A 57,671-nucleotide genomic window follows, 5' to 3' on the forward strand; every position below is an offset into this window, starting at 1 on the left:
GACAGAATTAGAACGAGTGTTTAGAAAAAGATGTGCCATTTATTGACATAGGAGCAACGTGTGTGTTCTCAAGTTTAGAGGAATAATGCATCTCATCTATAAAAATATTAGAATTTACACAACACATTTTAGGGGCATAATTAATTTCGAGGTAATGTCGCAGTACTGGATGAATTATATTGACAATTAAATTGAACAATGATATTTTGAATTACAGCGAGAGTTGTATTACTGGCGGGAGTGGGATAAACCACACGGAGTATGACTCTATTAATGTCGACCGCCTGGGCACTTCTGCTTTCATGCTGGAGTGTCTTTTTTGCTGTATCTAGGCACTGAATGCTGAATAATAAAAAGGGGAAACTACCGAGAATGTATAAAATCAGAATCAATAACATGAGATTTCACAGTCATATCGGAGTATATCAAGAAGAGAAAAAGCTGGGACAAAATATTGAAATAAGCCTTGAGGTAAAATTCAATATCAATGAAAAAATGATCAAAGATCAAGTTGAAAATACTATTAATTATGCAGATTTTTATGCTATTATTGCAGAAATTGTAAAAGAAAGCAGAGTTGATTTAATTGAAACACTTGCTTTAATGATCATAGAGGAAATAAAGCAAAAGAATAGGGAAAAAATTGCAACGGTCAAAGTCAAGTTGAAAAAAATGTCCGTCCCAATTGATGGGGTGTTTGATAATGTTGAAATAGAGATGGAGCGGTAAGATGGAGAGTATATATTTAAGTCTAGGAAGTAATATTGGCAATAAACAGAATAATTTAGAAAAAGCAATCGAATATTTAGGTAATGACAGTCACTTAATAATTGATAAGGTTTCTGACTATTATGAGACATCCCCGGTTGGAGGCATTGAACAGGATGTGTTTTTGAATATTGCTGTTAAAATTTATACAACCTATACCCCTGAAGAGCTATTGACGCTTATCCATAAAATAGAAGCCGATTTAAAACGCTCACGTAAAGTACATTGGGGCCCCCGGACGTTGGATATAGATATTATTTTTTGGGGAAATAGAAGTCTTAACGATGAAAAACTTGTTATTCCTCATAAAGAAACATTTAATCGTTTGTTTGTCTTAATTCCATTACTTGATGTTTATGACAAAAACGATTTCTTTTATGAACATATTAAAAAGGGTATTTCAATTTTAGAACGGACAGAGCAAACCCAAAAAGTCGTTAAAGTTCCTAAAAAGGAAGGCAACATGCAAACAATTGAACGAGTTGTGACGAAATTATTGTTGGCAATTGGTGACGATCCAAAACGGGAAGGCATTCGCGAAACTCCAAGAAGAGTAGCTGAGATGTATCAGGAAATATTCTCTTCACAAAATCAGAATGATTTTCAAGAATTTAAAGTTTTTAAAACACCTAAAAAAGATAACTCTCAAATGGTTTTGGTTAAAGACATTCCTTTTTATTCGATGTGTGAGCATCATATGTTGCCTTTTTTCGGCAAAGCACATGTTGCGTATATTCCAAGAAACGGTAAAATTATCGGTTTAAGTAAAATACCTCGTCTGGTTGACTTTGTATCACATAGATTAAGTTTGCAAGAAAAAGTAACAAGTGATATAGCCGATACATTAATGGATATTTTAGATCCTGTCGGCGTTGCAGTCGTTGTGGAAGCTCGACATATGTGTGTTGAAATGCGGGGCGTAAAGAAGAATAATTCATTGACCCGAACAACTTACTTTACGGGTGATTTTAATTCTAATGTTCAGCTGCGTGCTGAATTTTTGAGAGTTCTTAATTAAAATGTGTTAGGAAGATATATAAACTATGACTAACAATCAAGAAACAGACTTACCACGCTTTCTATATGGTCAAGGAGACCGAATCACAATAATCAAACACGTTTTGCAGCAGCTTGGTCAGCCAGACAAAAACTTCACGATTATTCATGTTTGTGGAACAAATGGCAAAGGCTCTACTAGCTCAATGATTGCAGCATTGTTGCAAAATATGAACTATAAAACAGGCTTGTTTACCAGTCCATTTGTTAGAAACATTACAGAAAGCATTCAAATTAACAACAAAATGATTCCGGCAAATGAACTTATGAAATATACGAAGCTAATTGAATCTACATTGGAAGAGATGGGACTTAGCAGAACGGAATTGTCTTCTTTTGAAATGATATTCACTGCAGCAATGCTCTATTTTTCCGATAATAAGGTTAAGTATGTGGTTCTCGAATGCGGACTAGGGGGAGAGCTAGATGCTACAAATGCGGTAAGTCAGACAGCATACTCTATTTTTACCAAAATCGGATTAGATCACATTAAAATCTTAGGAGAAACAATTTCGGAAATAGCTGCAACAAAGTCAAAAATTATTCGTGAAAAAGCGGATGTGATTGTTGCGCCTAATCAGCGTGAACAAGCATTTAACATTATAAAAAAAGAAGCGCAGAAAAAGAAAGCACATGTTTATTTTGCAGACGAAAAAAATTTGACTGTTTCTAAAACAGATAATTTTTCTCAAATAATGTGTTTAAAAACTAATAATAAAAAATTTAAATTTAAGTTTTCTCTGTTTGGTACATATCAAAAAGAGAATCTGGCTACAGTATTGATGTGGCTTAATGTTTTTCTTTCTAAAGAAGCTAAAAATATTGATTGGCATAAATTGATACAAAAAACGATGTCTAATATGTCAATTCCTGGCAGATTTGAGAAAATTAGTATGGAGCCACTAGTTATTTTGGATGCGGCACACAACCTTGATGGTATTAAGGCTTTTGTGAAGACCGTCAATTCATTATATCCGACTGCCAAGAAAAATGTTATCGTTGGCTTTTTAAAAGATAAAGACTACAAACATTGTCTGACAGAACTCGTTAAATTAAAAAATGCCAGGTTTATTTTAACTGAACCGGATAATATTGAACGAAGGTTGACTGCAGCGGAATTGCAAAAAAGTTTTTATACAGTCAGTGGTAAAAATTTGCCTGCTTTCAATGATCCCAAGGAAGCACTTGCATATACGTTAAAAATGAATAGTGAAAAATGTGCACTTACATTAGTAGTGGGTTCATTTTATCTGTTAAAAGTGATTCGAAATTGTTTCGTTGATAAAAAAGAGGAGGCAGGAACTTGATTATCAAAGAAGCTGAATTTTATCAAAAAAGCAAATTTACTGATCAAATAAGCATAGAGTTCAATGGGACTTCACATGAAATTAAAAAACTGATTATTTTATTGGTTGAAGTAAAAGCCAAGTTCAGCGTTTTCGGAGAAAAAGTAATTGCTGTGACAACAAGAATGATATTAGAGCAGCTGCTTTCAAAGTGGTCTACTGTTTTTGAAACAGATGATGGAAGTTTAAGGAGGATATTACAGGACAGCCGTATTCTTTTTAAGGGAAATGGTTTTTCATTCGATATAACAACGGATCCGTTAATTTATTCGATTTTAAACATAACACCGGATTCTTTTTATGATGGTGGTGTTAACACAGATAGTAAGACGGTTTTGAAAAAAATTGAGCGAGAAATACAGGCTGGGGCTTCTATTTTTGAATTAGGTGGGAAATCTTCAAAACCAAGTTTTGCAGATATTAGTGCCGATGAGGAGTGGGCGAGAATTGCTCCATATATTAAAGAGATTAAAAAAGCATTTCCAGACATAATATTAGCTCTTGATTCAAATACGGATGCTGTCGTTGAACGAGCATTGGATGAAGGCATACAGATTATAAATGATATCGATGGATTCGTGTCTAAGAAGAAGCTTGAGTTGATTAACACGTACAAACCGGCTGTTGTTACAATGTTTAATGGAAGAAACAACCCTGAAAATAATAAAACCTTTCAAAATGATTTAAAAAAATATTTTATTAATTCAATTGAGAAGCTAAAAAAGTGTGGATTGGCTACAAGCAATATTGTAATTGACCCTGGAGTCGGTTTTTCTAATGTTCGAGTCTTAGAATTTGATCTTTTGAAGATGAAGTCAATAAAGACACTTTCAGAGCTAAACATTCCAATAATGATTGCTGTTTCACGAAAAAGCTTTACGAGTAAATTATTTGACTTGAAAGAAGAAGAGCGTTTGATTCCGACACTTTTATTTGAAAATTATATGGTACAATACGGCGGTAGAATTTTGCGTGTTCATGATGTTAAGGAAACAAAGGAAATGATTGATATTTACAAGATATGCAGACAAAAATTAGAACTAGGGTGAGGGAAGTTTTTAAAGTGAATATCAAGAGTTATATACTGGAATTGATCGATGGACTGGCGGATAAGGAACTGCCTTGGGTAGATATGATGAAGTTAGAACAGATCAAGAAGAAGATACTAGCAGCTGATGGTAATGATTTGAGAAATCGAAAAAGCCCACTGCATCTTTCTGCAAGTGCTGTTGTTTTTAAAGGGCAAGATTGTTTTTTTATTTTGCATCCATACTTAAAAGAAGTGCTCCTGCCCGCGGGACATGTTGAAAACGCGGAAACACCTTTTGCTTGCGCTATTAGGGAATTTAAAGAAGAAACTGGAAGAGAAGTTAAATTCAACACAGGAGAACAAGAAAATTTGTTGGATATCAACCTGATCCATATTCCGCATAATCCTTTGAAAAATGAAAGTAGCCATTTCCATATAGATCTAAGATATCGGCTATTTTCGGATTCAAAGCATCAAGAAAACGTTGAAGCAGAATTACCGGTTTATCTTCTAAAAGAAAAAGAAGCACCAGATGAATTTAAAAAATATTATTACATCAATAAAGGATAAGTAGGAAAAATAAGACCTATACAGATATGGTGCTGTTCAAAACAAAAAAAGTTTTATGACACATTCCAAAAAGTGCAAGTGTCTTACTCTCTATATAAATTAGAGTTAAGGTGACTTGCACTTTTTTATTTGGCCTTCATTCAAGAATTTTGGAAACGGACTGCAACTGATAGCTATTAATAGTAATGGATCATGCCGGACTTGAACCGGCGACCTCCTACATGCGAAGCAGGCGCTCTCCCAACTGAGCTAATAACCCGTATACGAGTAACATTCTACCATAGTTGCTTGTTGCGCGCAAAGACAATCTTGATAAATTTTAATGGTTCAAGGAGTTTTCCTCAAACTATACGCAACTTGTAAAAGCAAAAGTTATAGATAATTTTGCTTAAATTTGAAGCAAATTAACCGATTAATAACCTTAGTAGTTGTAATATCTTTTTTAAGTCAATATATGTTAAACATGCATTTCATTTTGCTGAGGGAGTTTTTCAAATATGGAAACTGAACAAATAATTAAAACTGCAATTTCAACCGCGTTTTCAGAAAAATTAGCAATCATTCTTTTTGATACTGATCGGAAAGTTATTTATGTGACACCACTTTTTGCAAAGACACTTGGGTATACTGTACAAGAATTGATGGAACTGCATCACCAGGACCTGTGTTTCTCAAGTTTTTCAAAGAGTGGTGCTTATCATGCTTTTTGGAACAATTTATTGAATGGTCAAAGTTTCCAAGATCGGATTATTCGTAAAAGTAAACACAATAAAAAAGTTTATCTTGAAGCGAATTATTTTCCTATTACAGATGAGCAAAAAAATGTTATTTCTGTAATGAAAGTTTGTTTTGATATTACTGAACGGACACAAAAGTCGAATGAAGCCTTGGATGTTGTCCAAAATATTTCATCAACACTGAATGATTTGTCAAAAAACGGCCAAAGCAAGTTATCTTCTTTGCAACAAGATATGTATGAAATAATGGAATATTCTAAAAAGAACAAAGAAACGAGTACGGTATTGTCAAAACAAGCAGCTCAAGCAGATGGGATCATTAACGCTATTCGTGAAATTTCGCGACAAACAAACATGCTGGCGATAAATGCAGCAATTGAAGCAGCTAGAGCTGGCGAACATGGTCAAGGGTTCAACGTTGTTGCAAAAGAAATCCGTGAGTTATCCTCGCAAGTTCATGAAGAAGCTATTAATATTCAGGATCGAATCGGTCACATTGCCCAGCAGGTGCAGAACATCTCAACTAGTTCTGAAAAAACATTGCATATGATATCATCTACTCACCAAATAATGGAAGAAAATAAAGAGTCTTATGATGTGTTAACAGACGAGTCGACTGCGCTTCGAAGCTCTGTTGACTCTTTAAATAAATTGTTTACTGTTAATCATGGGAAAAGCAGTGTAGGTTCGGCGGAGCAATTTTAAAGCTAAGAAACTAGTTGTTATGAAAGCATTAATTGTAAAGTCCTGCAAACCAATGAATTGTATTCTATCCAATACTGTCTTTATTTGTGAAAAATTCATAGTTAAGTGGAAAGCATATCTATCAAAAGTGTTAATTTTTAAAATGCAAATTCAAAGAAGCTGATTGCCGTGTACTAGAAGTGCACGCAATACTTTAAAAGGTTTTTAAGGTAATTTAAAACAGCAATTGTAAGTGTGTTCCTGATAAAGTTCATCATATACATCTTTTTTTAATAAAAATGTTATAATAATGGCGAGTTATATTGTTATTTGCATAGCAGAAAATTTTGTTGTTTGGCTAATTGTTGCTGATACTTTGGATGCGGCTAGGTTATATTTAAAAAAGATATTCGTGTTTTTTATACCTAGCAGTGCTCTTAAACAGGAGGGATTTTTATGGCTTATAAACGTATTTTAGTTGGTTTAGATGGTTCGAAACAAGCAAATCGTGCTTATGATACTGCTTGTGATTTAGCAAAAACATTTTCATCAAAACTCTATTTACTTTGGGTTATTAATCGTGATCGTGGGATGGATCTTTCCTTTAGAGTTAGTGATGATTTTTACCAGGATCAGGCTCAGAAAGCTAATCAGGAGATAAAACCGTACGTTGAAAAAGCAAAAGAATTGGGAGTAGATGTTACAGGAACGGTTATTATAGGGAATACTAAGACCGTTTTAGCTACTTCGTTTCCTCAAGGAAATGACATTGATTTGATTGTTTTAGGGGATACCGGTTTAAATGCACTTGAGAAAGTAGTAGTTGGTTCTCATACAAGCTATGTTTTGCGGAACGCGGAATGTGCTGTTTTAGTAGTAAAATGATTACGCTAAATATTTTTGAGGATGTTTCCTTGTAATAGAAAGCTTGAATTTGTCAATTTTAAGTTAATAATTTTGCTCGATAACAGATAAATAAGAAGTACAAAGTTGTGACAACTATTAAAGATGTTACAACTTTTTTGTTGTATTTTTTTAAACTTAAAATACTGTGTGGATTATTTATCTTTTTAAAATATAGGATAATTCGATCTTAACTTTTAAAAAGTCGGTTTTTAAGCAGCTGTTTTTTCGGATTCTGATTCGGTTTTTAGAAGTAACAATCTTTAATTTTTTTGACGAAAATTAAAATTTGAACCATGGATTGATTGTATTTATTACGTACGAGTGGTTGACAAGACACCCCCGATAGTGTTTACTAAAACTACAGGTCTTGGCGGTGTGTCAAGACACTAATTTTAGGGGGTTTTAGAATGTTACAAAAAAAGCATACGCCTAGATCACTATTATTTGTAACTGGTTTAGCGTGGCTGTTTGATGCAATGGATGTTGGGATGCTTTCATTTGTTATCGCAGCACTCAAAACAGACTGGAATCTTAATGAAATCCAATTGGGGTGGATAGGAAGCGTAAGTTCAATTGGGATGGCATTTGGTGCTATTTTTTTTGGTATTTTAGCAGATCGAATAGGTAGAAAAGATGTATTAATCATGACTTTACTTGTTTTTTCAGTAGGGACAGGATTATCCGCATTAACTACAGGTTACGTGGCTTTTATAATTTTACGTTTTTTTGTTGGTGCTGGTTTGGGAGGAGAACTTCCAGTTGCTTCAACCTTAGTTTCTGAAAATGTGCCAGTTGAGAGTCGTGGACGAACAGTGGTCCTTTTGGAGAGTTTTTGGGCAGGCGGCTGGCTGGTTGCTGCGATCATTTCATATTTTATTATTCCTACATGGGGCTGGCGGATCGCATTACTGATTTCTGCTTCAACGGCTTTTTATGCACTTTATTTACGATATGGTTTACATGAATCGCAGAGTTATGTGAAAAAGTATGTTATCGTTAAAAGGCCTAAAATTATTGCTTCGTTGAAGGAACTGTGGAAGCCTAAATTTTTTCGGGCGACTTTAATGTTATGGATTGTTTGGTTTATGGTCGTTTTTTCATATTATGGAATGTTTTTATGGCTACCAAGTGTTCTTGTTCTTAAAGGTCATAGTATGATTCATAGTTTCGGTTATACTTTGATTATGACACTGGCACAATTACCTGGTTACTTTGTCGCCGCTTGGTTGGTTGAGCGTTTGGGTCGTAAATGGGTTTTGTCTCTTTTTCTGATGGGGACAGCTATAAGTGCACTAGGTTTTGGGAATGCTACTGGGATAAGTTCTATTTTGATTTTTGGGATACTGCTATCTTTTTTCAATTTGGGCGCTTGGGGAACCCTATATGCTTACTCACCAGAGCAGTATCCATTAACAATTCGTGGCACGGGTACAGGAATTGCGGCTGGTGTCGGTAGAATAGGAGGAGTATTGGGACCGCTTATGGTAGGAAGTCTGATCAGCAAGGGTGTTTCCTTTACTGTTATTTTTGGTATTTTCTGTGCTTCAATCATCATTGCTGTAATCACAATTGTTTTTTGGGGTCGTGAAACAATGGGTAAAGTTTTGGATGAATAATAATTGCTCTATAAAAATATTTGCTTAGTGTTAGAGAAGCAGACAGTTATGATTTGTATAATAAATAGTATATAAAAAGCCGTTTTTGAGAGATAAAGCAATTTTGAAAGTTAAGAATTGAAATAACTTTTTAATTGTTGAAATTCTCAAAGAACGGTTTTTATTGAGTTGAGTATTTTTATTTGAATAATTGGCGATATTCACTATAACCAGCCTCATCTAATTCTTCTACAGGAATAAATTTCAATGCAGCAGAATTTATACAATAACGTAAACCGCCTTTGTTAGCGGGCCCGTCGTTAAAAACATGGCCTAAATGTGAATCAGCGTCTTTGCTTTTGACTTCCGTTCGCGTCATTAAGAGTGAAGTATCTGTGTGTTCCGTGAGGTTGTTTTGAGTAATAGGTTTAGTGAAAGAAGGCCAACCGCAGCCAGCATCATATTTATCCTTTGAACTAAAAAGTGGTTGACCGCTTACTATGTCAACGTAAATGCCCTCTTCATAAAATGCATCATATTTTCCAGAAAAAGGATGCTCAGTGGCTGCATGTTGAGTTACTTCATAGGCCTCTTTTGAGAGCCTTTTTTTTAAATCTCTTTCGTTATTCATTACAGTATCACTCCTTTGAAAAGCTTAAAAAATGTACAAGCTAAGATTACGACCAGTATATCATTAGAGTATTCAGTAAGTGCAAGTAATCGGCCTACGAATATGTTTCAAAAACAGCATTATGTATTTGCAATTTTATCGTGTACTACCTTTTCAGAATTTCAATTGTCAAGAAAAATTTGGAATATCACGCATTTAATTTGCAATATGCAGCATTGCTAAACATAAGCTTAAATTAACTGGAAAACAAATGTCTTGAGTTTTGAATTGAATATGTTTTTTTAAATAATTGCATATTGCAAAAAACTCGGAATAAGTATTTTTTGTTTAGGAAACACTTCCTTAATGAAAAAGTTGCTAACCAAATATAACTGTATTGTCTGCCTTTTCGCTAAAAATTTAAATTCAACTTAAGAATGGAAATGGCAGTTTCGCGTTTTTGGCAGATGTGTTAACAATGCAAAAAAAGAAATCATGACTATTGAAGGGGTACTTGCAAAGTCATGGTTTCTAAATACGATTTCCTATAAAAGGAAAATAAGTTAACGATTATCAGTTATGCTTTTTCAAGTGAAACTGATTTCACTGACGAATTGGGTCAGCTTAAGAGCAGATATTCGGAGGAAGATGCGGGTACTTCGTTGGAGATAACAGAAAAAGTAACTTTATTCACAATAGTTGTTATATCTAAAGAAGCACTCGACATCCACTGCTAATTAGTAGACTACTAAAGTAACTCAATCGATAGCTTACAAGTTCATGGTACATATATTTTTGAGATTGTGCAATGATTATTAATTAAAAAACTCAATAATATAAATGTAAAGCGATTTTTATGACTGACTTTGAAACAATATGAACAATAGCACGGAAAATAAATGTCAAAAGATGATCACTTTAATTTTGATTTGATATAAAATAAAGGTAGTTTCTTCTTCTGGAACTATTAAATGCTTTTTTAATTCGAGAAGGATACTTGTGAATGTTAATAATACTTTTATTTCAAGCTTTCGAACCATTATATTTTTGGACCTACGGGGATTTTTCGGTATACCGATGTTTTTGAGATGAATTATTTCCTGTTAACAGGTCGGTAAATGAAGACATGCAATAATCTTTAAGTTCCAACAATCTCAGAGGCGGAACTAATTTCTTTAGAAGTATTGTTGATTCTTGAAAGCTCTGGTACACGGATACTTGTTTCCGATGCAAATTTATAAGAGATTTGGGGAAACTTGCTTTAAATTCTAAATGTTGTTTGAGTATTTGAACTGGTGCGGCATTATTAAAAAAATGGTGTTTAATCAATGGTAGAGATTGGACTCCGAAAAAGTGTTTCTTTCACTGGGTTCAGAAGGCAAATTCACAAGTTAGTTGAAAAAAAGCACAGTGGAGTGAGTGGAATAGTCGATGGAACTTTTTATTCATCTTAAGGTGTTTCAGCAGGAACTGATATGGTGTTTAGATTTGTTGCGGATTATTTAGGGAAAAGCGCGGATGACAAAGTTGCAAAACAAATTGAATACTAATGGTCATCAAATGTACTGGATGATTCATTCAGTATTTCGCATGCTGAAAGCTTCCTGTAAAACTAAAATATATGAGGAGTTGGTCAATTTTGATGTCCTATAAAATAGATTCTGAAATTTTTTTAGCAGTTCCAAGGCCGAGAAAAGATGCGGAGAGACTCTTTCAGTTAATAGATAGTGACAGGGGGTTTTTTAGAAAATTTTTGCCTTGGGTCGATGCAATTGAAAGTTATAAAAATGAAGAAGATTTTCTATCTAACGTAAATATAAATTTTGGCAAGGAACTTTCATTAAATCTAGTTATATGGTACCAACAGGAAATAGTAGGGATGATTAGTTTTAATCATTTGGATAAACTTAATAATTTGGCAGATATTGGTTATTGGTTAGGAAAGGATTACCGAGGAAGAGGTATTACGACGAAAGCAGTTAAGGGAATTTGTAACATTGGATTTTCTGATTATGATTTAAATCGAATCATTATACGCGCTGCAATTGATAATGCAGCCAGTAATGCAGTTGCTAAGAAAAATGGTTTCAAGCGTGAGGGAGTACTCAGAAAAAATGAAAAACTATGCGATGGTTATCATGATGAAAACATATATTCGTTGTTACAAAGTGAATGGAGAGAAATTAATGTTAGAAAGATTTGAGTCGTAAAATTTGCTTTACAAAAAAGCTTAAAAAGACTAATTACATAGGCAGGGAATATAATTAGCTTTATGTATAGTTAGACCATACGCATTTTTTAACGGTCAGATGAGTTAAAAACATAAAATATTTTTATAGAGATGTTTGATCTTTGTGCAATACTCTCTTTGCCAGTTATCCAGCCGGTGTCGCAATTTATCTAGCGTGTTCTAAAAGTGTATTTGACTTCACATTAGAGATTTGGTAGGATATTATGTGAAGTATGTTTCACATTAGGAAGTAGATAAGTATGGACATTATCAATCAAGTAAAAAGATATCGTAAATCACATAACTTAACTCAGGAATCGTTAGCTCAGGCCGTTGGTGTATCTCGAAGGACTATTATTTCTTTAGAAAAGGGAAGTTATACACCTTCACTTTTATTGGCTTTTCAATTAGCTGATTTCTTGGAGATTGATATTAATGAACTTTTTTATCTTGATAAGGGTTTGGAGTGAACAAATATGAGAAAAATAGTTTTTGAACAAGTAGGAAATATTGGAATGGTGTTTTTGCTCGCAGCAGCATTGATTCAAACCGTCACTTTTTCTACTAAAAGCACCATCTTATTCGGTAGTTGTTGGTCTTTCTTTTTAATTTGGACTGTTTTATTTGGTATTTTGAAGTGGTTGTACTCAAAATTTTGGAAAAATGAAGGATATAAATTTAGCGATGGAGAATTTAGCAGCAAGGATGAGCGGGAGAAAGTTATATCGAGCAAAGCAGTGACGTTTGCTTATAAAGTAACTATTACTATACTGCTCGTTGAATGTCTTATTTTTGCTGAGTTAGATATCAATTCTTCATACTTGCAGATTGCAGGAATATTTTTTTTGAGTGGGAGTATTATATTTGCCTTTTTAGCATACATGCTAAGTTGGATTTTTTATGATTTAAAAATTTAAAAAAGTGTTTTCGTTAATTTCTGAAACAAGCGGAAATTATTTTAGCAATTGAATTAGGTATTGTCAAAGAACTGTTCTGTTACTGGAAATATGGTGAAAGCATTTCTTTGTGATGATTTCAAGCTAATTAGAAGGTTATTCATGCAGATTTTTTCTCCATTGGCTAAACTTTTGGTTTTTAGTGGGCAAAAAAGCAATTAAATTGGATGTTTGGATGCAAAGTAGAGCAAAATTAATTATTGGCTTTCTTGGATTAGGAAATATTAAAGTAAAGATAAGTTATCAAAATGAAAAAGCAATTAGAGTATTTAATTCCAAACTTTCATGGATTGATTAGCCATCGAAATGAAGTATCATAGTGTATGAGAAGAGAATATAATTTACTTTTGATTTATTAAAGTAAAAGTGTAAAGGGTACTGGCAAGCACTGTTAAAGTTGTCAAAGTAGTATTAGGTATTTATTTTTTTAATTTTAGAATCCAGTTGTGGTTAAGAACGCATCGATCGATTATCTGCGGTGAGGGCAAGCTCTGTTTTGAAATATAAGGATTGGTGTAAAGATGGAGAATAAACGTGAAGAAATACTGAGTGAGATTTATAACCTAATACTCAACCCAGCAACGAGAAAGTGGGAGCGATCAATACTAATCGCCACGAGGGATGCTCTTGAAAATAAGAAAAATTTAAACCAGCAGATTGAAAAACTTGAATTTAGCTTTAGACCGCTGGCTTTAAGAAATAATCTAACTCCTGACGTTGCAGACTTTTACGCAAAAATCACTAGTGGCCAAGCCAGTACTGTTCTTTTCGATATATCAAAACATTCTGTTAAGGACTTACCTTATCAGGAACGCGCAGTATTTGCAGGTGGATGTTTTTGGTGCATGGTTGAACCTTTTGAGAATAAAGAAGGTATCATTTCAGTATTATCGGGATATACAGGTGGTCATACAGAGGAACCAACATACGAACAGGTTTTGGGTGGATATACGGGCCATGTAGAAGCCGTTGAGATCATTTTTGATACAAGAGTTGTGAATTATGCAGATTTGATCGAACTTTACTGGCAGTTGACGGATCCTACTGATGAATTCGGACAGATTGCCGATCGCGGTAGTAATTACCGTCCTGTTATTTTTGTTAAAGATGAACAACAGCGGATGATTGCAGAAAAGTCAAAACGGCGTTTAGCTGAATCAGGAAAATACAAACGACCTATTGTTACGTCGATCGAAACAGCAAGTACGTTTTGGCCAGCTGAGAATTATCATCAGCAGTTCTATAAAAAAAATCGTAAAAGATACAAAAGAATAAAGCGAACGAGACAGCAATATTTAGTATTCCAAAATTTTCAAGGTAAGGTTCGCTTAGGGATAAAGAAGTTTATGAACAAATTTTAACGCCGGCACTTATTTTGTTTTAATGTGGGTTTATAGAACAGACACAGAATTTGAAAGAATCTAGCTGACTGATGATGAAAAGCAGTTGATAACTGTGAGGGGGAAAGTACACGCTTTTTATTTTTCCTTAAGCAAAGGTAGTTAACCAAACTGCTCGGGGTGAGACTCCTGAAATTGTTAATTAATACTTTGAATGCTAATGATCTTATCGACCATTAGCTATTTTTTTGTTACAGTATAATGTGGAGTTATCGGGATTATCAACGATCGCGGGTCCAACAAAAGGAAGGAGAAAATGAAATGAGCAGACTAAAGAGTATTCATTGGGGCTACTGGATACCATTAGTGTTCTTAGCCACCTTTTGTGCACTTTTCGTAAGGTCATTTTTGATCGTTCCACTTGAGATCGATGGTAATTCAATGGAACCGACTCTGTATTCGAAACAAAAAGTACTTGTTCAAGATTTCGGTAGAATTCGGCGCTTTGACGTCATTATTATTAAAATGCCAGATGGAAAAACTTATGTTAAACGAGTGATTGGTATGCCGGGGGATGAACTGTCCTATCTCAATGATAAGCTTTATATAAACGGACAGCATATAAGTGAAAATTTTCTTAAAAAAGTGATAAAACAAAATCCTAATCAGACGTATACATCTGATTTTTCGCTGAAAGAACTCACTGGGATGGAGCATGTTCCACAGGGAGAATATTTTGTTTTAGGCGATAACAGGAGAATCAGCAAAGATTCACGTACTTTTGGTACGGTCAAGGCTAATTGGGTAACAGGAAAGGCTGTTATTGTGTACTGGCCGCTCACGGATCTTAAATGGATAGGTAAGAATAATTAGGAGGAATTAATGATATGACAGTAATTCAGTGGTTTCCGGGTCATATGGCCAAAGCACTGCGACAAGTTAAAGAAAATATTAAAAAAGTAGATATTGTTTTAGAATTAGTGGATGCACGGCTTCCAGAATCTTCACGCAACCCACAGCTTTCTGAAATTCTTCAAAACAAACCCAGTATCATTATTTTAACAAAAAAGGATTTGGCAAATGCGGCTAAAACAAAAGAATGGATTAACTATTATGAAGAAAATGGTGTCCCTGCACTTGCAGTTAACAGTTTAAAGGATAGTCTAAAAAGTATAGAACGAAAGATTCTACAGGTACTGAGTGAAAAAATAGCAACACAAAAAGAACGAGGAATTGTTCACAAACGAATACGGGTGATGTGTATTGGTATTCCTAATGTCGGAAAATCAACACTTCTAAACCATTTAGTTAAAAAAAATGTTGCTCAAGTTGGAAACAAGCCAGGGGTTACTAAGGCTCAGCAATGGCTTAAGGCCGGCAAGAATCTAGTTCTTTTAGATACACCAGGAATTCTTTGGCCCAAATTTGAGGATCCGCTCATAGGGAAAAAACTTGCGTTGACTGGTGCGATTAAGGATACGTTATTTGCAAAAGATGATGTGGTACTTTATGCGCTTGAACATTTTCTGAAAACAAATCCAAATCAATTGAAAGAGCGCTATCATCTTGATGAAAATGTTATGAAAGGATCTACAGTTGATCTTTTATTAGTAATTACGCAAAAAATGGGTTTTCGAGACGATTATGATCGTGCAAGCGAAAGACTGATTTTGGAATGTCGCAAAGGAAGGTTAGGAAACTATACATTGGACGAAATTCCTCAAAATAATAACTAGCTGGATAACCAATGAATATATAATATGCGAGAGTGAAAAAATGACAACCAAGTTAACAGTTTCAATGATAAAAGCAGCTTTAGAACAAAAACCAGATTCGAACTTCATTAAGAAATTAAAACAAGACCCACGCAAGGGTGTGCAAACACAGTTAAAAAATTATTCCAAGCGTTTGATCAGAGCAAAAAAGAAAAAAAGTTTGTTTGAGGAACGCTTTTCTTTTGAAAAACAGTTTTGGGATGATGGACGGTCCTATGTTGCAGGAATTGATGAAGCGGGAAGAGGACCATTAGCGGGACCGGTTGTTGCTGCTGCAGTAATTTTGCCGCATAATTTTGATTTGCTTGAAGTTAATGATTCAAAACAACTTTCGGCCTCAAAAAGAGAATATTTGTATGGTAAAATACTAGAAGAAGCGCTTGCAGTGGGAGTGGGTTTTTCGGATAACCACTTAATCGATCAGGTTAATATTTATCAGGCAACACGGTCAGCTATGAAAGAAGCAGTGACGGCATTAACGATTCGACCGCAACAGCTAATTATAGATGCGATGCAGATTGAAACAGAAATTCCTCAGTTAAAACTTATTAAGGCGGATGCAAGAAGCAACAGTGTTGCAGCAGCGAGTATCGTTGCTAAAGTCAGCCGTGATCATTTGATGAAATATTATGATTCACTGTATCCAGCGTATGATTTTAAAGATAATAATGGATATGGAACTGCTAAACATCTTACAGCACTGGCTTCACGTGGTATAACACCGATTCATCGCAAAAGCTTTGAACCGATTAAATCAGAGTTTTTCAAATGACTGTTGCCCAACCTTTTGCGTATTTTCAGATAACTTACGCTTAAGGTGGAGATTAATATGAAGGCTTCAGAGTTTGTTGTTGCGCTGCATTTGTGTAGGCATATTACGAATCGAGACATACGCCGAATTTGTCACTGGATAATTCAAAATAAGATGTGTCTTCCTGAAGAAAATAAAATTGACGAGTTATTGAATTACTCGTCTGCAAAAAAAGAATTTTTTTGGCGTGAGTTTACTAGCCTCGGCTTGCAGAAAAAGCTTGCACAAAACTTGTATTATAGTAATGCAGTAACTATTATTGATGCAAAGTATCCTAAGCAGCTTTTAGAAATCTTTGACCCGCCTAGTGTATTTTTTTATCAAGGTGATCTATCTCTGAGTAACTATACTACATCGCTAGCAATTGTGGGGGCAAGACAAAACAGTTCATATGCTGTGACTGTTTTAGAGCGATTATTGCCAGAAATCATTTCTTCTGGTATTGTAACCCTGAGTGGTTTGGCACAGGGAGTTGATAGTCTTGTACATAGACTGACGCTGAGTCATCATGGAAAAACTGTTGCTGTCATTGGGACGGGGATCGATGTGGCTTATCCTAACTTCAATTCTGCTTTACAACAGCAGATTGGAAAAAGCTGTTTGCTGATAACAGAATATGGATTGGGACAGGCTCCTAAACGTTATCATTTTCCAGCACGAAATAGAATTATTGCCGGGTTGTGCCATACACTTTTAGTTGTTGAAGCTCGGCAGCGTAGTGGTAGTTTAATAACTGCTAATCTTGCACTGCAGGAAAATCGCAATGTCCTGGCGGTGCCAGGAACGATTACGTCACCTTTATCAGTGGGAACTAATGAGTTGCTGCTGGCGGGCGCAAAACCTGTTCTGAATGCAAAACATATCATTGAAGAATTTTATTATACTTGACAAATGTCAAGCTTATGTTCTAAGATAATTAGCGATTTTTACAATTTGAAAATGCGAATAAAGGAGTTTGGTAAATGCCAAAAGTCCAGAGAAAAAAAGCAAAGAGAAAAACAAAGAAAAAATTAGTAATTGTTGAATCACCTTCAAAGGCAAAAACAATTGAGAAATATTTAGGATCACGTTACAAAGTAATGGCTAGTTTAGGTCATATTCGTGATTTGCCCAAGAGTACAATGGGAGTGGATGTGGAAGAAGATTATGCTCCACATTATATTTCTATCCGAGGCAAAGGTGATATTATAAAGGAGCTTCGTAAAGAAGCAAAAAAAGCTGACAGTGTCTATCTTGCAGCCGATCCTGATCGTGAGGGAGAAGCGATTGCATGGCATTTGTCGTATCTGTTAGGTTTAGATACAAAAGGTAAAAACCGTGTTGTTTTTAATGAGATAACCAAGGATGCTGTAAAAAATGCTTTTAAAACTCCACGCTCAATTGACATGAATCTTGTTGACGCGCAGCAGGCTCGGCGTATCTTAGATCGTTTAGTTGGCTACTCGATTAGTCCATTGTTGTGGGCTAAGATAAAAAAAGGCTTGAGTGCAGGGCGTGTTCAATCAATTGCACTGAATTTGATTATAAAACGTGAAAAAGAAATTCGGAATTTTAAACCTGAAGAGTATTGGACAATCGATTCACAGTTCAAGGCTGGAAGATCTAAGTTTGATGCGAGTTTTTACGGATACAAGGGCAAGAAGGTTGCACTTCACAATAACGATGATGTTGTTAATATTATGCAAAAATTAGATCAAAAAAAGTCTTTCAAAATTACACGTGTTGATCGTAAAGAACGCAAGCGTTTCCCCGCTCTACCGTTCACAACCAGTACAATGCAGCAAGTTGCTAACAATTCATTGCGTTTTAGAACACAAAAAACAATGATGGTTGCGCAGCAGTTGTATGAAGGAATCAACATTGGTAAAGGCGGAGTAGTAGGGTTGATAACCTATATGCGTACCGATTCAACGCGAATATCATCCCTCGCTAAGCATGAAACTGCAACTTTCATACATGAAAGTTATGGGAATGAGTATGCGGCAGTTAAACCACGTAAAGGAAAATTGCCTGAAGGAGCACAGGATGCACATGAGGCGATTCGCCCTTCATCGGTTTTGCGTACCCCAGATTCTTTAAAGGATTATTTGAATAAGGATCAATTCAAACTTTATTCACTGATATGGTCGCGCTTTGTAGCGAGTCAGATGACTCCAGCTGTATTAGACACAATGGGTGTTGATATTGTGCAGAATGAGGTTATTTATCGTGCTAAGGGATCTAAAATGAAGTTTCCAGGTTTTACTAAGGTTTATGCTGAAAGCAAAAGAAAAGATAACGAATTACCTGACCTCAATGAAAACGATGAAGTGATGATGATTAAAAATCAGCCTAACCAGCATTTCACTTTGCCACCAGCCCGCTACAGTGAAGCATCTTTAATTAAAACGTTAGAAGAAAATGGGGTTGGACGTCCTTCAACATACGCGCCAACGCTGGCAACCATTCAGAAACGTTATTATGTGAAGCTTGTTTCACGAAAGTTTGAACCGACCGAGCTGGGAGAAATTGTTAATGAAATGATTGAGAAATGTTTCCCAGATATCTTGAATGTTGATTTCACTGCGCAATTAGAAGAACATTTGGATGAAATTGAGGATGGGAAACAAAGATGGGTCAAGGTCGTCGATAGTTTCTACCAGCCTTTTTCAAAAGAAGTCGCAGCAGCAGATGATAAGATGGCTAAGGTGCGTATAAAAGATGAACCGGCAGGCCTTAATTGTGATATTTGCGGAGCTCCTTTGGTTATTAAGTTGGGAAGGTATGGAAAGTTTTATGCATGTAGCCGGTTCCCAGATTGCCGTAATACCAAGCCTATTACTAAAGAAATTGGTGTTACATGTCCAATATGTAAAAAGGGCGAGGTAATTGAGCGTAAATCTAAAAAGAATCGCATTTTTTATGGGTGTGCAAGGTATCCGGACTGCGAATTTGTTTCTTGGGATAAACCGGTTGGGCGTGATTGTCCTAAGTGCAACCATTTTCTGATCGAGAAGAAGACCAAAAAAGGGAAACAGGTCAAGTGCAGCAATTGCGATTACGAAGAAGAAATTCAAAAGTAACCGTTATGAGAATTAACTAACATCAATCTTTTATTTCTTTCTAAGATTGATGTTAATAGTATACTGACCTCTATTTTTTATGCTAAAGTTAAAGCATTGGAGTGGAGGTTTTTTGATGGAACAAAATTGGATTAAAGAATTTAAACAATATTTGGTAATTGAAAGACAATATTCGCTAGAGACTCTAAAAGCGTACTCTGAAGACATCCAGATGTTTTGTGATTTTTTACAGGAAAGTGGTGGCGGTGAGTCGTTTAGTGAAGTTAAACGGCTTGATGTGCACGCCTATATGAATTTTCTTTACGATAAGCAGTATCAGACAGCGACCATTTCACGCATGGTCTCAAGTCTGCGTTCACTTTATCATTTCTTGGAAAAAAATGGACATGTCGATAATAATCCTTTTTCTTACATCCAATTGAAAAGACATCCGCGTGCTCTGCCCCGCTTTTTTTATGAGAAAGAAATGCAGGCATTGTTTGATGCAACGCAGGGTGATGATCCAATGATAATCCGCGATAATGCGCTTCTTGAAACTCTTTATGCAACGGGGATGCGTGTCAGTGAGTGTACAGGCTTGACATTAACAGCAATTGACAGCGAAGTTCGTGCGATGCTACTGCATGGTAAAGGAAGCAAAGATCGTTATGTTCCTTATGGAAAGTATTGTCAAAAAGCACTAGAACGCTATTTTAAAATGACAAGAACACCGCTTATGGAAAAATATCATAAAGAGCACGATTATGTCTTTGTTAACCACTATGGCGACCCATTGACTGCAGCAGGCGTTACCTACATCTTGAAACAAATTGTTAAAAGAAGCAGTTTGACGACTGAAATTCATCCACATGAGATCCGTCATACATTTGCGACTCATCTGATGAGTAATGGAGCTGATTTAAGAGCAGTTCAAGAATTATTGGGTCACAGCAGCTTGTCAACAACTCAAATATATACACATGTGACTAAAGAACATTTACAAAATGATTATCGAAAGTTTTTTCCGCGTGCGTAAGCGGGATCGGTTATTTGGTTTGATAGAATTAATTTGGAAAATCAAATAACTTAATTGAAGGAGGATATATATAATGGCAGGAGTATCATTTCATGCAACAACAATTTGTGCAGTTCGTCATAATGGACATATGGCTATGGCTGGAGACGGTCAAGTTACAATGGGTGAAAAAGTTATTATGAAAGGAACAGCACGCAAAGTAAGACGGATTTACAATGACCAAGTTGTTGTTGGTTTTGCTGGAAGTGTTGCAGATGCCTTTAATCTTGAAGAACGTTTTGAGAAAAAACTAAATGAATATAGTGGCAATTTACCCCGTGCGGCAGTTGAACTTGCCCAGGAATGGCGCAGTGATCAGGCCCTGCAAAAGCTTGAGGCTTTGTTGATTGTAATGGACAAGAAGGATCTTTTGATGGTGTCTGGCAGTGGTGAAGTAATTGAGCCCGATGACGACATTTTAGCGATCGGGTCAGGCGGTAACTATGCGTTATCGGCAGCTAAAGCAATGAAAGCACATGCTAAGGAAATGTCGGCTGTCGAGATTGCGAAAGCGGCTATTAATATTGCAGGTGATATCGATATTTTCACGAACCACAACGTTATTGCTGAAGAACTATAATTTCTGAAGTAAATTAGAAAGGACTTTTTAAATGAATCCAAGTGATAAAACACCAAAAAAAATCGTTTCAGAATTAGACAATTATGTCATTGGACAAGATAAAGCAAAAAAGGCTATCGCGGTCGCATTGCGAAACCGTTATCGAAGAATGCAACTTTCTGGTGAGATGCAAGAAGAAATAACACCTAAAAATGTTCTTATGATCGGTCCAACTGGGGTCGGAAAAACTGAAATTGCGCGTCGTCTTGCCAAAATTGTTGATGCTCCATTTATAAAGGTTGAAGCAACGAAGTTTACAGAGGTCGGCTATGTAGGACGTGATGTTGAATCAATGGTCCGAGACTTAGTAGAAGTTGCGTACAAAATGGAAGAAGACGAACAATTCAATAGAGTTAAATCACAAGCTACTCAAAGGGCAAATAAACGCTTGGTAAAACTACTGGTCCCTGCCAAGAAAAAAGAACAGCGAAAAAATAATGAACAGCAGAATTTTATGAAGATGCTGCAAGATATGCAAAGTGGGAAAATGCCTAATTTTGGTGATAGGCAGCAACCAGTTGAAGAAGAGGTCACTGATAAAATTCGTGATGAGAGACTTTCAGTCAGTGAACAGTTGAATCGTGGTTTACTTGAGAATCAGGAAGTTACAGTTACAGTCGATGATCCAACGCAGAAAACTAAGTATCAGAACAATATGTTAGGCCAAATGGGAATCGATTTGAATGATACTTTAGGGGCGTTAACACCTAAAAAGCGTGTCAAAAGAACAATGACTGTGGCCGAAGCACGTGAGGTATTGATTCGTGAAGAATCTGCAAAACTGGTTAATGAGGCTGACACAGCTGATTTGGCTTTGAAACGTGCTGAAAATACCGGCATTATCTTTATTGATGAGATCGATAAGATTACTTCCAAATCACAAAAAAATAGTGGTGAGGTCTCACGTGAGGGTGTTCAGCGAGATATCCTTCCAATTGTCGAAGGATCTCAAATACAAACTAAATATGGTCTTTTAGATACAGATCATATTCTTTTCATTGCCTCTGGAGCTTTTCATGAAAGCAAGCCTAGCAATTTGATTGCTGAATTGCAAGGCAGGTTTCCAATTAGAGTTGAGCTGGATGATCTTAAAGTTGAAGATTTTGTTAAAATTCTCACAGAACCAAGTAACGCCCTTATCAAACAATACATTGCATTGATTGGGACCGATAATATTGAAGTGACGTTTACCATTGAAGCTATCCAAAGAATCTCGGAGATCGCTTTTCAAGTCAATCACGAGACGGAAAATATTGGTGCTCGTCGTTTGCATACTATCTTGGAGAAGCTGCTTGAAGATCTGCTATATGAAGGACCAGATATGCAAATGGGAGATATCACAATTACTGAAGCGTACGTTGATCAGAAGATTGGCAATATTGTGAAAAATAAGGATCTTAGTCAATATATTTTATAAAAGATAAAAATATTTAGTTCGGTACTTCTCTCAAAAATAAGATGACAAAGCAGACATTTCAATTAATGTTTTTCAAAAATAAAAAGCAGCGAACGAATTTGTCGTTTCACTGCTTTTTATATGCATTATTCTAATTATTTTTGTTTTCGTTTTTTCCTTGCGTAAACAAGTCCGAAGGGAACTAAATTTTCAGTACCTTTTCGAATACGAGCTAAATTACCTTTATGACGGAAAAAGACGAAAATTGTCAGGATAAGCGCAATGGTCGTCAAGACAGGGTCTTGAAAATAAAGCGATAAAAGTGTGATTAGGGTCATACCAACCATACTGGCAACACTTACCATACTAGAAAGATAAAGTGAAGTTAAAAAGATGATCCATGCAATGCCAAAAAAAAGTGGATTATAAGCGAGCAAGATACCAGCACTTGTTGCAACTGCTTTTCCTCCCCTGAAACGCGCAAAAAGTGGAAAAACATGTCCAACGACGGCTGCACATCCAATTAGAAGTACATTAATGTGAACATCAAACATGTAAGGTTGACAAGCTGCAATCGTTCCCTTTAACATATCCATTAGCAGAACGATGAAGCCGGCTTTTTTTCCGAGTACACGAAATGTGTTTGTTGTACCGGTGTTTCCACTTCCAAATTCACGAATATCTATCTTGTAAAAAATTTTGCCGATCCAAACACCAGATGGAATTGAGCCTAGTAAATAGGCAATCACTAACATTGTGATAATAGTAGAGTTCACACTGGATTGACCTCCTTAGGTTAATACGACCTATTTTAGCACTGTTTACACTGTCGCTTCAAATCATTTTTTTGTGCTATGCTTATTAACGGTATTGGGTGAACTAATAAATGATACTTTACATTTTTTTATTCGGTGGGTTATGATATTGAAGTCTTAATTCAAAACATAAAGCAAAAATTTATTTAATTAATACTCCAAAAGTAGAAGGGGTTTAAATTCATGGTAAAAGAAAAGTATAATGATGAATCTATTCAGGTATTAAAGGGGTTAGAAGCAGTAAGAAAAAGGCCCGGAATGTATATCGGTTCAACTGATAGCAAGGGACTGCATCATCTTGTTTACGAAATTGTCGATAATGCAGTAGATGAGGCTTTATCGGGTTTTGGAAGTGAAATAAATGTTATTTTACACAAAGATGATGGCGTAACTGTAATTGATCATGGACGCGGTTTACCAGTAGGAATGCATGCACTTGGTATACCGACTGTTGAAGTTATTTTTACTGTTTTGCATGCAGGTGGGAAGTTCGGTCAAGGAGAATACAAAACGTCTGGTGGTCTTCATGGTGTTGGGGCCAGTGTTGTGAATGCACTCTCGTCCAAAATGAGTGTTAACACAGTTCGAGACGGAGTTGAATATGAAGAGGATTTTAAGAATGGCGGTCATCCAGTTGGAACTTTGCGAAAATTAGGAAAAACGCGTAAGCCAACGGGAACACGGGTTACTTTTTACCCTGATCCTGAAATTTTTACAACAACTCATTATAATTACGATACTTTATCAGAAAGATTACGCGAGTCAGCTTTTTTGCTTAAGGGCGTTAAAATAACTCTGACAGACGAACGAACTGATCAAGAAGATATCTTTAAGTTTGATGAAGGCATTAAGGAATTTGTTGCCTATCTAAATGAAGATAAAGACACTTTGGGCAATATTATGTACTTTGACGGTTTTAAAAGTGGTGTTGAAGTTGAAGTTGCTGCACAATACAATGATGGTTATTCCGAGAATATTATGTCATTTGTCAACAATGTGCGTACTAAGGATGGTGGAACACATGAAGTTGGGATGCGATCAGCTTGGACCAAGGCTTTTAATGAATATGCACGCAAGGTTGATTTACTTAAAGAAAAAGATAAAAATCTTGAAGGCAGCGATGTTCGAGAAGGCTTGGCTGCAATTATATCTGTCCGTATTCCTGAGGAACTTCTTCAATTTGAAGGGCAAACAAAGGGGAAACTTGGAACCCCCGAAGCGCGATCAATTGTTGATAGTGTAGTTAGTGAACAGCTTGGATTTTACTTGATGGAGAATGGTGAATTTGCACAGGATCTGGTTCGTAAGTCGCTTAAAGCCAGAGAAGCTCGGGAAGCGGCGCGCAAAGCACGGGATGAGAGTCGCAGTGGAAAAAAGAAGCATAGAAAAGAGCGGCTTCTCTCGGGCAAGCTAACACCCGCCCAGTCTAAAAATGCCAAAAAAAATGAGCTCTTTTTAGTCGAGGGAGATTCGGCCGGTGGTTCTGCCAAACAAGGTCGTGATCGAAAGTTTCAAGCTATCTTGCCTTTGCGTGGAAAGGTATTGAATACTGAAAAGGCTAAATTACCAGAAATTTTGAAAAATGAAGAAATTAATACAATGATATATACGATCGGCGCAGGCGTCGGTACTGATTTCGATATTAAAGATGCAAATTACGATAAAGTGATTATAATGACCGATGCAGATACTGATGGGGCACACATTCAAACGTTGCTGTTAACATTTTTCTATAAATACATGCGACCGATGATCAACGCAGGAAAAATTTACATTGCTTTACCTCCCCTGTATAAGTTACAAAAGAAAGTCAAAAACAAAATTGTTGTCAAATATGCTTGGACAGATGATGAGCTGCAATACGCAGTAGCCAAGATGAAAAAAGGCTATGCACTTCAGCGTTTCAAAGGGTTAGGTGAAATGAATGCTGATCAATTATGGGAAACCACAATGAATCCTGAATCGCGCACACTGGTACGTGTAAAAATCGAAGACGATGCATTAGCTGAAAAAAGAGTGACAACTTTAATGGGGGATAAAGTTGAACCCCGTCGTAAATGGATCGAAAAAAATGTTCAATTCACTCTTGAAGAAGACGGTAGCCTATTAGATAATACGGTCGTTGAAGGAGCACATGGAGAGGAAGAAGTAATAGATTCTGACCAAGGAGATGAAAGCTAATGGTTGATAACTCGGGAGAAAATAGTAATATTCAAGAATTGTCGCTTGAAGCGGTCATGGGAGAGCGTTTCGGAAGATATTCAAAGTATATTATTCAAGAGAGAGCCTTACCTGACATTCGTGATGGACTAAAACCTGTTCAACGCCGTATTTTATATGCTATGAACCAAGATGGAAATACATACGACAAGGCTTTTCGTAAATCAGCTAAGTCCGTCGGAAATGTAATGGGTAATTTTCATCCCCATGGAGATAGTTCGATTTATGAAGCCATGGTTCGTTTGAGTCAATCATGGAAACTGCGTGAGCCTTTGATTGAAATGCATGGGAACAACGGGTCAATGGATGGTGACCCGCCAGCTGCTATGAGGTACACTGAAGCGCGTTTGAGCAAGATCTCAGGTGAGATGTTGAATGACATCGAAAAGGAAACAGTTGATTTTGTTCCTAATTTCGATGATACAGAAAATGAACCGACTGTTTTACCAGCGCGTTTCCCCAATCTGCTTGTGAATGGTGCAACGGGAATTTCAGCGGGATATGCTACAGAGATTCCGCCACACAATCTTCATGAAGCAATTCAGGCAGTAATCTATCTTATGGAGCATCCTAAAGCTAAGCTTGATAAGCTAATGGAGTTTGTTAAAGGACCGGATTTCCCAACGGGAGGAATTGCCCAAGGAATTGACGGAATTATCAAAGCTTATACTACTGGTCGTGGACGAGTTATGCTGCGTTCCAAAACTGAAATTGAACAGTTAAAGGCAAATAAAGAACAGATTATCGTTACTGAGATACCATATGAAGTCAATAAAGCTTTGCTGGTCAAAAAAATTGACGAAATTAGGCTATTAAAAAAAGTTGAGGGAATAGCTGAAGTAAGGGATGAAAGTGATCGTGAAGGGCTGCGGATTGTTATTGAGCTTAAACGAAATGCTTCAGGTCAAGGAATTCTAAATTATTTATTCAAGAATACAGATTTACAGATATCATATAATTTCAATATGGTCGCAATAAACAATAAACGTCCGGAGCATGTTGGACTTAAGGCAATATTGAGTGCTTATTTAGAACATCAGAGAACGGTCACTACTAAACGTACTAAATTTGATCTTAGAAAAGCACAAGAAAGAAAACATATTGTTAGTGGCTTGATTAAGGCGTTGTCTATTTTAGATCAAGTTATTAAAACGATTCGTGCCAGCAAAAATAAAAAAGACGCAAAAGATAATTTAGTTGAGCAGTATAGCTTCACCGAAGCACAAGCGGAAGCAATTGTTTCTTTACAACTGTATCGTTTAACTAACACTGATGTAACGGCGCTTCAAGCAGAATTTGATGAACTGCAGCAAAAGGTGCAAAATTATCAGGCGATTTTGGCAGATCCAAGCATGCTTGATAGGGTTATAAAAAAAGAATTGCGTATTATTGACAAAAAATATACCTCACCGCGGAAAACGATTATTCAAGATCAAGTTCAACAACTTAAAATTGAAACTGAAGTTCTCATTGCACCAGAGGATGTTGTGGTAATGGTAAGTCGAGACGGTTATTTAAAGAGGAGTTCGCTGAGATCATTTAAAGCATCCGGAAAAGATGATAATGGCTTGAAAAGTGATGACTTAGTAATTTTTCAGGACATAGTCAATACACTTGACCATCTCTTTATATTCACAGATAAGGGGAATGTTATCTATCGGCCAATACATGAGATTCCAGAGTACAAGTGGAAAGAAACGGGAAAACATTTATCACAAACAGTCAGCATGGATAAAAATGAAAAAATTATTCAGGCCTTTAGTTTTCATGATCTCAAACAAAAAGGAAATTTCATTTTTGCTTCTAAAGAAGGGTTCATCAAGCAGACAGCTTTGACTGATCTGCAGCCAGGACGAACTTATAAGAGCAGAGCTGCTCAATGTATGAAACTTAAAACAGATAGTGATCGTCTACTTATGATAAATTATCTTCCTGAAGATACTAAAAATGATTTACTATTTGTTCTAGCAATAACGCATGGCGGATATGGGCTCAGATACAAGTTAAATGAAGTGCCAGTTAATGGTTCTAAGGCAGCTGGTGTCAAAGCAATTGATCTTCGTGAAGATGTATTAGCTTCGGTTATTCTTGTTCAGGAAAAAACGCAGGTTGGTATTTTAACTCAACGTGGAGCGTTTAAGAGAATGAAGGTTTCTGAGATAACACCAACTGCTCGTGCAAGGCGCGGAGTTCAGATATTGAGAGAACTTAAACGGAGTCCTCATCGTGTCGTTCTGGTGAAGGCTTTGAAAAATGGTGGAAAACTTAGAGTTACAACAGAAAAAATGAAGACAATTACGATTGATCCGTTCGAACATCCTAATGTAGACCGTTATTCAAATGGTTCTTTTGTCATCGATGTCGAAGAATTCGGTATTCCAATATGGGCTGAGATCATTGAAACGCAACAAAAGGATTAAATAACTGTGCATATTAAACTGAGATATCAGCGGTTAGGAAATATTTAGAAAGAATAAAGCTGCAGCAAATTAAAATTTTGCCGCAGCTTTATTCTTTCTAAATATAATATAATTATAATGTTTTGATTTAAAGTTATTTTTTCAAAGAATCGACTAATTGTCTTTGAGGGGTTACAAAAAGTGTTTTTTGTCCTTCATAAATAACAAAACCGGGTCTTGCACCATTGGGTTTGCGTATTTTTTTAACTTGAACATAGTCTACCGGTACAGTTGCAGAAGTTCGCGATTTAGAGAAATAGGCGGCTAAGTTAGCTGCCTCAAGCAACGTTTGCTGGCTCGGATCATTTGAGTAGATAATGACATGAGATCCGGGGATGTTTTTAGCATGCAACCAAATATAATTTTTATGTGCAGTTTTCAAAGTTAAACGATCATTTTGAAGATTGTTTTTCCCAACAGCTATTTTTGTGTTGTCACTAGAAAAATACGTAGCCGGTTGGCTGATTTTATCTTTGCGTACTTTCCCGTGCTTTGTGCGTTTTTGAGCTTTAAGATAACCTTGCTGTTGTAGTTCAATTTTAATATCTGGGAGATCTTGAGGCTCTGCAAGTTCGATTTGGGTTTGCAATTCTTCGAGATAATTAATTTCTGATTGTGTCAAACCAATCTGCTGCTTAAGAAAAGATACCGCATTTTTAAGCTTTTGATATTTTTTAAAGTATTTTTGAGCATTTTGGGAAGGTGATAATTGGTTAGACAGGGAAATTTTGACTAGCTTATCTTCTTCATAGTAATTTGGTAATTCTATTGAGGTCATCCCGCGTTTTATCTGAAAAAGATAGGTCGTAAGCAATTCACCTTTAACACGATATTGGTCGGCCTTACCAGTTGAACTCAACTCTTTTTTTAACTTTTTGAGCTTTTTACGATTTTTCTGCAAATTATTTTTGATGACATGAATCAATTGACTTCCTTGTTGTTGAACTCGATCAGAAGTCGCTTTATCTCGGTAAAAAATATCTAATAGTTCGCTTAAAGTTGAAAATGTTTTCTTAGTCCTCTCAGCAGAGTAGGCAAAACAAGTAAAAAAGGTTTTTTTACCATCAATAAGACTGGGAGTAGGGTTGGTTGTCTGATGCAAAACATTCTGCCATCCGAATTCAGGATCCTTGGCATAAGCATGCAATTGTTCGGCAAGGTACAATGCATGTTCTTTTGCAATTCCCTGGTAAGCTTTGCTTAATTGGCCTGCAAGTACCTCTTGGTTTGGATAGTCCTTGATCAGATTTAAGTAGTATTCCGTATCATCTGTAAATGGATCTAGACGTTCTTGTTTTGGAGGTCTATTGTATGTTGCGTTTGGTAAAAGCGTCCGAAAACGATTTTGATCAGGACCTATATGCTTGATTGTATCAATAATTAAATTTCGAGATGGATCAATCAAAATAACATTGCTGTAACGACCCATGATTTCAATACTTAAGACCAAAGGCAGTCTGTCACCAAGTTCATTTCGTGTCTCAAAACTTAAGTAAACTACACGATCATTTTCAAGCTGTTCGACTTTAGTTAACTTTGCTCCTTCGAGATATTTCCGGAGAGCCATTGTAAAATTAGTTGGAACAGGAGGGTTCTTATATGGCATATCTGATATTTGAATGCGTGCATAGTTCGGATGTGCTGATAAAAGCAATGGGAAATTATGCCGCTGAGCTCGAACGGTAACTATCACTTCATTAGGAAAAGGCTGTGAAATACGACCGACTCTTCCAGAAACCAGTTTTTGGAGCTCATGAACCATGGCATGCGTAAATAAACCATCAAATGGCATGGAGACCAACTCGCTTTCTTAACAATTATGGTGCTGATATTCCTTATTTGCTGTTTATAATTGTACCTTTTATGCAGAAAAAGCGCAAAAAGGCAACTAAAGTATAGTTTGATAGTGCAATTAAAGTTTTTATGTTGCGCTTGAAGTTTAAATATAACATAATGACTTTGTAGATTAAATTTGCATATTGCATATTAGAGCAATATACCTATTTGAGGAGGTAATGAGTATGCGGTCATCTTTGGACAGTCTATTGATACTCGAAAGAAAATATCACAATATTTTAGCTGAGGTTGCTAAGCAACAAGACTTAACAATTGCAGAGTGGCAATTACTTATTAAAATAAACAATGGATTACAGACACAGGAACAACTTGCCCATACAACGAAACTTAATATTTCAACCCTAAGTCGACAATTGGCCCGTTTGGACGCAAAAAAGTTTATTACTAAGATGCAAACTAATGGAACACGTGGAAGGGGATACTTTACATATTCAGGGACGGAAAAGGGTGAAGAAGCTGTGCAAAAAATGCAAAGTTCTCTTAAAACTTTAGAACAAAAGCTTTTTATGCGCTGGTCTGATGAAGAGACCACGTTGTTACAAGTACTGTTAAATAGATTGGTTCAAAGTATGAAGAGGTTTGATTAAGTTGCCCACAACATAAGTATGCTGGATGAAAAAAATATTTTGTGTTATGATTACATTCGTAAGAATTTCCCAAAAAGTAGGTGTAGGATTCATGAAAATTGCTGTTGTTACCGACAGTACCGCTTATTTAACGGATAAGCAGATCAACGATTACAATGTTCACGTAGTTCCAATACCTGTGATTATAGATAAGAGGGTTTATAAAGAAGGTATAGATATCTCTACTGAGGATTTCTACCGTAAACTCAAAACAGCTGATTCTTTTCCAAGCACATCGCAGCCGCCTATAGGCGAGCTAATTTCTTTATATGAGTCTTTGGGCGATCAAGGCTATGACGCAGTGATAAGTATTCATTTGTCCAGTACGATTTCAGGATTTGTTCAAACATTGACAAACATTGCTGGAGAGATTCATAATGTTAAAGTGGTTCCATTTGATTCTCAAATCACGGTCATGTTAATGGGAAATATGGTAATTGCAGCAGCACGAATGGCCCTAGCAGGTGCTAGTGTCGATGAAATCTTGGTAAAATTGAGAGAATTACGAGCTACGACCAATGAGTATTTTATTGTCGATGATTTGCAGAATCTTGTTCGTGGAGGTCGTTTGTCTAATGCATCGGCCTTTATCGGGAGTGTTTTGAAGATAAAGCCATTGTTGACCTTTGATCGCGAAACTCATAGAATTGTTGCTTTTGATAAAGTTCGTTCTACAAAAAAAGCAATTAAGCGTGTTGAAAAGCTTTTTGCACAAGAGTGTGAGAAAATTGATTATCCGCTTCGTTTAATCATTATTCATGCAAACAATGAAGAAGCAGCCACTGCTTGGAAAAATGAACTATCAAAACAATATCCGGATTTTCCGATTGATATTAGTTATTTTGGTCCTGTCATTGGTACGCATTTGGGTGAAAAAGCCCTTGCGCTGGCGTGGATGAAGGATATTGAAAAATAAGAAGAGCAATAATTTGATTTTAGAGACTGAAGGGCTAATAGCAGCAGTCTCTTTTTTGTATTTGTATATGTTGGAAAAGATAATTATAATTTTTAAGGAGAATTAATAGATGAACAGCATTATAAAACCGTTATTGGGACTTAAAGCTGGGACAGAAGCTAATCAAGTCAATGATCGTTTGAAGTATTCCCCAGACGTTTTTGAGTTTTTTACAAATGAAAATGATTTTACCCCCGAAGGTCTGAAAAGGTTGGAATATGATATACAATGGGTCAAAGCAGATGCAACATCTAAGATTATACTTCATCATCCGATGCGTTATAGGAATGAATTTACTGAACTCGTAGCACCTGAAAATGTGTTTCCCGAATTACGCAAGTTTATTTATCAGAGTACAGAAAATCTTTTGCAGTTTGCTTTTGATTACAATATTCAGGTGTTAGTACATGGTTCATATGCACGACATACACAATTTTTTATTGATATGTATCCAAACCTAGAAGATGCACGTCAATCTGTATTTAAACAGTTAGATAGATTGGCAAAATTGGGACAGGAGCATATCATGTTCGAAAATTCGATTTCACCGATTTTTTATTATGGAGACAAGCATGAAGAAGATGATATCTTAGAACGAGGATATCGCTTAGCTTTTGACACGAGCCACTGTTTTATTAAATGTAAAGGAGATAATAGGCTGCTACAGAAGTCGCTTATGCATTTAAAGAGTCAGGTGGTTCATTATCATTTGGTCGATTCGATGGGTAAAAAGCATGATAGTCTAACTCTGGGTCAGGGGAAAATAGACTGGAGAAAAATATTGCCTTTGCTCAATTCAAAAGCAACAAGTATTTATGAAATAAATTTGAGCAACCAAGAAGATGCAAAAGAACAAGTTGAAAGTCATGAATATTTAAGTAGTATTTATTCCGATGGATGTAAGTAAGGATCAACAACTAAGAAATAAATTTAAAATTGGTTTAAAAAGCTGTGTGTGTGCTTTGTTTTACTGTTTCTAAATTGAACCGTGGGTTACAATAAATACCGGAATCAACTTTAGTATTTATTTTGAGGCTATAGTTTATATTATGTATATGGTCTGCTACGAGTTTAAGGGATGGTGAATTTGAACAAATTTTTAAATATTTGTGTTGGAACTTTAGGAACTTTGTATGTTCTTAATGATATATTCTTTAAAATAATGATCAAGCTCTATCGTCGACAAGGATACACATTCCAGACTGCAGATAAAATTGCCAGTAATGTGAACTTTTTTTCTATTGTAGTTGTAATGACAATTCTTTTAGTTTTAATCGGTATTTTATCAATAATTGGTAACATGATTTTATTTGCTCGCAGCAACTTTCTTTTGAGAGTCTCCATGAATATTACCAATATATTGATGCCTTTTTTATATGTTAATAGAATTTGGTTTATTTTTTACGAGCTTCTTTCATGCGGGCTATTCCTTGTTTACCTATATACACTGAGTGTTAGGCGCAGCAACAAGAATATCGAATTCGATCTTTTTTAATAACGGATATCTTATCCCAGAGAGAGTTTGATGAATTAAGGTTTATTGATTAAATAGTATTACAATGTATAGTATCACAATGTTATGTTAAGATTAAGATAAAATAAGTTTTAAGTTTGAAGGAGAAAAAATGAAAGCTTTTAAAGAAATAATGAGTTGGATTATTCCGGTACTTATTGGATTGGTGATTGCATTGCTTGTAAAACAATTTTTCTTTTCATTAGTAAGAGTTGATGGAACGTCAATGTATCCTAATCTTCAAAATAATGAACGTGTGATGATGTTGAAACAGGCTAAAATTAAGCGCAATACGGTGATTGTTTTTAATGCACACGGAGTCGATAAAAATTCACCTTCAGTTACGGAAAGTACTAAATATGTTAAGCGTGTTATCGGATTGCCTGGTGACAAGATTGAGTACCGTAATGATGGTCGTGTTTTTGTAAACGGTCAAGAGCAGTCTCAGAGCTATATAACAGCTTCACAACGCCGAGAGGGTACTCTGATGCTCAGTTCCAGCTTATCTGAAGCTCCAGGTGTAACTTTGGGGACTGGAAAAACTTTTACAGTCCCTGAAGGTAAGTACTTTGTACTTGGTGATAATCGTAAAAATTCTAATGACAGTAGATATTATGGTTTTGTTCCAAAGAGTAAAGTTGATGGTGTTGTCAAAGTAACATTTTGGAATGCCAAAAGTAATGTAATTAACTCGTATGGTAAAAAATAGTAAGACAAAAGAAATGTTAGGTTGATTTGTATCGTCGTATAAATAAAATTTTATTTTTTAATGAGCACCAGTGACAGTTTTTCATTAAAATGGTTGAATTATCATAAATTGTGTCAATTGAGTTGAGATTATAAGATAAAATAAAGAGTAAGCACTTATTCTTTATTATCACTACTTTCGATAATATATATTATGTAAACTAGAAAAATAAGAGAATTTGTCAAGTCCGAATTTTAATCTAACCCCTCACTTATTTTTATGCATCGCTGAAAGTGCTGTTAAAACAGCGCTTTAACGCATAAAAAACAAAAAAATAAATTTGAAAAAGAAAAATAAATTCAAAAAAATTGCAAAAAATCAGTAGAAAAAATAATCGTCAAAATTTATAACCAGCAAAATAATTTGATTTGCTAGCCAAATTTTGACGATTATTTTTTATTTTCATGTAAAAATCATGTTTTTTAGTGATTTATGCAATGATTTTTTTGAATTTTACACGTAAATCTTGCTACGAATTTTACTAATTATTTTTGATGAAATTTGCTTTAAATTAACGTTTCTTAGTGTTTTTAGAACATCTTAAATGTCGTTTATAACCAAAGGTTCGATCAATTTCATGCATTTTTTGTCTGAATACATCTCTCGGTGCTTTATAGTTTAAAACAGCCTTTGGCCGTTTATTAATCTTATGTAATACGCGACGAATATCATCATTGTTAACATATTCAAAATGTGTTTTCTTTGGAAAATATTCCCGCAACATCCGATTAGCATTCTCGTTCGAACCACGTTCAGCCGGACTGTACGGGTGTGCAAAATACGCCATAAGTTCGTATTCACGTTGCACTTTATTAATCACAAAGTGATTGGCAAATTCAAATCCATTGTCAAATGTGAATGATTGAACAATATGTTTTGCACGTTTCCCCAATAAGTCCATAAATTGATCCAAGACCTTACATACCGCTTTTCCAGACTGAGATTCAGCTTTTAAAACAATATAATAACGTGTTTTACGTTCACAAAACGTCACAAAGACTTGCCGGTAACCTTTTTTTGGTAGAACACAATCAACTTCCCAGTGACCAAAAACTTTACGCTTATCAACACCTACTGGGCGTTCTTCAATTGAATGTTTAAGTGGGCGAACCAGCTGTTTTTCTTTTTGCTTCACCCTCTTTCTTTCAGTTTTTAATTCAGCCGCCCTCTTTTCTTTAGCGTTCATTTCAACTGTTCTTTGCGGTCTCCCTCGACGATACTTATGACGATAACGTAAATTAGATTCAGAAACGCCTGGGATCATACCGCGGTAAATCCAGTTATAAATTGTATTGCGACTCAATTTTAATTCTTTATGAGTTTCAGCAATCATTTGTGGTGACCATTTATCATCTAAAATCCTTTTAGCAATAATCCGTGCTTTTTTCTTTGAATACTTTTTTTTAGTACCAATCCGATCTTTTCTTAAGTCGGCATATTGTTGGGCTTCTTCGGCATTATAACGATAAGCATGCCATTTACGTGGTCTCAATTTATAATCCGAAAAGCGTTGACTCCGACGGAGTTCATTATTAATCGTCATAACTGTTCGGTGTAACCGCCGCGCAATTTCTGCCTGATTATGAATTCCTTCGGTGTTCCATAGATAATCAATTTGACCACGCTCAAATGGCGTTAAGTGATAAGCTTGTTTTCTCTGCATATCCTCCCTCCTTTCTGCTTATTATTAAGCGTCGGTAATTAATTATATAATTTATCTAGTATAATTTACTTTTCATTTAGATTAATTCTTTTATTTTTATCATCAAATTAAAAAGATTTTGAAACACTTTTGTAAAGATAAAATGTTATGAGAAAAAGAAATAATTCGGTTGAACTAAAAACGTTCAACTAAACCCCAAATAAAAAATTGCTTGCCCTGAAAACATAGACAAACAATTTTTTATTTGAGGTGTAATTAAAAGCTAACCGAAATCGATTTTATCCAGCATATGTTCCCTACTTACCTGATCTAATCCAAGGTATTTTAAGGTCATAGCCTCACTACTATGATTAAGCAGCTGCATAACTAAACCAATATTATAATTTGTTTGTGTATAGACGCGATATGCGCCAGTTTTACGCATAGTATGCGTACCTAAATAATTAATTCCTAGCAAGTCACCAACTCGTGCCATAATCTTATAAAACTGTTTTTCAGTAATATGACAACTAGGATTTTTAGTTGAAGGAAAAAGCCATTCAGACTGCAAATTATGTTTAATTAGCCATTGGTGATATTTTAATAAATCACTTTCAACTGGCTTTAAATATAAAGTATTAGATTTGCCAGTCTTTTTATCTCGAATATAGGCATTATGCTTAATTGAACCATCAGGACTATAAATATCCTGGTACTTTAAGCGCATAATATCACTTACTCGTAAAAGCGTAGCTTTACCAACTTGAAAAATCATATAGTTACGCTGACCGGCTTTAAAATCTTCTAGCAAACATTCCTGAACTTGTTGCAAGACATTGGAATCTTTAATTGGCATAACAATCTGTTTCATAATTTCAACTCCTTATTAAACGCATTATTTTTAACAATAGTTTAAATTCTTTATTAACAAAGAAAATGCCTTCATCTGCAAACGAAATTCCATCTCTTGAAATGCAAGCAATCTCTTTCCTATTTTTAGATTTTAAATACACATATATATCATCAGTACCACATACTTCTAAAGTATGATAATTCTCAACGGAATACTCTTGATTACATTTTTTACTAATCCTAATAACTTTCTAAATTTCATAAAACTCACCTCTTTCATAATAATATACGAAAAAAAACGCTCCTTTTTAGGGGCGATTAGTCAAATATATTAAAGTAAAAACGCTAATGATAAAACCTAAGATATATAAATATTGGTAATAAAGGAATCTGTAGGGTCTATTTCGGCAAATGGACCCTTGCAAGGTTAATTAAAGAATTTAAATCTTTGTTAATATTATATCAGTTGAAGAAATCCAATGTACTTCAATTCTGTCTCCAACGGCTGCATTTATTTGGTTAAACCAAACTCCGAGTTTCTTTAAATCGCCCGATGTTTGTAAATTTTTAGCATAAACATCATTTGCTTTTGTACTGCCAGCTACTTTAACTGTAACTTTCAATAATCCATCATCTGATGTAGCATTGAATTCATTATAACCTATTCCTTCTTTTCCTTTATTAGAATTATAAATTTCAAATTGTACAGCTTTTTCACGAGGTATGCTTATATAGGCCTCTCCGTCAATTTTATCTCGTGAATCTGTGTGTCTATTTGTTCCCCAAGATAAATTAGATTTTGTCAAAGATACTATAAAATAATCACCTTTTTTTGGCATTCAATATACTCCCCTTTTTTAATGATTAACTCTCAAATTAGAAATAACAATAGTTATTCTAATTATTGATCCCAAAATGATTTTAATATATAAATTTTAATTTTCAAATTGTAACCATGCCAAAATTCACCGTCTACAAAAATTGCAAATTTATTTATTTTATTTCCAAATGTCATCAGGTTCGTTTTCAGAATCAATCCAAATAAACTGAAGTTCAATATGATCGCTTTTTTTAATAAACCGAATACCATTTATTCCTATTTCGTTTAGCTTGTTATATGTTAATGGCTCATACTCTTTTAATTGAAATACATCTCTTAAAATCCACTTTCCCAATATTTTTTGTGAGCCAACAGATTCAATTGCTTTTCTGTTTTGTTGATTCACATATGCATTAATCACATCATTTGAAGGTAGAAACATAAGCTTAAACGTTCTTAATTCCTTATCTCTAACATATTTTTTCGATCCCGAAATAAAGATATTTTTTACAAAAAAATTAGGATACTGCTGATGAAATTGAGTCGATTTTGGAATTCTAATTTCTAATTCATCGGCTGGTCGATATACCATACTTCCAACATCTTTTTTGATTTTTTGATTATTAATTTGAGTGATAAAATGCATTAATTCTAAACGAATAGTGACCATCCTATCTTTATCTTCTTTTGTTGTCCATTTCTTCAATAATAATACTTTCAAACGATCGATTATATAATCAAGATTCTTTTTTGAAATTATATCGGAATAATCATTTTCAAACTTTTTTATGCGTTTTTCTCTATATTCATTTTCCCGACCCATTTTGCTTTGACCATAAAAAGCATTATAACCAGAGTATGGTTTAATTTCTATATACCAGGAATGAGACTCAGAAATTTTAGTCTTAACCGGGACAGCTCTACGTTTAAGGTTATCTTCACTCATATTTTCAAAAAATTTAAAAGCATCTTTAACATAAGTTACAGGCCATTTTTCCAAAACCATATTTTTATTGTTAAATGACATTAATAATTGGCTGTCCGCCGAAGTATATTTATAGCAATGATTAATATCATGAAAAATGAAATTTGTCGGATTTCTTACACCCGTACACCCATCAATTGCTATACTTTCAAGGTCAATAGGCATGTAGGTAGTTTCACCAACTAAAATCTCAGGCTTGTTATTCTTAGGAGTTGGCATTAAAACATGATATACTGCTTCAACGGAAATGTGATCTCGATTTTTAAACCCCTTTATATTTTCTTCTGATGATCTAATTCGACTGTTTCGTACTGTAGCTATTTTTTTTGCAAGACTTAAATAAAGATCATGATTAATTTTATTTATATCTTTTTTTGTAGATAGCCCCTTTGAGTTTTCTTTGATTTTATCTATAATTTCGGTCCATTGATCCGCACTAATGGCTTTAAATTGTGCAATTTTTTGATCTCCAGAGTTAAGCCCAAATGTCTTAATGCCAATTAGAAAACGTTTTTTAATTTTATCATCTATATGATCAATAGAAGCATCATAGGAAGTATTTCCTATATCTTCTCCAGTAGCATTAAATGATTTTTGAAAAGCAGTTTCTTGAAATTTAGAATTAACAATAGGAGGTACTATGCTTTCTTCATCTTCGGTTTTTTGTGCAAAAGCTTCACTTAAACTAGCAAAATTTGTAATAAGCCTTTCATATAATTCCTTCTGATCATTTGGTAATTGTCCCCACAATAAAAACACCCCCGCATTAAGAATATTCTTATTATATACTAAAAGAGCAATTAACGTTTTATTATCGCTAATTGCTCCCCCAAATTCAAATTTTTTCAATCATATAGAAACTTGCACTTTTTTTCTTTTGAACGAGTTTTAAATATTCATCATCAGATAAAAGGTTCTTTTCTGATTCTAAAACAATTTTTTTTAAGTTATCAATAGAGTCAGAATATTCTTTTACATAACTTTCGCCTTCAAAGTGACTACCAATATTAGAATATATTAAAGCATACCTACCATGATGTCTATTATCGTCAATCTTTATTTGATCATTGATTGCTTTACAAATTTGTAAAGCAATTCGATGAATAACTGGAACAACAACCGAATTACCAGCTTGTTTATATAATTGTCCGTTAGCGATATCTGGTAATTTAAATGTTTCTGGATATCCTTGAGCATTAAATGTTTCTTTAGGTGTTAACTTTCTAATTCTATCAGAATTAGTAAGAATTAGAGGAACATTGTGTCCACCAGTTCCCATATTTGCGGTTAATGTGGGTACCACTCCAGCTTTGTTTTCACGAACGTATTGTCGGCGCCATTGATAAATAGTATCGTGACTTGTCATATCGTTGACAAGATTATCATAGAAAGTCTGTTTGTCTCTTTTATAATAATATTTTTCATCTTTTGTGCCATCGAAATCTATGATGTCATGGATTGTTTTTGTTAATTTAATAGGATCGGGAAAATTGAATTTAACATAGTCAGTTGCATATTTAAATCCTACAATGTATATGCGTTCTCTATTTTGAGGAACATTCCCGTAATCTTTTCCATTAAGAACGTGCCACTTAATATAATATCCATTTTCTACTAAAGCTTCTCTAATAACCTTAAATGTATTTCCATGGTCATGTGTAACCAGATTTTTAACATTTTCGATAAAAACTACCCTGGGCTTTTTAGCTTTAATAATCCTTAGCATTTCAAAAAAAAGGTTTCCCCTCTCATCTTCAAAACCCTTTCGATAACCTGCAATTGAAAATGCTTGACAAGGAAACCCGCCCATAATCACATCGCAGTTAGGTATCTCCTTAGTACTTACTTCATGAATATCTCGACCATCTAAAAGTGTATCAGGGTTGTTTTTTGCATACGTTTTCCGAGCATTTTTATCGAATTCGTTCGCATAGACAACTCTGAACTTGCCAGTCTGTTCAAAACCTAGCTCAATTCCACCAACACCAGCAAAAAAAGAAGCAATACTATATTTTTGTGTATTGATGGAACTCACAGAATTTGTCATGTTAGTTCCTCTTTTCTTTATAAGAATAATCCTAAGTATAGCATTTTGGTCAAAAAAAAGCTGCCCCAAATGTTAATATTATTGTGAACTTCTCATATAAAAGAGAATTAACTCCGTACAATAATCCGGATTTTTTACAACTTCTTTTGACCAAAATCTAACAACTCTCCATCCTAAAGATTGAAGCTTTGAGTTAACTAGTAAATCCCTTTTCATGTTTTTTTCAATCTTGGGAATCCAATAACTTCTATGTGTATGTATATTATTTTGATTTTCGCTCCATTTATATCCATGCCAAAATTCGCCATCAATAAATATAGCAATATGATATTTTGTTATTGCTATATCAGGTTTTCCTGGTAGTTTTTTAAAATTTTTCCTATATCTAACACCATTGTTCCATAGTTTCTTTCTAAAAAGTAATTCTGGTTTGGTATCAACAGATTTTATGTGGCTCATGTTTTTTGAACGTTGTTCAGCAGTAAGAATATGATTAATCATATAATTTCCCTTCAACATTTTTATCTATTATTGTCATTGTTGTTTCCATTTTAAATTAATAGTTTCAGTAGCATTGTTTTGTCTTGTTTGTCGCTTTTGAGCTGATTTAGAAGAAGTTTCAATCAATCTAAATCCAGATAGTATCGAACGTAGCTCTTCAACTGACGATTTTTAGTAAGTGTTACTAATTGTAATTGTTGAATCAAGAATTTTTGCAATTTGAAATTTACTGATCTTTGACGTCAAATTGGTTTAGCAAAATCAATATTAGTTTTTTTTGATGTTTATTATTCTTGATTAAAATATATTTTATAGAACACCTTTTCTGAAATAATTATCTCATAATAACATCATCTTTGTACATCGAATTCCTTTCGATATCTAATAAAAGTTGGCTGTTTAATATCCGTATTACGGGCAACATACAAAAGGATATAATTTAAAAACTGACCGAAATCAATCTTATCTAGCATATGTTCTCTACTTACTTTGCTCCTAATTCAATATTTGGCACATGTTTTTCTAGATACTTGTTCTGATTCTTTCAGTGTTGAACCAATTAATATAATTTGATTGCGTATAAACACGATATGCGCCAGTTTTACACATAGTATGTATACCTAAATAATTAATTCATAACAAGTCACCAACATGTGCCATAATTTTATAAAATTGCTTTTCGGTAATATGATGATTATATCTTTTAGTTGAAGGAAAAAGCAATTCAGGCTACAAATTATGTTTGACTGAACCATCAAGACTATAAACGTCTTGAATAATATCACTAACTCTTAAAAACGTAGCTTTACCAATCTGAAAAATTGTATAGTTACGTTGACCAGCTTTAAAATTTTCCAGCAAGCATTTTTGAACTTGTTTTAAGACAGTTGAATCTTTGATAGGTAAGATAATTTGTTTCATGGTTTCAACCTCTTAATTAAACACATTATTTTTAATTCTGTTTGAATAAAGAAAATGCCTTCATCAGTAAATGAAATTCCATCTTTTGAAATACAAGCAAGTATGTTCCCATTTTTAGATTTTATATACACACATACTTCTAAAAAACGATAGTTTTCAACAGAATACTTCTGATTATACTTTTAATAATTTTTTTAAATTGCACAAAGTTTACCTCTTTCACAACAATAAATACGAAGAATCATTTCTGTCATTTGATTACATTCAACGTAAGTTTTAAAAAATATTTTTTCTTGTAATTCTGAGACTTCTGTGGTTAAATTGTTTTATGAATATCAAACAGTTGGCTAGTTAAAATTTCTAGTTATCAAATTAGGTGCAAATGAAAAAAAGCGCTCTTTTAGGGGCACTTTTCTTTATATATTCATTTAATAACCCTTATATACAACCATTGATAAATGACGTTGATATAATAATACTTTATAGGGTCTATTAGAGATTTATGGTCCGTAAGTAGTAAGTATTAGCATATATAGATATCAACTTATTTGATAAAAGTTAATGTCTACTAAAATTATAACGCTCTTCTCGCTTTTTAAAAGCTTTTTCACCACCTTCAAGCACTTCACATATTGCGTTTTGCATGTTGCTGTCTTCAATGGATCCTTGTCTATAACAAAATTGATATCCTGGAATACCTTCTTTAGTCATTTCTTCAGCTAAAATCACGCATTCACTGTCACCACCAACTAACACGTTAGCATTATGAGTAACGATAAATAATTGTCTGTGTTGCTTTTGTTCGCGTAAGTATGAGACAAGTTCCTCGTAAATTGCTTTATTGTCAAGTTCATCTTCTGGTTGATCAATTAGAAAAGGTCTATCATCTTTATCCAAGCTTAACTGGAGCATTAATAAAATAAAAGCTTGTTTTCCTTCAGACATTGTATGGAATTCTTGTCCTTTGTAAGTAATATTATATTTAGTTTGAATGAAATCCATGTTAGAAAATTGTTCAAACCATGAATAAAGATTCAAATTTGCCCTGTACGGATTGTCCTCGTTAATAGAATTTATTTCCAGCTTCAGACATTGCATCATCATTTTTTTAATGCTTTCAGCGTTAATAGAATTAGGATTATCAATATCAATAATACCAGCTTCAATTTCATTTTTGAAAGTACCCCGGCCTGTTTTGAAATTGCTTTGGACCAAGCTGATGAATTTATCTGTATTGATAGATGAAATAATTTGGAAATTTAGATTTTTGTCATCAACTTTATAAAGATCATGTGTGGTTAAAGAATCTCCAAAATCTATTTCATTTACTAAATCATTGAAAAGAGCGAAACGACTTGAATTCAACTTCTTTAATTCATTATTAGCATCCTCAACGACTCTAAGAGAATGTTGCTGCTTTGTTAAACTTTCTTGAAATTTTTTGAGTTCTGGAGATTGTTCCTGCAAATTTGTATATTGTTCATAGATAGGAGCTTTTTTTGATTTTTGAATTAGGTTATTTTTATCTTCAATGAACAGCTTTTTTTCTTGAATTCTATCATCAACATATTTAGCAAAATCTTGATTTAATTTATCAATTTTTGATTTGAAGATTTCAAAAACCTGTTTAGTTACATCACGCGTATATTGTTGAGATTGTGGATTCAATTGAATTTCAACGTTATCTAGAATAAGAGATAGTTCATCGATATCTTTTTGAGTGTCTTTGATCTGACTTTCAAAATCGTATATTTTTTGAATCATTGTGTCTATAGATTTTTGGTCAATATCTTCAATTTGTTCTTGCAATACTTGAATATTTTTTTTTAACTTATCAATATTACCTTCAAGAGTTCTAATAGGTTGTTGAGAACTAATCTTAGAAGTCTGTTCCTTTATTTTAATATTTAATTCTTTAAACTGATTAATTTTTAGAACAATTGAGTCATGTTTTTTACGCTGATATGTTTCAATTTTTTCTTTTATTTTACTTATATCTGTTATCCTATACAGAGTACCCTCAATAAATTTATTTCTTTTATCATCGCTGCGAGCAATTTCTTGAAGACCATCTTGATAAATAAATTTAACTCCTTCTTCTCCACATGGAATGGTATCGTCTGCATATTTTAGTACACAATTTTCACTTAAATTATTGATTAAATTATCATAATTGGAATTATCACTTTTAAAATGTTGCACATTACTAGAAAGTTTACTAATTATAGATAATAGCACAGATTTTCCACTTGAACGCCCACCTATAATTGTGTTTAAACCATCTGAAAATTCAAGTTTTTTAATTCCAAATTTTTCACTTGGAAGTTCAAGAGTTTTAATGATTTTTGACTTTACTGGTGGTTCTGGTTTGTTAGCTTGGATTTTAATTCGTAAATCAGGTTCATAAGTGATTTGTTTCAAACCTTCAAAAGTTTTCATTGCTTTAATCCAAGTTCTTGAAGCTTCAGGGAAATCCTTAATTTTTTCTATACTGTGAGCATCGCATCCAGTTACAGAAGCGTAAATATTTTTATAATTATTTTCAGGGTTCAAAGCATATAGTTTATCATGGTATGCATTTTGGGTTCTGGCCTGTAAAAAATCTATATTTCCCCTTACAAAATCTTTGCCGTTACTTGAACCATTACCATCTTTTAAGTTTATTCCATCACCACTATTGGGAATCATCATTAGAACCTTTTCTTTATAATTGTTTCCAAACGTATCTCTAAGTGATTTTTTTACGGAATCTGTAGTTGGTAAATAGCCAAAATTATTATCTTTAATAATTTCTTCTAAATCATCGGCAAAGTTAATATTTTGACCATTGGATTTTGAAATACTTAATCCTCTTAAAAATTTTTCTATACATTCTTTCTGTTCATCTGGCCTGAAAATTAAGTGTATATTGACATAACTTGTAGATTTATGACTATCTTCTCTTTTTTTGGAAACAAGATCGCTAACTCTTATTTCAACGTTTGGAAATAAAGTAATATTATCATTCAATCCCCAATTACTTCTATTCCGTTTAAGTTTAAAAAAGTTCTTTGCTGAAAAATAATCTGTTATTCCTAGAACATCCGCCCCATAATTATTTAATTCTGCACAGTATTTTTTCCAAACAAGTTCTTTATCAGTTTGACTGCCATTTTGGTCTTTGAAGTTATCATTCATTTGAGTTTCTGGTGTGTGAATATGAAGATCCCATCTATACCATTGTGACATAAGTTGTTTTTGCAATACTAATCTCTCCCCAAAAATTAAATTTTAAAAACAAAAGACCTATGCTTATTTTGAAACAAAATAAAAAAAAAGCAATACTTATTGTTAATAATTTTTGATGTGATTTTGTCTATCATAGAACTTAGTTAATTTGAGTAAATAAATTTCAACTTTAATATGCTTGACGGTGCTATCTTTAAATATTTAGTTACTTTTGTTATTTTATAATATATAAACCAAACATTAGCTTGATTACCATTTGGATATCTGAAACTAATGCTAATTAGATGTTCATTTTCTGCTGGATCATCATAAATAACAATTTTAGTATTTTTCTTTGTCAAATTTTTTTGACCAGGAACGGCAATTTTATTTTCATAATTAAGTACCTGATTAATTTCATAGTCATATTTGGTTTCGTGTTTATAGTATGCAAATCCTAAAATTCCTAAAAGCGCGATTGTCAATAGCACTATTATTTTTATTTTTTTATTCTGCAATAGTTTCATTTTTGTCCTCCTAAAATGTTGATATTTCAGTAATTTTTTCTTGTTTTGTGTTATAAGTAAACTGGTATTTAATGTTATTTGTTGTTTGATTGCCAGAACTAGTTGTTTTGACTGTTCCGATAAAGATTCCTTTAATTTCGTTATCTTCTGACTTTTTTTCAAAATAAATATTAGATTCCATCAGCTGAGATGTTGCATTTAACTGTTTTAATTGTTTGGTGGCTATTGATTGATTATTAGCTGATTGACTGCCACCAAGGTACGTTAGAACATCATCAGTAGCATATTTAGTGCCGATTTGTTGCTTTTCTAACCAGTTATCTGCATTCCAATTATTTAAGCTATTGAACAATTTTGTTGCTATATGTTCTGCTTTTTTATCAACACTAATTTTAGTGATAGTTGTTGAAGTAGAACTGTTTTCAAAAGAAATTTGCTGAGCTGTTAGTTTCTTATTTTTAGCTTTTAATTTCGCTATCTGAGCTGTTTGTGTTGCGTTTATGCTATTTTGTTCTTGATTAGTTGCATTAAGCTTATAAAAAGCACTTAGTGCTAGAATTCCGATTATAATTAAGATTATTTTATTTCTATTCACCCTATTCACCTCATTTATACTTATCTGGCAATAAATTTGCTTTAATTCGACCATATGAAACCTTGCTCCAGTTACCATATGCTGGATTATTTGCTTGCCAAACGTTTGTTTTTTTAATGCCAGAATTTTCTTCGTCAATCATCTGACCATTTCCGATATAGATTCCAACATGGCTATACCCTGAACCGGCATCGTCATTAACCGAACTGTAAAAGAAAACCAGGTCCCCTGCCCTGGCATCTTCTTTTTTTACTTCTTCAATATCTTGTGACCATTGAGTTTGTGAAGTCCGAGTTAATGTAATTCCGATTTTATTAAATGCCCAGTAAGTAAAGCCTGAACAGTCAGTTGCGCCATGTACTGCTTTAGCGGTTGCTGAATTATCAAGGCTCGAAGGATTACCACCCAGCAAATAGTTATCAGGCGTTTTGTCAGCCCACTTATTAGCCCAAGCCGACAAATCAGTCCACCATTTATCAGTTGGACCAGAAACACTAAGTGTTTTACCAGCATTTTTATCACAAGTTTGATCTGTTTCAGTAATTTCAACAGTATTTGAATTAGAATTATCTCCGGTTGAGTCTTTAAACTTGTTGTACCAATACTCTGCATTGCTTGCCCTAACGATGTTGTTGGCTTCATTTTTACCGGCTCGTTCAAAGCGTAACTCCCATTGAACCGCGGCAATAGACGGATTAGTTGAATTTTTAGCGTAATCTCCTAAGTTAGACTTTTCAGTTCCATTAGCTTCCTCGTAGAGGAACATAACTTGAGCTTGGATACTATCAGGATCTTTACTATGCTCGGTTGCAAAGCTTTTTTCGTTGGACAATCTCTCACCTAACCACTGAGCAATCCCGTGTGCACCAGAACTTGAATTAGTCGAAGTTGGATTGATATTAGATTCCTGCTGTAAGTTGCCTAAAACACCAGCTACCGCAGCTTTAGACCAGCCCTGATTAATTAGATAGTTCCAGATAATTTGAGCATTTTTTTCAGTATTCTTAGATACTTGATTGCCTGAAATTCCTAAGTTGTTGGCACAATCTAAATTCGTAACATTACTTTTTTCATTGCCACCAAAAATCATAAAAACAATAACAATTAGAATAACCAGCAAAAAAATCGGGATCGTTAAGATCCCGACTAACTTTAATTTCATTTAATCACCTCATATTTTTTCACGACCGACATAAAATTGGTGGGAATTTTACTTTCGTGAGTACCTAATTAACATTGGTTCTGGATAAATATTTTGCCAATGCTTTTGCTTGCTTAAAGCTGGATTATATTTTTGAATAGCCAGTTGATTGAGTTTTTCCTTGGACTCAGCTTGTAAGTAAACATTGAGCGAAAAGTATCCCACCAGTTGCCACATGTAACTCACCTACTCTCTCATTGATTCAATTTTTTCTTGTATTTCATCAGATTTTATTTTAGTTCCTTCTAGCTTTTTCTTAGCTTGATTAGTTGCTTCATCTAACCCAGTAATTTGTTGTTTAGTTCTAGTATCAACCATTAACTTGCGTCCTTGTTTTAGATCTTTTGGTTTGGCTGGATCAGGTAATTTACTATCTTTACCCTTTTCGAAATGATCATCAATTTGAACAACTCGCTTTAGGTGAATTTCTCTTTGACTTGGATTAGTTTCTTTTGCTTCAGTAATCTTTTCATTTTTAGGATTAAGTTGTTCTGAAGCTGCTGATTTCTGTTTTTGTTTTCGAGCCAGTTTCTCAATAAAGGTGTTTTGTTGAACATTTTCTTGTGGTGTCCGCTTTGTTTGATCAACTTTCTTTTTAGTCTCACTAACATCGGCAGATGTTTCATTACTAGAAGTACCGCGACTAAAGAAACTTGCCACTTTTCCTCCGGAACTTCTGACAAAGTGATTAGCGTTTTCCAGTCGATCATTAGCTTGATGAACACTCTCAACAAACTTTTCTTTTTGATTATTGACCGTTTGCAAAACTTCTTTAGACGATCTAATTCGGCCACCAGAGAAACGCTTAATCAGATAACTACGGTTCTTCCAACCAAAAAACATAATTAACCACAATACTAAAGCATTAACAAAATACCCAGCATAAGAACTTGGTGGAATGATAATATCAACGATTTCTTGACAGACATTGATTGCGAGAATTCCAAGCACCAAACAGGCTTTTGAAAAGAATAAAAGGATAACGTCCAGTAAGCCTTTAAATAAGCTGCCAGAATATTTTGGAATCAAGCTTAATAAGGCCATAATTGGCAATATTAGCGATAAAACTAAGGCAAAAATCTGCACACACAGATTTAAAAAACCAATCGCAAATAGTGGAATTCCATAGCTGATTGACACCAACGGTGACATTAGCGCAATTAAAATTTTATAGTACATGTAGTTTTCTTTGAGGTACTTGTTGTTGCTAGCACTGACTTTTTCACTAATTGAATCAGAATTTTTGTCATAATTAGAAGAAAGAAACTCGTACGGATTTTCATTAGATTTTTGAACATTTGTAATATCGGTTTTGCCATAATTCATTAGATAATAAGGACGTTCAATGGATTTTTCAAAGAAACTTTTGCGAACAATACTGGTAGCATCAGCATTTTTGACCGCCTGTGAATTATCTAAAGTCATTAATGAACTTTGTGCAGTTGTTGAAATTGAATTAAAGGTTTGCAGCATGTAGCTGGAATTTTTAAACCAGACTGCTGAAAAACCAACAATCACTATTGTTAGGAACATTCGTTTTAGACCATCACGCTCATTTTTAAAAGCAAAGACATAAAATGCACTTAAAATTGAGATCACAAATAAGATGATTCCAAATTTGCCAAACAAGCTATCCCATAGTTGACCAGAGAGATTAGAAATCTTGTCAATCAAGGTATTAATGCCATTATTGATTGAGGTTGCACCGAACATCATTTGCAGAGAAAAATCGAAGATTTTAAAAACAAAACGGTTGATTTCCCAGAAGAATCCTGTCAAAGCAGTAATTGCTTTTAGAGTTACATCGGTTAATCCTGCTTTTTCCATATAAGGATTAAAAGAATCCAAAGTGGAAAGGATTTTGTTCATATCGTAACCAGCTAAAATGTCCTTTATTGATGAACTAGTGGCTGCCAGAACGGAAATTTTGCAAATTAAAAGACTAATCAGTGTGGTACCACTAATTAGTCCAAATGTTTTGAATTTATTTTTCAAATAGTCACCCCCCTAGCGATACGTTTCTTCACTCTTGGATGAAGCCGATTTGTTGATAGTCTTAAAAGAACTAGTCATTTCATCAAAAAGTGAATGAACCGCAATTTTCCCAACGCGCCCGTAAATATCACGAAATAAGCATTGTCCTTTAATCATATTAGATAACCAATGAAGATTTTCTTCATTGATTGGTAGTTGAACGTGGTTTAAGATTGCTTCACGTTCGCTGGGTTCATCAAATGCAAAGAGTACCCCAAACTGACCATGGTCTTCTTGGTCGGAAATATCCGCCACCGATTGAGTGGCGTACAACAACATATTATTTTGCGAACGACCAACACGTTTCATAGATTTGAGGATTTTTTTACCACTTTTTGCAACATTGAAAATCCAAGCTTCATCAAATATTTCAGCGGTATAAGAATTACTGTCGTTTGATCCAAATTTCTCACAGAATTTGCCTAGTGGAATCATTAAAGCAACCGATTTTTTCTCTAGATCAGAGTAATTATCGGGATTATCACCTTCCTTCGGCAGCTCTAAACCAGATACTTCTAGGATATTGATTCGATCTGCTAGATTGACACCATCATTTGAACCATCAGAAAAACCCAGCTGTAAAACAGAATCAGTTACCATTTCATAAAGAAGATTGCCAGCACCTTTAATTTCCGGATCATCAGCAGCCTTTAAAATCTCAATAACGTTTAACATACCAACCTTTTTACCTAATTCACGTTGGTTGATAACTGTTTTGATAGCTTTTAAAATAGCTGTTTTAGCCATATCTTTATCTTTGGTTGAATAAATCTGATCAATCATTGCTTCGGCAGTATCTTTGGCATCTGATCCTTTTAAAAAGACGATTGGATCAAGTACGCCCCAATTCTTTGAATCGGTGGCATCTAAAGTCACGTAGTGAAAGTTCTTTAAATGATTGACAAACAGCGGATAATCACGCTGCATTTCTTCATTTTCAATCACTTTACTGAACCAATTTTTGATTTCTTTTTTTGGATCAATGTATAAAAGCTTTGCCTTCATAAACGACATGTAGATAAATAACAACTTGACTAGAAATGATTTTCCTTTGCCTGTTTCGCCAGTGACCGCAATATGTGGACTGTCGGTCTTTGCACCTTTAATACCTTTATTAGCGATTGTTGGATTAAATAAAACAATCTTACGACTGGCATAAATTGATTGCTCGAGTGATTGGCTTTCAGCTAAATCATCGACGCGACCGATATACCAGCCAACGTTGTTGCCTAGCCGATTACTCACCGCAAACAAATTTTCCGCAAAGCCTTCATTATTGGTAACTTGTAACCAATTCTTATTGCTCTCTAGTGAATTACCTTGAAGTAGCCGATAAAACAGCGATAGCTGATCAGCATTAGGTCGGTAAGCTTCAATATCTCTTAAACCAAGGCGATGGATTAAACGATTTGAACGTGCTTTGACTTCTTCTTTCGTATTTCCTGAAATAACAAAACAAGCTAACCATTTTAAAATTGATTTACCAGCTTCAATATCATTTTGTAGTTCATCTAAAAGAATCTGATTGGTTAGATTGCGTTGACTATCATGATCGCCTGTTTGGTGGGCTTCTTGTGTGGTACTCTTGAATCTTCTACGAAGTCTAGAAAGTTTAGAGTTCAAACCATTTAATCCATCAACTTCTTGATATTGAGCTTTAATTTGCAGTTCTACCGGAAATTTCATACTTTGTGCCGTTTCAAATAAATGAGAAAAGCTAATATTATCTGGTAAAGCACCAATTGGAATGAAAGCAATGTATGAAGTGCCTTGGTCGTTTTCCAACTTTAAGAATCCTTTTTCACTCGGATCAAGAATTGTATCAGTTAGTTTGTAAAAGTTATGTTCTTTACTTTCTTTCAGTACGTCGTGCTGAATATTCCTAATAAAGTTGTAACGAATTAAATACGCCAGTTCGTTTTCTTCTAAAGGCGTTCCTTTAATTGTGATCATAGTTGAATTTAGTTCATCTAGTTCGTTAGCAAACTGTTTGAAATAAGTTTCATCAATTGTTGCTTCATAACCCAGTGCCGAAAAAGTCTTTTGTAAAAATTGATCATAGCCACTGGAAATAGCAGTTCTAATTGACTCAGCATATTGAAATGACTTTAATTTCACTCCAAGGATAAATTCTTCATTAGTAATAGTTCCAAGTTCATATTCCAATTGTTTTACTGTTTCGTTTGCATAATACTTAGAAATTGGTAGAGCTTCATCAGCAAAATCTTTTCCTAACTGCTTAAAACGTTCAGTCAAGTTCATATCTTTTGGTAACATTTCCAAGTGTAGTTCACTGTATTTGGAAAGTGTGCCATAGATAAATGCCATCATGCGTTTATTCATTTCTTTTTTGTCTAGGTCATTAGTAGCAATGCTTTCAGACTTAATTTTGTAGTAAGTCCAAACATCACCTCTTTTTGTTAGCAGTAAATTATCTTTCATTAATTTAAAAGGTGTTTGTAGTTCCATTTAATTCCTCCTCTCAAAAAATCATTAGTAGCTCATTCAATAAACGGTCACGAAAATTTCTTTTGCGATCTCGAATAACTTGCGTAGCATAGGTTTTTGGTAATTTATCATAATTCAAACTCTTGTATTTCTTGTGCATACGTAGTTCATCAACCATTGTCATAAAGGCAGTTTCAAAACTACTGACCTCGTGGTCACGAAATTCACCAACCTTTACCAAAGGCATATATTTAATATTTTTTTCCTTGTCTAACTGTTTATCTACCCAAATTAGATAAGTTCTGATTGCTTCTTTTTGAGTTATAAAAATCATGCGGAAATGAAGAAGCCAGTTTTAGCAAAAAATCCATCAGTGCTAAAACGGTAATCCTGACCAAATTTTCTAGTATTGATATAACTAGCTAAATTGTCTGGAACATCATACCAAGCATTATGTTCAACTAAATAGCTGCCAAGGTCGTTATCTTCTAAAATATTGGGTAGATAGATAACACGTTCAGGATCATTGACGAAATCCTCGATACTTTCATAAATTCCGCTGCTTAGTAAATCACGAGCATTTTCCCATAAATAATCAGGTATATTGTCAAGTTCAGCCGCAATTCGGTTAAGCTTATTAATATTGTCATACTCTCCGATGTCAAATGGAGCTTCATAGTCTGTGATAATCCATTCCTCTTCAGTTTCACTTAATCCGATTTTGCGAGCAATTGTATTAAATGGAACTGGTAAAGTGAACCAAGCACCTTTAGTGTTCCCAGCGTTTCGCTGAGCAAGATTTTCAACAAAAATACTAATTTCTTTTTCCATTATTTGCCCTTCTTTCTGTAGTTAAATTCATCAAAAACAATTGGTTCATCAGTATAATTGACTTTAATATCATGACAAATCTTCTTTTTGCTTTGTAGATATTCAAAGTAAAAGGTTACATAATCTAATAAATACCAGAAAATATTTTTTCCGTCAGGTTGAACCTTTTCAACTAAACGTACTATTAGGTACGGCACGCCAACATAAAACAACATGGTAAACAGTGGTACATATGAACTGATAAAGCTTACAATTGAATGAAAAAAAATAAAGAGACCAATTAGTGTCAGCAGATAAATCAAAACATCACGTAATTTAATGAAATATGGTAGTGAGAAATTTTGTGTTAACTGTTTAATCTTAATTGGTTCGTTAAAGACATCGCGATAGTTATAATTGTGTTTTTCCAATAATGATCAACTCCCAAAAATTGTTTTGAAAATATTACCAATCGCAGTAAAAACAGTTTGCGAATTGGAAATGACAAACCAAGTTAAGCCAGTCAATAAAGCAATTCCAATCGCTCTACCCAATTCTTGACGGAAAATGAATTTGACCAGCAAGATAACGATAATGATCGTTATCGCATATTTACCTTGTGTAACGACCCAATCAGAAACATTGCCTAAAGATGGTAATTCAGAAGCTAAAAAAATAGGTTGCATAATTAATTTCCTCCAATATTATGATTAAATTGATCAACAAAATAAGTTGTTTGCTGTTTTGAAAGTTTTAAAGTGACGTTTTCTGAGTGTTCAATATCTGAATCGCTGCGTTTTAAAGTTAATAGGCATTGAACAATTGGATTATTTTTAGTGCCATAAACATGCAAGTTCTGAATATTAGCGACTTTATATTTGCCAGCTAAGCCTTGTGGCTTAGCCATAATAAATTTCATATCACTCGTTTTAGCGGCCACGTATTTTTTCAAGAATGACTTAGTAAAATCTATGACCCGGTTATTTAAATTAACAGAAGTCGTTTGATTTTCTTTGGTATATTTGCTTTGCAGCTTGCCAATATGACCAACTGGATCAATCTTGTTAGAAAAGTATGGATAACTAACAACAGTGAATTTACTATTCTTTACCTTGAAAGGAATGTTTAAGTAGCCATTGGTTTGGTTATTATTAACTGAGTAATTGACGTAATATTGCGCAATCTTGACACCTTGTTGTGTATAGATACTTTGGATATAAGCTTTATTAAAAGTCTGACTATCTTTTCCAGCCTGATCATTGGCCGTTAAGTTAGTCGCATAGTAAGCAGATAAAGCCTGATTTCTTTTATCCATGGCATCAGTATTGTTTGGATAAGTAAGATAAAGTTTTAAAAATCCTTGCATGTAGTTATTTAATAATGGGCTGTAACCATTAATATTAGTTGAAGCTTGGTCGAGCTTTGTTTGATAAGTCTGCACCTCTTTTTGTAATTTGTGATTGGTTTGGGAAACATTACTAGCTTTAATAAAAGCCATAACTCCGCTACAAAAAATAAAGACCATTGTTATCCAAACAATGATCCTAGCTGATTTCATATTTACTTTTTTCTTCTTACGTGGAATTTTATCAACCTGATTAGAATTCCGTTTTTTAAATTCAAAACTGCCAATTTTGATAAGTATCACCTCTCTTTAGTTTATTCGGTAATAGAATAATTTGGATTAATCACGCTTTGTATCATTTTTTTATGTCTATCTCCCAGATTTGTCTCTGCTAACATGGACTCAATTTCTTCTGTTTGAAGGGTATCATCAATTATTTTGAAGGCCTTTAATGTTGGCATGACTTGATTTTGTAGCCATGTTTTAGTTCGTTCAAAGGATAATTCTTTTGGGTCAGTGACGAACTTTAAAGTTGAGACATCTCCCAGAAACAATGACCAAGCAGGATAAATGTTCCAGTTCTTTCGGGCCTTTCCCTTAACTGGTTGTAAAAAAGTAACATATTCGCTTATATACCCAAAAACTAAATCGCAAATATTGACTGGATCTTCAACGTCGATTAGTTGTTTAACTGCTTGATCAGCTTTATCTGAACTAAAACGCAGCTCATAACGGTTCTTGACAGGAATTTCTTGCACCTTTAGATGCTTCTTTTTGGCAATTTCATAATTTTTTTGATAAAAGCACATATAAAACTCGCTTTGCATTGATCCAAAATACAAGCTAAGTCCAGCTGCTTGAAGTTTATCGGTAATTTCATTTCTTTGAGTACCCCAGTGATAACTACACGTTTTAAACTTTGATTTATACTCTTTTCGTTCCATTTTATGCAATAGTCTTTTCAATGGTAAGGCTTCTTTATAATCATTGACTGCAATATCAATGCGAGTCACATTTGCTTGAAATGCGTAACAGTCCTTGAGAAAGCTGAACCAACTTCGTTGTTGATGTTTGAGAAAAGTTTCAAATTGGCGACAGCCCTGGCCCGAAAATTCAATCAAAATTCCACGGTTATCGTTTGGCACTGATTGATAAACTTGAATCAAATCAATACTATAACGACCTACATAACCGTATCGTTTAACTTCATCTGAGACAAAAGCTTTGCGATTTATTTTTAAAATTTCGTTGAAAACTATATTCAAATCATGCAAGGGTATTCTGATTCTTAAATAATCAATGATTACCTCCATTTTGGTTTCATGAGTTAAACGATTTTTAAAATAAGCTTCAATATTTTCTTGTGTTGACTTTCTGAACTGACTTCGTCCTTGTTCAAAATTAATATATGCTCTGGTTGAAATACCAATTTCTTTAGCAACTTGATGTTGTGTTAATCCTTGTTGAAGCCTTAGGCTTCTAACATATTCACTTGACCATTCATATTTGACTTTTTTCACTCAAAATATTACCTCCTTAACAGGACTTCACTTTTGCGACTTCGTAGTGAAGTTTTGCAAATCTTGGTTATTCCCGTCAAATCAACATTTAGCGTTACCTTGGTTGACTTGTTTTCGTCCTTGTTACCCCCCTGTTAGCAATCGGGGGTAAACACTTGGCGTTCGGAGCTTTCAGCTCCTCCCGCCAGACTTCGCCCGCGCTGCTTCGCTGGGCGTTCCACGCCCCCGCTCCGCTATCGCCTTTCGGCTCTGACCGCTCAGCTGCGAGGGCTCGTCTTTGTTGAGTAAATAATTGTAAAATGAAAACTCTGAGGGCACAAAGGGTGCAAAAAAGGCTCGAACATAAGCTCCCCCAATGGAAGCATATCCCCAGCCACGTACTTCATCACTTTGAACCTTGAAATTTTTGTCGGACTCACCAAACATCATGATATAGCCAGAACGTGACATTTGACCTAAAGAAACTCTTAATCCAAATTGGTCACGCATACCATCTTCAAAATATTTAGCATCAGGTCGTTGCATTCCAGCAACCAAGAAAAATCCCAATTGTCTGCCTAACAAAATAATTTGTTTCAAATACCCTAGAGTTTTTTCCTGTTCCTTGAAATCTAAATTACTCATATGAGCTACATATTCATCAAAGAACAAAACCTTTGGTTGCATGTTAAAATTGCGATAATCTTTACCAATTTCACCCGCTTTCCTTAATAACTCTTTGTATTCTTTTTGCCGGTCAACCATTTGTTCATAGAATTCACGAACACACTTATTGATTTGTCCTGTACTTGAAAAAACCTTCTCTTCTAAAATTGGTACTTGATCCAATTGTGATAAATCAGACATCTTTGGATCACAGATATAACAATCAGCGCCTAAATCAATAAATGATTTTAAAAGAGCTTGTATAAAGTAAGTTTTCCCACCCCCAGTAACACCACTAATTAATGCATGTGGAAATTTATTATAGTCCCAAGTAAAACCATGCATTAATTCTATTTCTTTAGAATTAGGTTTAATATCAGTAATGTCAATCCTATTTTGGATTGGATCATTGATTAATTTGTATGCTTTAAATCCTTTTTCATCAACAATATCAAAAAGATCAGCAAACAATGCTTGTTCAAGCTGTTCACCAATCCGATTAAACTTATCTTGATTCTTTTGAAGATCCATTGGAAATCTGACAGTAATAATCAACTCCTTATAATGATAATAGACTTTAGGAAAATAGATAATCTTCTGTCGAGGATTATTACGATTTCTATTTTTTGTAAGATACAATTTATTATCAATAATCATTCTGGCAAGTAGTTGTCTATGTTTTACTCGAGTAAAGAAACCATTGTGATTGTCGCTTCTTTTGTATACTGCAAAGCTGATAATTGCGCCACAAAAAGCAAAAACAGCAGCAGCTAGAGCAGCCCAAATAAATTTATCTGGACTTCTAGCATAAACAAGATAGAGAAATGAGATTGAGAGCAAAGTAAAAGGCAGTGACAGCAAAAATAAGTAGATAAACACAATATCTCGATGAAACCGCCTAATGCGAATTCCTTTATATTTGAACATTTAAATCACCCTATTTTTTTAATGGATTGGTTGTTGGTTTACTTGGTTTTGTTTCGATAGCCGCCCCCTTATCATCTAAGATAATATCATCAGCTGTTACTCGAATTCCGGCATCAACATATCGGCCATTTGGGATAGCATAATTTTCAACTACTGGATTGATTAATTTAACCGTTGAATTGAACGGAAATTCTTTTTCTTCAGTTTCAGCTGGTAAAACAACTGTAAAAGAATCATGGTGCAGTTTAGAAAGAATATCATAGCGACGATCTTTAATCTCTCCTGTTGGTTCACCATCTTCACCCAAGATCAATGACGGAGATTTCTTATCCAAAAACTTTAATTTTCCTAATGATTTTTCTTCATCAATTTCAATACCATTACGCAATTTTAAGATCTTAACCATACTACTTGTCCCCCTTCTTCTTGATGTTTTCGGCTGTTAATTTCCACGATGCGATTGCTTCGTCACCTGTTGAACGACCAGTGGGTTCAAGTTTTGGATTAACCAATTCAATCTCAGTATCAGTTTCAAAGGTTTTAGAACCAGCTCTTGCTGGGATTTGAACCTCGATTAATTCAGCTTGTTTTTCTGACAAGAGGTTATAAACTACTCCTGTCGCAATCCGAGAACGACCGCTGGTAACTTCACGATCTTTTCCTTCAAAAGTTAATTTGCCGAAAGTTTCGGCAGTTGGAATAACATATTTTAATGGCATGTTTAATACCTTCCTTTCAAATTTTAAGTAATAAAAAAGCATCGCAATTTAAGCGAATGCTTTTTTATTACTAAAGAGTAGAAAAATTATTTTTTATAGTTTTTTATGAAAATATATCGGATTTACAACATCTTACCTAAAAAAAATCCAATTAAAAGTAGAGCAAAACCACCTAAATAACTAAAAA

Annotated in this window: 53 protein-coding genes, 1 tRNA gene, 1 pseudogene and 1 riboswitch (1 of these 56 running past the window's edge); of the genes and pseudogenes, 26 read left to right on the plus strand and 29 right to left on the minus strand. The window is 34.3% G+C overall.

Annotated features, from left to right (window positions below):
- The first annotated feature begins 217 nt into the window (after nt 1–217).
- Nucleotides 218–297: riboswitch (ZMP/ZTP riboswitch) on the plus strand.
- Nucleotides 298–372: 75 nt separating this feature from the next.
- The 5 genes from folB (at nt 373) to FD20_RS07690 (ending at nt 4,770) form a co-directional block, all read left to right on the plus strand.
- On the plus strand, nt 373–729 hold the full coding sequence (folB, locus tag FD20_RS07670) for a dihydroneopterin aldolase (RefSeq protein ID WP_057737374.1): 357 nt from the start codon (nt 373–375) through the stop codon (nt 727–729).
- A 1-nt stretch (nt 730) separates the two neighbouring features.
- Complete coding sequence (folE, locus tag FD20_RS07675) at nt 731–1,786, plus strand: GTP cyclohydrolase I FolE (RefSeq protein WP_057737377.1); 1,056 nt, start codon at nt 731–733, stop codon at nt 1,784–1,786.
- 25 nt (nt 1,787–1,811) lie between these two features.
- The gene (locus FD20_RS07680; protein ID WP_057737380.1) at nt 1,812–3,131 is read left to right on the plus strand and encodes a bifunctional folylpolyglutamate synthase/dihydrofolate synthase; all 1,320 of its coding nucleotides are present in this window, start codon (nt 1,812–1,814) and stop codon (nt 3,129–3,131) included.
- A complete protein-coding gene (gene folP, locus FD20_RS07685; protein ID WP_057737382.1) occupies nt 3,128–4,219 on the plus strand; it encodes a dihydropteroate synthase in 1,092 nt (363 codons plus the stop codon). Before FD20_RS07680 ends, folP begins: the two co-directional genes overlap by 4 nt.
- A gap of 83 nt (nt 4,220–4,302) precedes the next feature.
- Complete coding sequence (locus tag FD20_RS07690; RefSeq protein ID WP_420864741.1) at nt 4,303–4,770, plus strand: NUDIX domain-containing protein; 468 nt, start codon at nt 4,303–4,305, stop codon at nt 4,768–4,770.
- A 186-nt stretch (nt 4,771–4,956) separates the two neighbouring features.
- Here the strand turns inward: FD20_RS07690 and FD20_RS07695 are convergent.
- A tRNA-Ala gene (locus FD20_RS07695) sits at nt 4,957–5,029 on the minus strand.
- Between the two features lie 238 nt (nt 5,030–5,267).
- On the opposite strand from FD20_RS07695, the gene FD20_RS07700 reads away from it, so the two are divergent.
- From FD20_RS07700 to FD20_RS07710, 3 genes are all read left to right on the plus strand, one after another.
- Complete coding sequence (locus tag FD20_RS07700) at nt 5,268–6,212, plus strand: methyl-accepting chemotaxis protein (RefSeq protein ID WP_057737387.1); 945 nt, start codon at nt 5,268–5,270, stop codon at nt 6,210–6,212.
- 435 nt (nt 6,213–6,647) lie between these two features.
- Entirely contained in the window at nt 6,648–7,076 is a 429-nt protein-coding gene (locus tag FD20_RS07705; RefSeq protein ID WP_057737389.1) for a universal stress protein, read from the plus strand.
- 428 nt (nt 7,077–7,504) lie between these two features.
- Nucleotides 7,505–8,713: an MFS transporter gene (locus tag FD20_RS07710; RefSeq protein WP_057737391.1), complete on the plus strand. Its 1,209-nt coding sequence runs from the start codon at nt 7,505–7,507 to the stop codon at nt 8,711–8,713.
- 178 nt (nt 8,714–8,891) lie between these two features.
- On the opposite strand, the gene msrB is transcribed toward FD20_RS07710, so the two are convergent.
- On the minus strand, nt 8,892–9,323 hold the full coding sequence (gene msrB, locus FD20_RS07715) for a peptide-methionine (R)-S-oxide reductase MsrB (RefSeq protein WP_057737393.1): 432 nt from the start codon (nt 9,321–9,323) through the stop codon (nt 8,892–8,894).
- Nucleotides 9,324–10,941: 1,618 nt separating this feature from the next.
- Between msrB and FD20_RS07720 the strand changes: the two genes are divergently transcribed.
- The 12 genes from FD20_RS07720 (at nt 10,942) to hslU (ending at nt 22,566) form a co-directional block, all read left to right on the plus strand.
- Nucleotides 10,942–11,505 (plus strand): GNAT family N-acetyltransferase, encoded by a 564-nt coding sequence (locus FD20_RS07720; protein WP_057737395.1) that lies wholly within the window; start codon nt 10,942–10,944, stop codon nt 11,503–11,505.
- A 287-nt stretch (nt 11,506–11,792) separates the two neighbouring features.
- Complete coding sequence (locus FD20_RS07725) at nt 11,793–12,002, plus strand: helix-turn-helix transcriptional regulator (protein WP_057737396.1); 210 nt, start codon at nt 11,793–11,795, stop codon at nt 12,000–12,002.
- A 6-nt stretch (nt 12,003–12,008) separates the two neighbouring features.
- Nucleotides 12,009–12,449 (plus strand): DUF2178 domain-containing protein, encoded by a 441-nt coding sequence (locus FD20_RS07730; RefSeq protein WP_057737398.1) that lies wholly within the window; start codon nt 12,009–12,011, stop codon nt 12,447–12,449.
- Nucleotides 12,450–13,009: 560 nt separating this feature from the next.
- Nucleotides 13,010–13,849 carry a peptide-methionine (S)-S-oxide reductase MsrA gene (msrA, locus tag FD20_RS07735; protein ID WP_057737401.1) on the plus strand — a complete coding sequence of 280 codons (840 nt, stop codon included), beginning with the start codon at nt 13,010–13,012 and terminating at the stop codon, nt 13,847–13,849.
- Nucleotides 13,850–14,149: 300 nt separating this feature from the next.
- Nucleotides 14,150–14,701, plus strand: a complete 552-nt coding sequence (lepB, locus tag FD20_RS07740) for a signal peptidase I (protein WP_057737403.1) — start codon at nt 14,150–14,152, stop codon at nt 14,699–14,701.
- Between the two features lie 14 nt (nt 14,702–14,715).
- The gene (gene ylqF / locus FD20_RS07745; RefSeq protein WP_057737404.1) at nt 14,716–15,564 is read left to right on the plus strand and encodes a ribosome biogenesis GTPase YlqF; all 849 of its coding nucleotides are present in this window, start codon (nt 14,716–14,718) and stop codon (nt 15,562–15,564) included.
- Between the two features lie 40 nt (nt 15,565–15,604).
- Nucleotides 15,605–16,375, plus strand: a complete 771-nt coding sequence (locus tag FD20_RS07750) for a ribonuclease HII (RefSeq protein WP_057737406.1) — start codon at nt 15,605–15,607, stop codon at nt 16,373–16,375.
- Nucleotides 16,376–16,432: 57 nt separating this feature from the next.
- Nucleotides 16,433–17,302 (plus strand): DNA-processing protein DprA, encoded by an 870-nt coding sequence (gene dprA / locus FD20_RS07755; RefSeq protein WP_057737408.1) that lies wholly within the window; start codon nt 16,433–16,435, stop codon nt 17,300–17,302.
- A 74-nt stretch (nt 17,303–17,376) separates the two neighbouring features.
- Entirely contained in the window at nt 17,377–19,476 is a 2,100-nt protein-coding gene (gene topA, locus FD20_RS07760; protein ID WP_057737410.1) for a type I DNA topoisomerase, read from the plus strand.
- A 115-nt stretch (nt 19,477–19,591) separates the two neighbouring features.
- Nucleotides 19,592–20,491 carry a tyrosine recombinase XerC gene (gene xerC, locus FD20_RS07765; RefSeq protein ID WP_057737411.1) on the plus strand — a complete coding sequence of 300 codons (900 nt, stop codon included), beginning with the start codon at nt 19,592–19,594 and terminating at the stop codon, nt 20,489–20,491.
- A gap of 73 nt (nt 20,492–20,564) precedes the next feature.
- Nucleotides 20,565–21,110: an HslVU peptidase proteolytic subunit gene (gene hslV, locus FD20_RS07770; protein WP_057737413.1), complete on the plus strand. Its 546-nt coding sequence runs from the start codon at nt 20,565–20,567 to the stop codon at nt 21,108–21,110.
- Nucleotides 21,111–21,141: 31 nt separating this feature from the next.
- Nucleotides 21,142–22,566, plus strand: coding sequence for an ATP-dependent protease ATPase subunit HslU (hslU, locus tag FD20_RS07775; protein WP_057737415.1), 1,425 nt, complete (start codon nt 21,142–21,144; stop codon nt 22,564–22,566).
- A gap of 134 nt (nt 22,567–22,700) precedes the next feature.
- Here the strand turns inward: hslU and plsY are convergent, their stop codons facing one another.
- Complete coding sequence (plsY, locus tag FD20_RS07780) at nt 22,701–23,321, minus strand: glycerol-3-phosphate 1-O-acyltransferase PlsY (RefSeq protein ID WP_057737417.1); 621 nt, start codon at nt 23,319–23,321, stop codon at nt 22,701–22,703.
- Nucleotides 23,322–23,543: 222 nt separating this feature from the next.
- On the opposite strand from plsY, the gene parE reads away from it, so the two are divergent.
- Entirely contained in the window at nt 23,544–25,541 is a 1,998-nt protein-coding gene (parE, locus tag FD20_RS07785; RefSeq protein WP_057737419.1) for a DNA topoisomerase IV subunit B, read from the plus strand.
- Nucleotides 25,541–28,000, plus strand: coding sequence for a DNA topoisomerase IV subunit A (gene parC / locus FD20_RS07790; protein ID WP_057737421.1), 2,460 nt, complete (start codon nt 25,541–25,543; stop codon nt 27,998–28,000). The genes parE and parC overlap by 1 nt, the downstream gene beginning before the upstream one ends.
- Before the next feature lie 133 nt (nt 28,001–28,133).
- Here parC and FD20_RS07795 read toward each other — a convergent pair whose 3' ends face one another.
- Nucleotides 28,134–29,831: an Rqc2 family fibronectin-binding protein gene (locus tag FD20_RS07795; protein ID WP_057737423.1), complete on the minus strand. Its 1,698-nt coding sequence runs from the start codon at nt 29,829–29,831 to the stop codon at nt 28,134–28,136.
- Nucleotides 29,832–30,060: 229 nt separating this feature from the next.
- On the opposite strand from FD20_RS07795, the gene FD20_RS07800 reads away from it, so the two are divergent.
- The 3 genes from FD20_RS07800 (at nt 30,061) to FD20_RS07810 (ending at nt 32,384) form a co-directional block, all read left to right on the plus strand.
- Complete coding sequence (locus FD20_RS07800) at nt 30,061–30,483, plus strand: MarR family winged helix-turn-helix transcriptional regulator (RefSeq protein WP_057737425.1); 423 nt, start codon at nt 30,061–30,063, stop codon at nt 30,481–30,483.
- A 91-nt stretch (nt 30,484–30,574) separates the two neighbouring features.
- Entirely contained in the window at nt 30,575–31,438 is an 864-nt protein-coding gene (locus tag FD20_RS07805; RefSeq protein WP_057737427.1) for a DegV family protein, read from the plus strand.
- Nucleotides 31,439–31,547: 109 nt separating this feature from the next.
- Nucleotides 31,548–32,384, plus strand: a complete 837-nt coding sequence (locus FD20_RS07810) for an apurinic/apyrimidinic endonuclease family protein (protein WP_057737429.1) — start codon at nt 31,548–31,550, stop codon at nt 32,382–32,384.
- A 266-nt stretch (nt 32,385–32,650) separates the two neighbouring features.
- Here FD20_RS07810 and FD20_RS13790 read toward each other — a convergent pair whose 3' ends face one another.
- Complete coding sequence (locus FD20_RS13790; RefSeq protein ID WP_235807737.1) at nt 32,651–32,821, minus strand: hypothetical protein; 171 nt, start codon at nt 32,819–32,821, stop codon at nt 32,651–32,653.
- Between the two features lie 281 nt (nt 32,822–33,102).
- On the opposite strand from FD20_RS13790, the gene lepB (FD20_RS07820) reads away from it, so the two are divergent.
- Nucleotides 33,103–33,699 (plus strand): signal peptidase I, encoded by a 597-nt coding sequence (gene lepB / locus FD20_RS07820; protein ID WP_057737433.1) that lies wholly within the window; start codon nt 33,103–33,105, stop codon nt 33,697–33,699.
- Between the two features lie 550 nt (nt 33,700–34,249).
- On the opposite strand, the gene FD20_RS07825 is transcribed toward lepB (FD20_RS07820), so the two are convergent.
- From FD20_RS07825 to crcB, 24 genes and pseudogenes are all read right to left on the minus strand, one after another.
- Complete coding sequence (locus tag FD20_RS07825; protein WP_057737435.1) at nt 34,250–35,401, minus strand: IS30 family transposase; 1,152 nt, start codon at nt 35,399–35,401, stop codon at nt 34,250–34,252.
- A gap of 262 nt (nt 35,402–35,663) precedes the next feature.
- Nucleotides 35,664–36,251: a site-specific integrase gene (locus tag FD20_RS07830; RefSeq protein ID WP_057737437.1), complete on the minus strand. Its 588-nt coding sequence runs from the start codon at nt 36,249–36,251 to the stop codon at nt 35,664–35,666.
- Between the two features lie 421 nt (nt 36,252–36,672).
- Nucleotides 36,673–37,071: an NgoFVII family restriction endonuclease gene (locus FD20_RS07835; protein ID WP_057737439.1), complete on the minus strand. Its 399-nt coding sequence runs from the start codon at nt 37,069–37,071 to the stop codon at nt 36,673–36,675.
- Between the two features lie 159 nt (nt 37,072–37,230).
- Nucleotides 37,231–38,886 (minus strand): hypothetical protein, encoded by a 1,656-nt coding sequence (locus FD20_RS07840; protein ID WP_338040550.1) that lies wholly within the window; start codon nt 38,884–38,886, stop codon nt 37,231–37,233.
- Nucleotides 38,873–40,084 (minus strand): DNA cytosine methyltransferase, encoded by a 1,212-nt coding sequence (locus FD20_RS07845; protein WP_057737441.1) that lies wholly within the window; start codon nt 40,082–40,084, stop codon nt 38,873–38,875. The genes FD20_RS07840 and FD20_RS07845 overlap by 14 nt, the downstream gene beginning before the upstream one ends.
- A gap of 78 nt (nt 40,085–40,162) precedes the next feature.
- Entirely contained in the window at nt 40,163–40,585 is a 423-nt protein-coding gene (locus FD20_RS07850; protein WP_057737443.1) for a very short patch repair endonuclease, read from the minus strand.
- 500 nt (nt 40,586–41,085) lie between these two features.
- Nucleotides 41,086–41,506 (minus strand): annotated as a pseudogene (locus FD20_RS07855) (site-specific integrase).
- 558 nt (nt 41,507–42,064) lie between these two features.
- Nucleotides 42,065–44,749 carry a TrlF family AAA-like ATPase gene (locus FD20_RS07860; protein ID WP_057737445.1) on the minus strand — a complete coding sequence of 895 codons (2,685 nt, stop codon included), beginning with the start codon at nt 44,747–44,749 and terminating at the stop codon, nt 42,065–42,067.
- Nucleotides 44,750–44,877: 128 nt separating this feature from the next.
- Nucleotides 44,878–45,240 (minus strand): hypothetical protein, encoded by a 363-nt coding sequence (locus tag FD20_RS07865; protein ID WP_057737446.1) that lies wholly within the window; start codon nt 45,238–45,240, stop codon nt 44,878–44,880.
- 10 nt (nt 45,241–45,250) lie between these two features.
- Nucleotides 45,251–45,835 carry a hypothetical protein gene (locus FD20_RS07870; protein ID WP_057737448.1) on the minus strand — a complete coding sequence of 195 codons (585 nt, stop codon included), beginning with the start codon at nt 45,833–45,835 and terminating at the stop codon, nt 45,251–45,253.
- A 10-nt stretch (nt 45,836–45,845) separates the two neighbouring features.
- Nucleotides 45,846–46,997 (minus strand): phage tail tip lysozyme, encoded by a 1,152-nt coding sequence (locus FD20_RS07875; RefSeq protein WP_057737450.1) that lies wholly within the window; start codon nt 46,995–46,997, stop codon nt 45,846–45,848.
- A gap of 48 nt (nt 46,998–47,045) precedes the next feature.
- A complete protein-coding gene (locus FD20_RS13325) occupies nt 47,046–47,222 on the minus strand; it encodes a hypothetical protein (RefSeq protein WP_157060878.1) in 177 nt (58 codons plus the stop codon).
- Nucleotides 47,223–49,031 (minus strand): CD3337/EF1877 family mobilome membrane protein, encoded by a 1,809-nt coding sequence (locus tag FD20_RS07880; RefSeq protein ID WP_057737452.1) that lies wholly within the window; start codon nt 49,029–49,031, stop codon nt 47,223–47,225.
- Nucleotides 49,032–49,043: 12 nt separating this feature from the next.
- A complete protein-coding gene (locus FD20_RS07885; protein WP_057737453.1) occupies nt 49,044–51,539 on the minus strand; it encodes an ATP-binding protein in 2,496 nt (831 codons plus the stop codon).
- Between the two features lie 13 nt (nt 51,540–51,552).
- Nucleotides 51,553–51,852, minus strand: a complete 300-nt coding sequence (locus tag FD20_RS07890; RefSeq protein WP_057737456.1) for a hypothetical protein — start codon at nt 51,850–51,852, stop codon at nt 51,553–51,555.
- A complete protein-coding gene (locus tag FD20_RS07895) occupies nt 51,849–52,349 on the minus strand; it encodes an antirestriction protein ArdA (RefSeq protein ID WP_057737458.1) in 501 nt (166 codons plus the stop codon). The genes FD20_RS07890 and FD20_RS07895 overlap by 4 nt, the downstream gene beginning before the upstream one ends.
- Nucleotides 52,349–52,759: a TcpE family conjugal transfer membrane protein gene (locus FD20_RS07900; protein WP_057737460.1), complete on the minus strand. Its 411-nt coding sequence runs from the start codon at nt 52,757–52,759 to the stop codon at nt 52,349–52,351. The genes FD20_RS07895 and FD20_RS07900 overlap by 1 nt, the downstream gene beginning before the upstream one ends.
- Before the next feature lie 6 nt (nt 52,760–52,765).
- A complete protein-coding gene (locus tag FD20_RS07905) occupies nt 52,766–53,014 on the minus strand; it encodes a TcpD family membrane protein (protein WP_057737462.1) in 249 nt (82 codons plus the stop codon).
- Between the two features lie 2 nt (nt 53,015–53,016).
- Nucleotides 53,017–53,976 (minus strand): conjugal transfer protein, encoded by a 960-nt coding sequence (locus tag FD20_RS07910; protein WP_057737463.1) that lies wholly within the window; start codon nt 53,974–53,976, stop codon nt 53,017–53,019.
- 11 nt (nt 53,977–53,987) lie between these two features.
- Nucleotides 53,988–55,193: an XRE family transcriptional regulator gene (locus tag FD20_RS07915; protein ID WP_057737465.1), complete on the minus strand. Its 1,206-nt coding sequence runs from the start codon at nt 55,191–55,193 to the stop codon at nt 53,988–53,990.
- A gap of 171 nt (nt 55,194–55,364) precedes the next feature.
- Nucleotides 55,365–56,765, minus strand: a complete 1,401-nt coding sequence (locus tag FD20_RS07920) for an FtsK/SpoIIIE domain-containing protein (protein WP_057737467.1) — start codon at nt 56,763–56,765, stop codon at nt 55,365–55,367.
- A 10-nt stretch (nt 56,766–56,775) separates the two neighbouring features.
- Complete coding sequence (locus FD20_RS07925; protein WP_057737469.1) at nt 56,776–57,171, minus strand: DUF961 family protein; 396 nt, start codon at nt 57,169–57,171, stop codon at nt 56,776–56,778.
- A 1-nt stretch (nt 57,172) separates the two neighbouring features.
- Nucleotides 57,173–57,484 carry a DUF961 family protein gene (locus FD20_RS07930; protein WP_057737470.1) on the minus strand — a complete coding sequence of 104 codons (312 nt, stop codon included), beginning with the start codon at nt 57,482–57,484 and terminating at the stop codon, nt 57,173–57,175.
- 122 nt (nt 57,485–57,606) lie between these two features.
- Nucleotides 57,607–57,671, minus strand: the final stretch of a protein-coding gene (gene crcB / locus FD20_RS07935; RefSeq protein ID WP_083489082.1) for a fluoride efflux transporter CrcB. Its footprint extends 289 nt past the window's final position; only the last 65 of its 354 coding nucleotides appear in the window; the start codon falls outside the window, past its right edge; the stop codon is at nt 57,607–57,609.

It is taken from the genome of Liquorilactobacillus uvarum DSM 19971, from assembly GCF_001434935.1.
Classification (GTDB): domain Bacteria; phylum Bacillota; class Bacilli; order Lactobacillales; family Lactobacillaceae; genus Liquorilactobacillus; species Liquorilactobacillus uvarum.

What these genes read in the sequence shown, in the direction of transcription:
- FD20_RS07825 (WP_057737435.1), bottom strand. Translation starts at nt 35,401, where the DNA reads ATGCAGAGAAAACAAGCTTATCACTTAACGCCATTTGAGCGTGGTCAA.
- FD20_RS07795 (WP_057737423.1), bottom strand. Translation starts at nt 29,831, where the DNA reads ATGCCATTTGATGGTTTATTTACGCATGCCATGGTTCATGAGCTCCAA.
- hslU (WP_057737415.1), top strand. Translation starts at nt 21,142, where the DNA reads ATGAATCCAAGTGATAAAACACCAAAAAAAATCGTTTCAGAATTAGAC.
- parC (WP_057737421.1), top strand. Translation starts at nt 25,541, where the DNA reads ATGGTTGATAACTCGGGAGAAAATAGTAATATTCAAGAATTGTCGCTT.
- FD20_RS07710 (WP_057737391.1), top strand. Translation starts at nt 7,505, where the DNA reads ATGTTACAAAAAAAGCATACGCCTAGATCACTATTATTTGTAACTGGT.
- parE (WP_057737419.1), top strand. Translation starts at nt 23,544, where the DNA reads ATGGTAAAAGAAAAGTATAATGATGAATCTATTCAGGTATTAAAGGGG.
- xerC (WP_057737411.1), top strand. Translation starts at nt 19,592, where the DNA reads ATGGAACAAAATTGGATTAAAGAATTTAAACAATATTTGGTAATTGAA.
- FD20_RS07800 (WP_057737425.1), top strand. Translation starts at nt 30,061, where the DNA reads ATGCGGTCATCTTTGGACAGTCTATTGATACTCGAAAGAAAATATCAC.
- folB (WP_057737374.1), top strand. Translation starts at nt 373, where the DNA reads ATGTATAAAATCAGAATCAATAACATGAGATTTCACAGTCATATCGGA.
- dprA (WP_057737408.1), top strand. Translation starts at nt 16,433, where the DNA reads ATGAAGGCTTCAGAGTTTGTTGTTGCGCTGCATTTGTGTAGGCATATT.
- FD20_RS07885 (WP_057737453.1), bottom strand. Translation starts at nt 51,539, where the DNA reads ATGGAACTACAAACACCTTTTAAATTAATGAAAGATAATTTACTGCTA.
- FD20_RS07725 (WP_057737396.1), top strand. Translation starts at nt 11,793, where the DNA reads ATGGACATTATCAATCAAGTAAAAAGATATCGTAAATCACATAACTTA.
- FD20_RS07850 (WP_057737443.1), bottom strand. Translation starts at nt 40,585, where the DNA reads ATGATTAATCATATTCTTACTGCTGAACAACGTTCAAAAAACATGAGC.
- FD20_RS07810 (WP_057737429.1), top strand. Translation starts at nt 31,548, where the DNA reads ATGAACAGCATTATAAAACCGTTATTGGGACTTAAAGCTGGGACAGAA.
- hslV (WP_057737413.1), top strand. Translation starts at nt 20,565, where the DNA reads ATGGCAGGAGTATCATTTCATGCAACAACAATTTGTGCAGTTCGTCAT.
- msrA (WP_057737401.1), top strand. Translation starts at nt 13,010, where the DNA reads ATGGAGAATAAACGTGAAGAAATACTGAGTGAGATTTATAACCTAATA.
- FD20_RS07830 (WP_057737437.1), bottom strand. Translation starts at nt 36,251, where the DNA reads ATGAAACAGATTGTTATGCCAATTAAAGATTCCAATGTCTTGCAACAA.
- lepB (WP_057737433.1), top strand. Translation starts at nt 33,103, where the DNA reads ATGAAAGCTTTTAAAGAAATAATGAGTTGGATTATTCCGGTACTTATT.
- FD20_RS07890 (WP_057737456.1), bottom strand. Translation starts at nt 51,852, where the DNA reads ATGATTTTTATAACTCAAAAAGAAGCAATCAGAACTTATCTAATTTGG.
- msrB (WP_057737393.1), bottom strand. Translation starts at nt 9,323, where the DNA reads ATGAATAACGAAAGAGATTTAAAAAAAAGGCTCTCAAAAGAGGCCTAT.
- FD20_RS07680 (WP_057737380.1), top strand. Translation starts at nt 1,812, where the DNA reads ATGACTAACAATCAAGAAACAGACTTACCACGCTTTCTATATGGTCAA.
- FD20_RS07835 (WP_057737439.1), bottom strand. Translation starts at nt 37,071, where the DNA reads ATGCCAAAAAAAGGTGATTATTTTATAGTATCTTTGACAAAATCTAAT.
- folE (WP_057737377.1), top strand. Translation starts at nt 731, where the DNA reads ATGGAGAGTATATATTTAAGTCTAGGAAGTAATATTGGCAATAAACAG.
- FD20_RS07805 (WP_057737427.1), top strand. Translation starts at nt 30,575, where the DNA reads ATGAAAATTGCTGTTGTTACCGACAGTACCGCTTATTTAACGGATAAG.
- lepB (WP_057737403.1), top strand. Translation starts at nt 14,150, where the DNA reads ATGAGCAGACTAAAGAGTATTCATTGGGGCTACTGGATACCATTAGTG.
- FD20_RS07865 (WP_057737446.1), bottom strand. Translation starts at nt 45,240, where the DNA reads ATGAAACTATTGCAGAATAAAAAAATAAAAATAATAGTGCTATTGACA.
- FD20_RS07730 (WP_057737398.1), top strand. Translation starts at nt 12,009, where the DNA reads ATGAGAAAAATAGTTTTTGAACAAGTAGGAAATATTGGAATGGTGTTT.
- FD20_RS07895 (WP_057737458.1), bottom strand. Translation starts at nt 52,349, where the DNA reads ATGGAAAAAGAAATTAGTATTTTTGTTGAAAATCTTGCTCAGCGAAAC.
- FD20_RS07750 (WP_057737406.1), top strand. Translation starts at nt 15,605, where the DNA reads ATGACAACCAAGTTAACAGTTTCAATGATAAAAGCAGCTTTAGAACAA.
- FD20_RS07925 (WP_057737469.1), bottom strand. Translation starts at nt 57,171, where the DNA reads ATGGTTAAGATCTTAAAATTGCGTAATGGTATTGAAATTGATGAAGAA.
- FD20_RS07875 (WP_057737450.1), bottom strand. Translation starts at nt 46,997, where the DNA reads ATGAAATTAAAGTTAGTCGGGATCTTAACGATCCCGATTTTTTTGCTG.
- FD20_RS07700 (WP_057737387.1), top strand. Translation starts at nt 5,268, where the DNA reads ATGGAAACTGAACAAATAATTAAAACTGCAATTTCAACCGCGTTTTCA.
- FD20_RS07920 (WP_057737467.1), bottom strand. Translation starts at nt 56,765, where the DNA reads ATGTTCAAATATAAAGGAATTCGCATTAGGCGGTTTCATCGAGATATT.
- FD20_RS07905 (WP_057737462.1), bottom strand. Translation starts at nt 53,014, where the DNA reads ATGCAACCTATTTTTTTAGCTTCTGAATTACCATCTTTAGGCAATGTT.
- FD20_RS07705 (WP_057737389.1), top strand. Translation starts at nt 6,648, where the DNA reads ATGGCTTATAAACGTATTTTAGTTGGTTTAGATGGTTCGAAACAAGCA.
- FD20_RS07930 (WP_057737470.1), bottom strand. Translation starts at nt 57,484, where the DNA reads ATGCCATTAAAATATGTTATTCCAACTGCCGAAACTTTCGGCAAATTA.
- FD20_RS07845 (WP_057737441.1), bottom strand. Translation starts at nt 40,084, where the DNA reads ATGACAAATTCTGTGAGTTCCATCAATACACAAAAATATAGTATTGCT.
- FD20_RS13790 (WP_235807737.1), bottom strand. Translation starts at nt 32,821, where the DNA reads ATGGAGACTCTCAAAAGAAAGTTGCTGCGAGCAAATAAAATCATGTTA.
- FD20_RS07690 (WP_420864741.1), top strand. Translation starts at nt 4,303, where the DNA reads ATGATGAAGTTAGAACAGATCAAGAAGAAGATACTAGCAGCTGATGGT.
- ylqF (WP_057737404.1), top strand. Translation starts at nt 14,716, where the DNA reads ATGACAGTAATTCAGTGGTTTCCGGGTCATATGGCCAAAGCACTGCGA.
- topA (WP_057737410.1), top strand. Translation starts at nt 17,377, where the DNA reads ATGCCAAAAGTCCAGAGAAAAAAAGCAAAGAGAAAAACAAAGAAAAAA.